Raw genomic sequence first — 57,671 nt, 5'->3', positions numbered from 1 at the left:
TGCTCTATTAATATCTCTAATAGTGGGACGGGTTTTTCTGTCGGATAACCACGATAAACACGTTTACATTCCAATACATCTGGAATCGATAAGTTATTCAGTTTTCGCTTACCTTTTTCGAAAAACAAAATAAATTCATAACGCGCTCGATAATGGTATCCCATCCCTATCGCAACTTTATCCCACACAATGGGTTTCCAAAACTTAAAACCCACCTGCTCTGCAATGGGTTTAATGTGAAACATTGTTTCTTGATCACAGAACAAATAGAAGTGACTGTTTTGTTTTAAAACGCGATAGGCTTGCGTCAATAAACTTTCAAATCGTTCATTTGGGAAGATATCAAACCATTGGTTACTCGATCCTTTACTTTGTTTTAGTCGCGTTGTTGTTCCCACTGAGCGGTGTTTTTCAAGCGATTCATAAGGTGGATCGGTGATCATCAAGTCGATACTTTGATCGGGCAAAGCTGTTAACCACTCAATCGCATCTTTTTGGAAAATTTGCATCAAAAAACCTAATCTAATATGTGGGAGAAGAAACACGCAAAATAATGCCCGTCATCATACGTCAAATAACAAAAATCTCATAAAAACGTGATCTAGATTTAAATTAGTGGATATTCTTAAAGGTACTATCGCCTGATTCCAATATGGAATAATTGAATCCCTGTGGATAAGGAACAGTAATGAGTAAACGCGCTTTGGTTGTTGAAGGTGGGGCAATGCGTGGTATTTTTGCCACAGGTGTATTAGATGCATTTATTGAACGTAGTTATAACCCATTTGATTTTACTATCGGCGTATCAGCAGGCTCTGTGGTACTCATGGGGTATCTTTGTGAAAGTTATCAACGTAACTATAAAGTTATTACCGAATACGCACGCAGTAAAGAGTTCATTAATTACAGGCGTTTTGTGAAAGGTGGCAACTTAATTGATATTGATTGGCTATGGAACACCAGTATCAGTAACCTTCCTTTAGAGCTAAACAAATACGAAAGTCGTAATGTGCCGCTATATGCCACGACAACTGTTGTTGATACGGGCGAACCTAACTACGTTGAAGTGACACGTAACAACCTAAATGAAGTGATGACTGCAACATGCGCCCTACCGATCATTTATCGTCAATTTCCACAAATTGATGGTATTGAAATGAGCGATGGCGGTATTGCCGATCCTATCCCTGTGATCGAGGCTTACAATAAAGGCGCACGTGATATCACTGTTATTTTATCTCATGCTCAAGGCTTGTTTGCTAAAAATCGACAAGTGCCATGGTTAACACGTCGCTTATTCCGTACAAATCCCGTGTTTGGGCAAGAATTTTTAACCAAAGAGTCTCGCTATAACAAGGCACTATATTTTATTCATAATCCACCAAAGGATTGTAAAATCACCGCTATCGCACCTGATAAAACGTTTATGATCAAAAGATTAACCAAAGATATCATTAAATTAGATCAAGGTTATCAACAAGGTAGAGAAGCAGGATTAAGACTCGTCAATAGTGATCTTCAATTTAAGCCATGATCTTTAGTGCACGATCTTTAATGACTTTTTTACTACAAAAATTATAACTATTACGTATACTGCCCGATTCAATTTACACCACGGTTAGTTTTAGATGATTATTTTTACCACCAATGTTGGCGATATTACGATTGAGCTGAACAAGCAAAAAGCGCCTGTCACGGTTAAGAACTTCTTAAAATATTGCCAAGACGGTTTTTACAACGGCACAATTTTTCACCGTGTGATCAAAGGCTTTATGATCCAAGGTGGTGGTTACACTGTGAAAATGAAAGAAAAACCAACACGCGCACCCATTGTTAATGAAGCCAACCGTGGTCTGAAAAATGTGATTGGTACTATTGCTATGGCAAGAACCGATGCACCACATTCAGCAACAGCTGAGTTTTTTATTAATGTTGCTGACAATGATTTTCTTGATCACACAGCAACAACGAATGTGGGCTGGGGATATACTGTTTTTGGTCAAGTAACGGCAGGAATGGATGTCGTAAACAAAATTTCAAAAGTCAAAACATTATCTATTCGCGATCATGAAGATGTACCTCGTGATCCGATTGTGATTGAAAAAGTCACTATTGTTGAATAACAAAAAGCCCGTATACGTTTTAATTGATATGCTCTACTAAGAGTGATCACTTAATACGGGCTTTATCGTTAAATTTATACTCAATAAAATATTGCTATTAACCCAATGTGAGCTTTCTTGCTTCTCGTCTAGCTTGCGGCGTTAATATTCCAATATTCGATATAAGAAAATGATCAACGAAAGGAAAATCGGTTTCACTGTAATTTCGCAATACTAACCCTATCGCTTGCTGTACCTCATAATCACTATCATCGGCTAATAGCAGTACTGTCTCGCACAGTAAGTCGACATTAGTTTGCTTTTTGTGATTACAATGCGCCAATAATGACGCTCGTCTTAACCATTTATTATCAGACTCTCGCCATTCAATCAGTTTTGATTCAAATTCGCGATGCGCTAACACGACAGGACTGATTAAATGCTCGACTAAGCGATCAGCAATATCAATCCCATCAACGGTTTCCAACATTTCTTCATAAGTATGAAAAGCATGCTCATTTATAAATGCATGATAATACTCACCAGCATCAAGTGCTAAATAACGCTCTTCACGATAAACACCTGACCATAGCCAAAGCAATAAGCGACGATAATTTTCTGCGTTATCAATCTTTGTATGTGCTCTCGCATCTTTAAAAATATTACTTCGTTGCTCAGCATTTACCCCATAGCAAGGCTGCTTTACCTTGAGTGTTTGTTGCATATTGGCAGCAAGCGCTTTATCTGCAACTTTGGCTAAGTGCTGCTGAATATAAATAACCATAGGTATAACAAGTGACATTGGGGGACTCTTTCCTTTTGCAATGTGTAATGAGGCTTATCAGCACTACACATTATGGTCAATTAGCTGACTTTTATTATATAAACGAACCAAATGGAACGCTGTTCGTTTTACTGTTCCATATTCAAACTAAAATCACAATAAATTTATAAAACAACTTTGATCCGCAGGTAAAAAGAAATTGTTTTATTATTTTTAGACTATCAATAGAAAGCTAATTTTCAGCATAATCTTTCACTTTTTTATAAATAGATTAATTGAACGGCGCACAAAAACAAAAAGTGTAAACCTCAAATAACACTTCTAAATTTTTTCCAGAAATTAACTAATTCATTACAATTAATGATTTTCAACCCCACCAATGCGTGATAAAAATGTTAATTATGTAAACACAATCAGCTTAAATATCTTTTTATTTTACGATTTATGGTCAAAGATTTGCATATTTCTGATGGTAAAAAGGATATTTAAGACTAAATATTTATAACAATTATGACTCACAACAATCATTAACAGGATGTTTTATGGACACATCAACTTCTCCAACCGCTGATCGTGGAAACTGGAGTTCACGAATTGGCTTTGTTATGGCCGCAGCAGGATCTGCTGTTGGTTTAGGAAACATTTGGAAGTTTCCTTATACTGCTGGCGAAAATGGCGGCGGCGCGTTTGTTGCTATTTACCTATTTTTCGTTATTTTTATTGGCTTTAGCGTCATGCTAACCGAATTTGCGGTGGGACGTAAAACAGGTTTGTCTGCCGTTGGCGCTTTTAAAACTACCGATCGTCGCTGGACGTTTGTAGGCATCATGGGGGTATTAAGTGGCTTACTGATTATGGGCTTCTACCCTGTTGTTGGTGGTTGGGCCATTGCTTACATCTATAAAATTTCAACAGGATTATTAAGTACGCCAACGGCTATTAACGATAGTTTTGGTAGCTTTATTTCTGATCCTATACAACCGCTTTTCTGGATGGGACTTTACCTTTTATTTAATATTTTTGTCGTTATCCGAGGCGTTTCTGGTGGTATAGAAAAAGCAGGTAAAGTGTTAATGCCACTGCTTTTTATCATCTTAATCATTGTTTCAATCAAGGGCCTTACCTTACCTGGCGCAATGGCGGGTTTAGAGTTTTTGTTCAAACCTGATTTTTCAAAAATTGATAGCTCAGTTGTACTTGCAGCATTGGGACAGGCATTCTTCTCTCTAAGTTTAGGTATGGGCTGTATGCTGACATACGGTAGTTACTTACGCAGAAAAGAGAATATTGTACAAACCACCGCTATGGTTACGGCAATGGATACTGGGGTAGCATTACTAGCCGGTATCGCTATGTTCCCTGCAATGTTTGCGTTCAGCATGGAACCTTCAGCAGGTCCAGGTTTGGTATTTGTTGTTGTACCGCAATTGTTTGCTGAAATGGGCGGCATTGGTTTTATATTAGCACTTCTATTCTTCGTTGGTTTAAGTGTGGCTGCATTAACCTCATCTGTTTCATTACTAGAAGTGGTTGTTGCTTACTTAATTGACGAGAAAGGTTTAAGCCGTGTAACTGCTGTGATCAGCGCAAGTATTGTGATGGCTCTACTTTGTATCTTAGCTTCACTATCTATTGGTGGCTTTGGTCCTAAACTATTCGACACTGGGGCATTTGATGTCTTCGACTTACTTACTGACAAAATCTTCCTTGCTGTTGGTGGTATGTTGGTGTGTCTATTTGCTGGCTGGCGTTTAGATCGAAGTGAGCTGAAAAAAGAAATTACCAATGATGGCAAAGTGTCTTTCCCACTTTTCAACCTTTGGTATGTATTGATTAAATATATCATTCCAGTTGCTATCGCTATTGTTGCTATTTCAGGTGTGAAAGCTGGATTTGATAGTGATAAAGGCGACATCATGTTATTAGGTTTAGCGATTATTGCACTGTGTGGAATTTTCTCTAAAAAGCTATAATTTCGACTAATCACAACATAAATGCAAAGGCTTGCCATGAGGCAAGCCTTTTTTATATAACTTACAAACAAAAATATAGACAGTTTATCCATTAGAAGCATAAAACTGATAAAATCAAAATAATCGGATACTCAACACCAAGGATATGAAATGAAAACAACAACTCAGCTCGGTTTATTCGTTGTTGCTTTAACAACAGTGCAACCAGTTTGGGCAGCAGATCAAACGGTCACGTTAGAAGATGGTCGCCAAGTTATACTGCATGATGATTTCACTTGGCAATATCACCAGCCATCTACCAAGACACTAACATCTGAACATTCTCATTCTAAAACTTCGGTTACCTCTCAAGCAGTGCCTTTAAAAGCAAATTCTGAGACACAAAATGCAATCCCGCTAGTAACCGCATCTAAAACAGTAGACGTATCACTTAACAAACCCAAAAATATCCAGCAATTAAGTAACAGCGGCGTTGATATCCTTTTACAAGCACCTCAATACAAAGATGGGCAGCTGATTATTCCGACCATGTTGACAAATCAAGGCTCTAAATCTGTGATGTCTATTGCTTTGCGCGTAACACTAAACAATGCTGATAATCAAAAAATTGAATCACAAGATGTGACCCTTTGGCGCTCAATTAAGCGAATGCCTGATACTTACTTCCGAGCGAAAACCCAGCAAAAAGGTAAAGATATTATTTTTACCGTACCAAAAATGAATGATTACAAAATCCAAACGGAAATCATTGAAGTAGAGCTGTGGTAATCAAGTATAAACAGCGCTTAGATGCTAATTTTCTAAGCGCCATCTTTTCACTCTAATTACCGACCTGTTTCTATTTTATAAACTGCAATTATCACATTGATTGAATTGAATAAAAAACGTACACTCCAATTGTTATCATAATTGTTAACAATCAGATAAAGCTTAATATTAACTCTGCACTACTCATCCTGCTTTCTCTTCTATTGAGTTAATACATAGCGCTAAATCACACATACTCGATTACTACCAATTCTTAGGTGAACTATGTTCAAACGCTTCGAAGGTTTCACTAACGCTTTTCCAAAGCAAGAGCCCACACAACCACCCCAAGGTATTTTTGCATTTTGTCGTTATTACACTCGTGGGTTTGAGAAACCGCTACTTTGCATGGCATTACTCAGTGCCATTATTGCAATCGTTGAAGTTGTGCTATTTGGTTTTATGGGTAAGTTAGTCGATTGGCTAGCAGCAAGTGATCCTAAAACATTCTTAGCTGAAAACGGGACAACCTTGATTTGGTTATCTTTAGTAGTGCTTATTGTCATGCCATTATTAGTCTTGATCTCATCATTGCTATCACACCAAACGTTACTGGGTAACTACCCAATGTCCATTCGTTGGCAAGCCCACCGTTATCTGCTTAAACAAAGCCTTTCGTTTTACCAAGATGACTTTGCTGGACGCATTGCAACGAAAGTAATGCAAACTTCTCTTGCAGTAAGAGAAACAGTAATGAAAACGGCTGATGTTTTCGTTTACGTCTCTGTTTATTTTACTTCGATGCTAGTGATCCTTGCTCAAGCTGATTGGCTATTGATGTTACCTATGTTGGCTTGGTTAATCGCCTATATTGGTATTCAAATTCACTTTGTTCCTAAGTTAAAGAAGGTCGCAGCAGAGCAAGCTGATGCCCGCTCTACCATGACAGGACGAATTGTTGACAGTTATACCAATATTGCAACAGTCAAATTATTCTCCCACAGTAAACGTGAAACTGATTATGCAGAAAAAGGGATGAAAGGATTCCTTGCAACGGTTCATCATCAAATGCGCTTGGTTACTGGGTTTGATATTTGCGTTCAATTAGCTAACTACTTGTTACTTTTTTCTATTTCAGCCCTCTCTATTTACCTATGGATGCACAGTGCAATCCAAGTGGGGTCGATTGCAATTGCGATTAGTTTGGCGCTGCGTATTAATGGCATGTCGATGTGGATCATGTGGGAAGTTGGTGCGCTATTTGAAAATATGGGTACCGTTGTCGACGGTATGAAAACGCTGTCTAAACCGGTTGAAATTGAAGATGAGCCTAACGCTAAACCATTAGCGGTGCAAAATGGCGGCATTGAGTTTGATAACGTGAGTTTTAACTATGGCGAAAATAAAGATGTTATCAATCATCTTTCGTTGAATATTAAACCCGGTGAAAAAGTCGGTTTGGTTGGTCGCTCTGGCGCAGGTAAATCAACGTTGGTTAACTTGCTATTACGTTTTCATAATTTAGAAGGAGGAAGTATTCGCATAGATGGTCAAGATATTGCGAAAGTTACGCAAGATTCATTACGCAGTAAAATTGGCATGGTAACGCAAGATACATCTTTGCTTCACCGCTCTATTAAAGACAACATTCTTTATGGTGATCCTGAAGCCAGTGACGAGCAACTACTTTCCGCAACCAAACAAGCACATGCCCATGAGTTCATCGAAACGTTGACAGACCCGTTTGGTAATATTGGTTACGATGCTCAAGTTGGTGAACGTGGCGTTAAACTATCAGGAGGACAGCGTCAGCGTATTGCTATCTCCCGTGTATTACTGAAGAACGCACCAATTTTAATTTTAGATGAAGCAACCTCAGCGTTAGATTCTGAAGTTGAAGCGGCGATTCAAGAAAGTTTGGTTGAATTAATGGAAGGCAAAACAGTTATCGCGATTGCCCACCGTTTATCCACTATTGCAGCGATGGATCGTCTTATCGTATTAGATAAAGGCCAAATTATTGAGCAAGGTACACACCAAGAACTCATTAATCAGAGAGGCATTTATGCTCAGTTATGGGCTCATCAAACCGGTGGCTTCATTGGCGAAGAAAATAATCACCTTGCCACTGAAAGTTAACTATTAACTTAAACCGTGCGTTATTGATATTAAAAGAGGTCGCTAACTTAGCGATCTCTTTTTTATAATTAATATTATCAGCATTCATAAACACTACCGCCTTCATACAACTCTTCCTCAGGTAACGTTTAAACGCCTACCAACAACTATTCTCTATAAAAATAACCAATTAAAAACAGCATCTTATATAGGTTACATCTTGTTACACAAGAATATTTGTTGGTTATTTAATTAGCTACTATCATCCCTCTCCCTTTGCAAAATTTTAATGCATTTTCCCTTTTCTGAGCTTATATGGTTAATAGTCAATCAATTCTAATTGTCGATGACAGTGTAATTATTCAGCAAACAACTAAATTAACTCTGTTGAAAGCGAAATTTGAAGCACAACGAATTTATTTTGCATCAAATGCGCAAGATGCAATAAAACTGTGCCAGCGTAATGTATTCGATATCATTTTTATTGATTTTAATTTAGGTCTTGGTAGCACAGGTCTTCAATTACTTGAACGCCTACATCACAATCAATTGATCACTCATCATCCTTTAATTTTTATTGTTACAGCAGATGATTCAGAATCAATTTTAATGGGTTTTTCTGAATACCAACCTACAGACTATTTAATTAAGCCATTTCGTTTAGAAACACTGACATCACGAATAAATGTCCATTTTAATAAGCACAAGTTTGAAGATACTGTATTTAATACATACCAATCAAAAGGTTGGTTAGGCGTACAAGAGTTTATTGAAAACTACTCTTATTGTGATAAATATTGGTCGAGTGTAACAACCTTGGCAAAACGATTATTGCTTAATAAAGTGACGGCAAGTTATGACGATATTGACGTCATGCTAAATAGTTTACTTCAACAAAATGACTATGTGCCTGCTAAATTATTATTAGCGCAATTGTGGTTAGAGCAAAATAAATTTGACCAGCTTACTCCATTGCTAACGTCAATTAATTCTTCTAGCCCACAACAACACTTAACACTTTTAGATCTTAAAGCTCGCTCTGCATTAAAACAGAACCGTATAAGCATCGGCTATGAATTTTGGTTAGCGGCGCATAAAGTAAGCCGTAATAATCTCTACCGCTTGTTTGGTTTAATATGGATTGAGTTTTGTCTTCAACACGATACTGAAATTGAACGTCATATCAGAGAAGCCTGTTTTTCACTGCGTTTTTCCATTTGGGATAAACCTCAAAACTACGCATTTTTAGTGTGGGTACAACTACAACTGCACAACAAAAAGCACCAGTCGATTGAGAAGCTATGGAGCGCTATTAATCAGCAACAGAAGATCACTAAGCACGAGCGCGCTTATGTCTATCTATTACAGGCTTATCAGGCCGCTGAAAATAATTCAAATTTGATTGCGTATCGTGAATTTATGAATGCTTTAAATTATGTAGAGCACCATGAATATAATGAATTACCAAGCGAATTTCTTATTATTGCGCTAAGTACTGCCATTAAGCTTTCAATGCATACTTATATCATTAAGTTTGTAAAACAGTTAACCGAAATTTTTAATTTACAACCTAATGAACCACATAATGTCATTAAGCAGATGTGGCTAAAAGCACAGACTGCAAAAATTAATGAGAACAAATGTGCTGAGTATAGTTACGCCTTACAGTTAGTGAAGCAAAAACAATTTGTGACGGCCGGTCAGTCACTTTTTACATTATGGCCACTGTACCGTTTTGATATCACTTTAGCACGCTGCATAGTCGAACTATTTGCCCGCGGATACCTCGATTTATATGTTAGTGAAAAAAATACTGTCAACGAAGCAAGATGGGTATTTGAGTCACAAGATATTAAACCTGAATGGTATAAAACATTAAAAAGTAAGCATAGCGTACTCAACAAGCCACTTTACTAAACGTTAATGAGAATTTAATAATGCGTCACTTTACTTTACTAATAATTTTATTTATTAGCTCATTAACTTGGGCTAATGACAATGTTCAAAAATCAACATTAAAAGTTGGATACCTTTCATTAGATTGGTCGCCGTTATCCTCACTCAATGAAGAAAAACAAGTCGTAGGACTATTACCTGACTATATGTCGATTATCAGTCATAACGCTGGATATAATGTTGAGAATATTGTTTACGATACGCCTACTGAAATTCTAACAGCATTAGCCCGCAATGAACTTGATATTGCCATAGGGGTAAGCAACAGCGTTGAAAGAGAAAAGATCTTCGCATTTAGTAAGCCTTTATTGGCTTTTCCTTACGCAATGATCAGCTATTCGTCTTCCAATATTCTCTTAAATTTTAATGACAAGATAATTGCTATTGAAAAAAACAGTGTACTTGATGGTTTATTACCCCAAATAAACAAAAGTATTTCTTCTATTTCTGTACCTAATTCAGAAACAGCACTCAACTCTGTCAAAACAGGTGTGACTGACGCTTATATCGGCAACTCAATTCTTTTAAACAGGCTACTAGAAAATAACGATCCATCAATCCCACTTCAAGTAACAATACTTGAACAATTACCTTTAGAGCAGTTACACCTTGCTAGTTCAAAACAAAATAGAGCAATAATAAAACAACTCAATAACGCTATCATTGCCCTATCCAAAACAGAAATAAATTGGCTTCATAATAAATGGCTAAAAAGCAATCAAATCGATCTACTTGATTATCCCAGCAAGATTAAACTTACCGGTAATGAAAGGCACTTTCTTCAATCTATGCCTACGCTAAAGATTGGTTACCAATTTGATGATAATCGTCATAAAGATGAAGATCTTCTGTACCTGCAAGTTAAAGATATTGCGCAAAAAATGACGATTGAACTTGGTATTAATTATGAAATTATTGATATTCGTGATTACCCCCAAGCAAAAGCGATGCTTAAATCAGGGGAAATAGATATTCTCAGTGCGGTTGCATCCTCTTCATTACGAAAAAAAGAACTGCTTTTTAGCATGCCTTACGGGCAGGAAGGCTGGGTTATTGTTAATAAAATTTCAAATAAAAATAGTTACGGCATTACAGCTAAAAATAGTATTGGTGTAATTCAATCAAGCTTTGTTAAAAATCTTGCTTTAAACTTGTACCCGAATAACAGAATAATAAGTTTTGATTCAAAGAATGAAATGCTAACAGCATTGCTCAATGATCAACTCGATTATGCTGTTATTTCACTCAGCCAAGCGCATGTATTATTACAAAATGAATTTCTTGGCCAGTTAAAAATTGTACCTAGCAAGTTAGATAAACACCAACGTTCAATTAAATTTGCGGTAGATAATAACAATCTTCAGTTAAGAAATATCATCAATAAAGTGATTACAGCATTGCCGCCAGAAAATCTAACGAATAGCTTTAGAAAGTGGCATTCTATAACCATAAAATCTGACGTTAATTACAGCCAAATCATTGGCTGGGCGATCATTGTTACAACAGTAATTTTTAGTATTATTACTGTGATTATCTATTGGAATCGCCGATTAAGTAGAGAGATCACCCAAAGAAAAAATGCAGAGCAAAAACTGACATATCTCACCAACAATTTTGATGGGGTATTAATTCAGCACTTACAAAAAAGCCACGACCCATACGATATCGAATTTTTGTTTATCAGTGAAAAGATTAATCATTTCATCGATTATGAAGCATCAATGATTTATAAAAGTCCATCGCTACTATTCAACATTTTAAAGCAACGTGACGACTTTACATCGCTATATTTAGCAATGCAGCAAGCGGTTTCTGTAGGTTACTGGAGTACTAATTTACAAATTCATTCCAATGCACTTAAACCACGCTGGATAGAACTCCGTTGTCAAATATCGGAAGTTGAAAATGGTTGGCAGTGGAATACTATCATTCTAGATATTACGCAAACGAAAGAGCAGCAAGTCGCATTAATGGAAGCTAACGAGAAATCACTAGCCGCCACTGAATCTAAATCACGCTTCTTGGCAATGATGAGCCACGAGATCCGCACACCAATCAGCGGTATTCTGAGTTTATTAGAGCTAATGGAACCACATGTAAAAACAACCGAATTACGTCAAATTCATCATAACTTGTCGCAATCAGGACGTAACTTGCTAAACATTGTTAATGATGTACTAGATTTTTCGAAAATTGAAGCCGGTAAGCTCAGTATTAGCCCAAGTGAAAATAATATTTCTGATCTTATTCATGAATTAGTTCAGCCCCACTCTATTCATGCTCAGCAAAAAGAGATTACATTCACCTTGTGGCTAGATCCCGCTATCGCACACTGTTTACTGTTTGATGATGTACGTTTAACACAAATTCTTAATAATCTTATCAACAATGCGATTAAGTTTACCGTGCAAGGAAACATTCATCTTGCTGTTGATATGATCCAAGAATCAGCATCACAACAACGACTGACATTCTCAATCACTGATACAGGTATAGGTATTAAACCAGAAGATTTACAGCGTTTATTTCAACCATTTGTTCAAGTTGAGCAAAACAGTAACCGCCGATTTAGTGGTACAGGGCTAGGTTTATCCATTTGCCATCAATTAGCACAACTAATGGGCGGGGAAATTGTGGCAAAAAGTGACATCGATATTGGCACTACATTTAGTGTGACAATACCCTTCCCTGTTGTAGAAAAGAAATCGGTCAAGCCTTTACATAAACATTGTGGCCTGCTGGGCGATATTGACGATCAATATTTAGAGTTATATTTACAATCATGGCAATGCTCATACACAAAAATTGCAATTTCAAACAATGCCAAATTACCAGCATTCATACTAACAAATAAAATCAATACGATTATCGTAAAAGATACGTGGCTTGCTGATCACAATATTGATTCAGCATGGTTTAAGGCTAATTTACCCTCAATAAACGTTATTACAATTAGCTCTCCTAGCCATTTTTTCACTCAAAACACCTCGGATGGTTATAACGTTTCTTGTAATCCATTATTGCCGGATGTGTTTTACCAAGCGTTAGCAAAACAGACGTGTAAAAATACCCTATTCCCTGAAATAACCAGCATGGAAAAGCGTGCATATACCTATGAGCAGGCTGTTGCAAAAGGGCGTTACATTCTGGTTGCAGAAGATCACCCCATTAACCAGCAGATCCTTAAACAACAACTAGAGCAACTTAACTATGCGGTTGATATTGTAGATAACGGTCAAAAAGCACTAGATGCATTAAGCAAGAATTCATATGACCTCTTAATTACAGATTGCCATATGCCTGAGCTTGATGGTTTTGAACTGGTTAAAGCTATTCGTAAAAAAGAACAGAAACTAGATGCTAAGCCTCTTCCTGTATTGGCGTTAACAGCAGATGCGCTATCTAACGAACAATTTTTTAAAGAGATTGGGTTTGATGCGTATTTAATTAAGCCAATTACATTAGATGAATTAAATACCGTATTAAACCCATGGCTACCGAGTATCGATTGTGACAATGTCACGTCAACATATGATCACATCGTGCCTGATAACCTAATAAATAGTGACAACACAATTGATTTGGTTAATATCAACGAGCTTATTGATATCTTCGGTGATAGTGAAACAACCTATACATTGCTCGATCAATATCTTGCATCATGTTTTGAAGACCAGCATGACTTAAATATCGCTATTAACGAAAATAATATTGAATTAGTGAGCTTAATTATCCATAGAATTAAAGGTGCAGCTCGTGTCATGACGTTCCACCAGCTTGATGCACTTTGCATCGATGTGGAAAAGGATATTCAACAGCATAGAATCGATACTTTGCAGCACCACTATGAATCATTAATAGCTTTAGTTAGTCAGCTCACTCAACAAATCGATAATTTAAAGGGTAACTAGAATGCGCATACTATTGATAGAAGATCATGATTTTCAGCGCCAAGTACTAACAACACAGTTAGCTCGTATTATCGATCCTGTTAATGATGAAATTCATTGCGCGGTTAACGGTGCCGAAGCATTAAAAATTATGCAGCAATATCAACCACAGCTATTGTTATGTGATTTAAATATGCCAGAGATGGATGGCATCAGTTTTCTTGGTCATATTGCAAAACAACAGTTTAAAGGTGCAATTATTATCACTAGTGCCTTGAAGCAAGATATCTTAGCCAGTGTTGAGAAGATGTGTCTTAACTATAAACTTAACTTATTAGGCACATTGGCTAAACCCACCTGCTTAAAGCAAATTAGTGTTTTAATTGAAACAGCAAAGCAAACTAATGCACTACCTGAACGTCTACAGACTTGCGATATAAAATTGGATGAAGCATTTATCGATCTTGCTTTTGAACAATACTGGTTTGTTCCTCACTTTCAGCCTATAGTATCGCTTGAAACTGGGGAATGGGTTGCTTGTGAAGCGTTAATACGTTTAGTTCATCCTGAATATGGTACGGTTCCAGCTTACCAGTTTATTGATCAAATAATGGCACATAATAAAGAAAAACAATTAGCTCTTTACATTATTAATTACGTAATTTGTTATCGTTCATATTTCCATAACCGAAAAATTGCGATAAATATTTCATCTAAAACATTGGCTGATCCACATTTCATCAACTGTGTACTTAAATTAAAAGAACAATATTACGATTTAAATCAATGGTTATATTTTGAACTAACAGAATCAGATATATTTGAATCGGTTGGTGAAGCTATTGAGTCAGCATCACGCTTAAGTATGCACGAATTTGTTTTATCCATTGATGATTTTGGTACTGGCTATTCGTCACTTAAACAGTTAGAAACATTGACGTTTAATTCCCTTAAACTTGATCTTGGGTTTATTCAGGCATTACCAACAAGTATTACCGCAGAAGCCATTGTAGAATCATGTTTATTGCTCACTAAACGCTTAAATTTAATTGCAATTGCTGAAGGTGTTGAAAACCTAGGTCTATGGAAGCAATTACAGGAAATGCATTGTCAACAAGCACAAGGGTACTTTATATCTCCCCCTATGCCATATGACAGCATTGACCAATGGTATCAGCAGTGGCAAGTAAAACAGCAAGATCTGGCAATAAAATAACAAAGTAAAGAGTTAGCCATTTAAGCCAGGGCTAACTCTTTATATGTCTCTTAAAATTATAATGCTGCAATCTCAGCTTTTCTCGTTTTAGAGGTCACACAAAAATTACCACGGCGGGTTCGACATTTTGAGCATCTTTCACACTCAACATCAATACGATCACCCTCTTTCCAACGTTTGATCAGTTGTGGCTCCGTCAGTAACGGACGTGAAAACGCAAATAATTCAATATTTGTATTATCAGCAAGAGCTTCAATTGCACAGTAATTACTTAGGCCACCAACTGTCATTACTGGTACATTAACTTCTTCACTTATCACACGGCCATATTCGCTAAAGTAACCTTCAGCTTGAATCTCATAACCATCATGCACTTCACCAACCATAGTATCGGCTTTACCATGAATATTGCCTGAGATAATAATGGCATCAACACCAATCGCTTCCAGTTTTTTACAAATAACACGCGTTTCTTCAAAAGTTAATCCACCTTCAAAAAACTCTGTTGCGGTTAATTTCACTAAAATCGGAAAATCGTTACCTACTAACTTTCTGATCGCATCGTAAATTTCAATTAAGAAACGCATACGGTTTTCAAGGCTGCCGCCGTACTGATCTTCACGTTGATTGTAGTAAGGGCTTAAAAACTGATTAATTAAATAAGTGTGCGCTGCATGAATTTCAACACCGTCAAAACCTGATTGTTGAGCACGTAAGCTTGCTTGTGCAAATGCATTAACGATGTAATCAATTTCTTCTTGTGTCATTGCTTTACCCAATGTTTGGGTACTTTTTTCACACACTGCACTTGGCGCAAAAATAACACGTTCGCCAAGGTTATACGTTGTTTTCGTACCACCATAGGCTAACTGCATGACAATTTTTGAATCATACTGATGTACAAGCTCTGTTAGCTTCTTGTATTCTTCAATAAAAGAATCGTTATACATCCCCATCATGCCCGCATTCGGCTTTTCTTCTTCTACAATATTGGCATAACCCGTGACAATTAAGCCAACCTCACCTTTGGCAAGCTCTTCATAGATAGCATAAAGCTTATCTGTCATATGCCCTTCTTCTGTCGCCATATTTTCCCACGTTGCACTGCGTACAAAGCGGTTTTTTAACGTCATCGAACCAATGTGAGTTGCAGAAAACAAATTACTCAAGGTGAAGCCTCTTACATCTTTTTATGATTTATCATCAGATTGAAGAACAAAAAGAACGGTGACACGATTAGGGTATCGGTTCTTTTTTCTAATACCTGTCAATTTTGAACAGATGGAGGGAATATTACTGATAAAGAAAGGTGAAAACTTTAATCTGGATTAAGTTAAAGGCAGTTCTGTAGCACGTAAAAGAAATAATTTGACTTAAAAACGCAATATACCCAAATACTCTCAGTGCATAGAGTACAGCCTTGCTAGCGATGTAGGCACATCGTAATGCTTTTACTTAACCGTTAGTTGCAATGGTCTGGGTTAAATGATGTCCCTTCAATGCTAGCAACCCATTGCTGTAACTGCAGCTCTGTAAATAACGGCGTCTTAAATGTGTGAATATAATGCATCATTGCACTTACTGATTTAACTACATTATCAGGCATCTCGGTTTTAAAAGTACAATCACCGACAAAGACCACTGCTGAATGAAATGCCGTTTCATCAACCCCCAATAAATATTGAAGCGTCTTAATATGTTTTTCATTTTGATGTAAAGGGTTTTTAAATACTGATGAGCGATTAAACAATGCTTGCTGCCATATTGGCTGATAGGTTCCACCAAAAATCCACCCTTTAATATTTATCGTTTCCACAACGAAAATACCGTATTGAGAAACAACAAGATGGTCAATTTGAGTTGTGCCATTTTCATTGGGTAAGGTTACATTAGTTAATACTTTGTAATGTTTTGCTGGCAAAAGTTTTAGACGGTAATGAACAATTAATTCACCTGCACGACCTTTAAACCACGGTGATCTAACTAAAAACAGAATAAAAACAACCGGAATAATCCAACATAAAGGCTGTAGAGCATTAAATATTATTGATGTCATATCCATGAATTAGGTTATCCATTCCAGTAAGAACGATTGCGCCTCTGTCTAACATTATTTAATTGAAAAAATTAACGTTTTTAGAGATAAAATACTAAGTCAAAAATATGGCAGTATATTTACTGTTTTAAAAGATCAAAAATGTAACGTTTTAATACACATGAAATTATATTGAAAAATACATATGGCGTTACATATATAGCTATTATACAAATCATGAAATACAACTATTTGAGTATCGTTTAATTTTTACTTCTATTACTGCAAATGGAATTTAATTATACCGCTGTTCCGTAGTAAAACATTTGCATTATGAATGCTTAACAGGCATGTTATTAGGCTTTGATTGAAATCGAGTTTCGTGGAGTTATATCAGTGTTTAAGCGTTCTACCTCACTAGTTGCACTTACTTTTTCTATTTTTAGTATTTCTAATGCTTTTGCTGACACCACTCAACATAATACTTATCAAGCTGTCCCATCAAAAAATGAATTGATCACTCAAACTGATTTTGGCAATCAAACCTACGTTTTTCATTTTAGCAGTGACTCACATCAACTCACGCGTATCGACTTTATCGACCATATGCCTACTAGCCAAAGTGTGTGTAACAGCTGGAAATATGTTTCGGCACTAGATAATTACAATGTTGCTAAACAAACCTTATTACATGTATCTACTAGCTTCGACCCCACTAATAACACATGTACAGCCTATGCTTATGCCAGCAATAATGGTGCGGAAATGTCACAAGTTTTCGACCTATTTCAAACTAAAAACTACGTTGATATCGCAGGTTTTAACTTATCAGCTGATGGTTTTAGTGCTGCAGTAGACGCTTTGTAATCATAGTCTTAATATTAATATGAGATCCAAGTACTTATAGTGCTACTCAAATAATCGCTTTCTTGGATCCATACTCTCCTCTACGTTTCACAGCCATTCTCCCTCTAAATAATCTAACTCTGCTACAGCAAAATATAGTAATGAGTCTCATTACCTTTCACAAATGGATCCTTATCTCTCAATAAAAAACATTTATAACGATAATTATTATCATTATTATTTCGAAAAATTTTTTAAGGATAGCCATTTTGAAAACGCCTATTAAAACGTTACTTTCTCTTACTGTTGGTTTAACAGTCTCTAATATCGCTTTAGCAAACACCTATCCCATTACAGTAACTGATGTTGCCGGTAGACATGTTACCTTTGATCATCAACCTCAGAACATTGCACTTTCAACCAGTCGTATTTTTCCATTGCTAGAAATTATTTATCAAAAAGAGGCAGCAAAACACCTTGTTGCAGCAAGAGATGATATGCGAGTTTCGGCACCGAGCATGTATGCTAGTTATATTAAGCAATACCCCTCACTAAAAAATGTTCCGACTATCGGTCTTATTAAATCTGGTGAATTTGATGTTGAACGTTTTATTAACCTAAAACCAAAGCCCGATCTTTTTATCGTTGACCTCTCAAATATTAAATTGGCAGAAGATAAAGGCTTATTGAAAAAGCTCAATGATGCTGGAATTAAAGTATTAACTGTCGATTTCCGTGAAAAGCCACTCAAAAACACAGTGAAATCAGTACAGGTTATCGCTGATGCTGTTAACCGCTCAAAGCAAGGCGATGCATTCGCCAATTACTATACAAGTCACTTGAATGCGATAAAAGATACACTTGCACAGCACCCAAACGCACCGACTCCGCGTGTGTTTATTGAACGAGCTGCGGGTTACAGTGATTCATGCTGCCGTACTTTCGCTAATGGTAATATGGGCGCTTACATCCCAATGCTTAAGGCTGAAAATATTGCGATAGCGCCGCTTGACGGTTCTGAAACTGGGCAGATGTCACCAGAGACAGTCATCACCTCACAGCCTAATGTTTATATTATGCAAACGACCGGTTGGATCACCAATGATGGTCAGGCAACAAATGGTATTCCACTGGGTTACTCTCCTAACCACGCCGCAATTAAAAAAGCGACAACCAGTTTGATGAATCGACCATGGCTACAAGCACTAACAGCTTACCAACAGAAGAATGTTTATTCGATTTATATGCCATTTTACAACTCGCCTTACAACTTAGTGGCGATTGAGTATTTTGCAAAATGGTTACACCCTTCACTTTTTTCAAAGCTACAACCAGAAAAGACATTTGAAGAGATGAACCTTAAGTTTGGTAATCGTCATCTAAGTGGTCAGTTTGGTCAAAATAACTTTAAGGCAATGAGTCAGTGAACAGCATTACATTCGAATTGAGAGCTCACCATATTCGTTCTCGTAATAAAAGAATTGCACTGATCAGCCTTGCCATTTTAAGTGTGTTATTTGTTATTATTGATGTTCTTATTGGCTCACAAGGTCTCTCTTTTTCACAAGTGATCCAAGCGATTTTTACACCAAGCCAAAGTGCTATCGCCAGTCGAGTCATTGTGTGGGATATACGCATGCCAATGTCACTCATGGCCCCTTTTATTGGGGGAGCATTAGCCTTGGCTGGCGCACAAATGCAAACAACATTGCATAACCCGCTAGCGGATCCTTATACCTTTGGTGTTTCAGCGGCAGCCGGATTCGGGGCGTCTTTAGTTATCACTAATGTCGTTGCTCTGCCCTTTATCCCTGCACAATATCAAATAGCCGTGATGGCGTTCATTATGTGTTTATTAACGACGTTATTGATCGCAGGGATTTCATCGATAAAGCGTATCTCAATTGAAGGTGTGATGTTATTTGGTGTTGCCGTTATGTTTGCATACGATAGTTTGCTGATCATGATGCAATACATTGCCAGCGAAACCCAATTGCAAACTTTAGTCTTCTGGCAAATGGGGTCACTGGATCGCGGTAGTTGGGAAAAAATTGTTTTCTTACTGATTTTGTTACCCATTGTATTAATCATTATGATGAAAGATGCTTGGCGATTATCTTCATTAAAAATGGGACAAGAACGTGCCGAATCGATGGGAATTAACGTCAAGCGTCTACGCATGAAAACCTTGGTGTTAGTTTCAATTATTACTTCAATCTCGGTTTCATTTGTTGGCGCAGTCGGGTTTGTTGGTCTAGTTGCTCCGCATATTGCACGGATGGTTTTAGGTGAAGATCAACGCTTCTTCTTGCCCGCATCATTCTTAGTTGGAGCGGTATTATTAGAGTTAGCCTCTATTGCGAGTAAAGCAATTATGCCTGGGATCATTTTGCCCCTCACCGTTGTAATGTCTATTGTTGGGATCCCTTTCTTTATCTTTCTTGTGATTAAAAAAGGGGGGCGCTAGCATGAGCCTTGATATCAACAATATCACAGTGACATTTGGCAAGCAGTCGGTCTTAAATAACTTAACACTGCCCACTATCCACGACGGCGAAATGGTAGCCTTAATAGGAAAAAACGGTGCCGGTAAATCGACACTCTTACGCCAAATGACAGCGCTGCTTAAACAATACCCTGACCAAATTCAATACGTTAAAAAACCGCTGTCGTTAAAAGATATTGGCTATTTACCGCAGGAGCATCGCATTCACGCTAACGTTACGGTACTCGAGTTATTGATCACGACAATGAACATTCACTCAACGTCTTTGATCGCGAAAAAAGAAAGTGCAGAGCAAGGGTTATTCTTATTAAAAGATATGGGGATTTTACACCTCGCTAATAAACAATGTTTTGCACTCTCTGGTGGTGAAAGCCAAATGGTAGGGCTTGCGCAAGCGTTAATAAACGCCCCTAAAGTATTGCTGTTAGATGAGCCAACTTCAGCACTTGATATGCAAAACCAATTACGATTGCTCAATTATGTTCGATCCTATACTAAGCGCACTGGGGCATGCGTGATTATGGTGATCCACGATCTTAACTTGGCACTTCAATATGCCGACCATATTGCGGTACTACATAACGGCAAATTATTCGACTATGGGTCGCCTAAAACTACAGTAACAAGTGAACTTATCTCTGCTGTATTTAATGTTGATTCGCATATCATTATGGTTGATCACAACCCTATTGTAGTAATGAAAACAACGCATTAACTAATAATAGTAACAACTAAAAAGCCCGTAACAGAACAATGTACGTCTGTTACGGGCTATTATTTGATTACTAATGATATGGGCTAAATATTAGTTTGTTGATACCACGATTTTCTTGCCTAATGACATCGCAAGATTATTATCATAATAAGCGGCTTCATTAATAAAGTGAGGATACGCTTCATAATCCCCTTCCCAGAAAATCTCTGTACCATCAAACAAGGTGAAAATAGGGTCGCCTGAGCGCAGTGGTTCAAAATCATTATCTTGAACAGATTGATGAACCATGCCAATTCGCTCCCCCTGTTCATCTACTGGAAGCTTGAGGGTTTCTTCATAACGGTAAGCGTCATAACTTGCAGGTAAGTCAGGCACTTCATTAGTGTTATTTAAATGAACAAAATCCAAAATATGTTTTGTCATCGCTTCCATCCAATCTAATACATCTTGACGTATAACCGATTGTGGTTGCGGCCCTATTTCAACAATCACACCTTGCTTCGCAATTGAGCAAAGAAATAAATGCTCATCAACAGAGGTATGATCTTCAAATACCACCACAGCTTTTGGCATTTTAGACTTAACATACGCCCCTAACTGACGATTAAACAGATCTGACTGAAGTAAGATTAATGAAGGCCCCATGTTACTGGTCGTATTATGCAAATCGATAATAAAATCACTATTTGCTTTTCCTTTTGGTCCAATTTGCTGATTAATTGCTTTAGCGCGAGTTTGTTCATAACTCGTCAACTCATTATTCGCAAGATCATCAATACCAAATTGGCGATTCAAATCATGATCAACATACCGCTTATTTTCACCGTATGCTTTTGGGTTAGCAAATACAGTATCGACAGAAAAACTCTCACGCGCTAATTGCAGGGGATCACTTTGCCACTTTTTGAGTAAGTAAATACCACTAAATTCATTACCGTGAGTACCACCAACAACTGCAACTTTATTTATCTTACTCATCCTTGACCTTCCTAATATCCAAACCTTTTATCAGTGTACTGATAATATACATCGATACCAGTCTATTTTATCAACCAAAAAGCTATAGATTAGAATTTAATAGGTCGTGTTTGCGCTAATTTAAGATACGAATGCAGCTCGCCATTTTTGTACTCGATAGCAGAATGGATATTAGCGTGACGGTTAGCAAAGACAGCAAAACGATAGGTATTCTCTGCTTTTTTAATTTCTATTTCGATCGCTCCATCTACTAGCTCCCAATAGCCTGTGGTGTGTAGACGATTGAATAACGTGTATTCATCAAGCGTACCGTCATCATGTAGCCTTAATTCTGTTATGTATCCTGCACTACAAGTTTTTAACCATACCTGTTCCACAATCTCATTGCGTTCAAAATTGCGTTTTGTTTCTAACCACAGATTCATTTGTTGTTGCTGTTCAACAGCTAATGGAGGGAGATCGTCTAAAGTGAATAAACGTACACGCTCTGTTTCACGATAAAACAATTGTAAAAGTTGAAGTGTTTTTTTCTCGAACATCCCTGCCACCCAATAATGAATAAATGCAAATAAAGAATTTACACAGCTATTGATAGCAAAGATATTCGGTTAGGTATCACAATGTCACTTCTTTACAGCAACTTATGCCATAAAGGTCACATTAATTTTGATTAAAAATTCACTTTACCTCTGAGGTTTTTGGTTTTCCCTCGCTGGGTTTTCTTATCGACACGACGTACCTGTGAGTTTTTAGTCGGACGTGTCGCTTTACGTGCTTTCTGCGTTGTCATAACACTTTGAATAAGCGTTTTTAGTCGTGTTAATGCTTCCTCGCGGTTCATCTCTTGAGTACGATGTTGCTGGCTTTTGATAACAATGACACCATCTTTTGTGATACGGCTATCAGATAGTTTTAAAAGGCGTTCTTTGTAAAAGCCCGGTAATGATGAACGGTTGATATCAAACCGTAAATGGATTGCGCTCGACACTTTGTTGACGTTCTGACCACCAGCACCTTGAGCTCGGATAGCGGTAAGCTCTATTTCCCAATCGGCAAGTTGGACTGAATTTGAAATAACTAACATGTGTTTACTCTCTGCATTTCTTACGTCAATTTTACCATAGAGAGCGTTAAATCGTTATATAGCAATATGGAAAGAAATAGTTATGCCTTCTTCGTACTCAGATCCACGACAAGATTCTAAATACTGTAATCGAAGCCAGTTAAGTATATCTCTGTATGCCGTGATCTTCTTGGCAAGTTTGTACTACTGCACTAGTTTTTTATCAACAACACAACTACTCTCAAACGTCATTATTTAGCAGAAATAGTATACTTACATGGATCTCATTATTCGTCTTTTATCTGATTTAGGACACGATATACGTCCTTGGTTAGATGATATTTCAACCGCGATTGTCGCTTGTTCATTGGTTGTTTTCGGTGGGGATTTTAATCGCTTTTTACGTAGGCATTTGTCCCATTACAATTTTATTATTAGGACTATTGTATTTATTTTTGTTAATGCCTTTGGTTATGGCTTTTTAATTATCAATTTATCACCTTTGGTATATCGTGAGCTGTTAAATCTTCCTAATTATTTGTCAGTTTGTATTATAAGCATCTTTTTTATCTTTATTGGCTGTTGGGCACAACGAAATAAACATATATAAAAAAGCGACCATAACGGTCGCTTTTTTTATTCATTAACGACTAGTACTGTGAATTAGTAACGACTTCTTCACCGTATACGCCATTTTTAGCAATTGGTCGGTTACTTGAGTTGGCAGCTCGCATAATACGAATACCTTCTGCTCCAGCTTTGCGAGCAGAAATAATATCACCGTCAGAATCACCATAGTATAACTTAATATTATTTTCTTTTATGTAAGGCGTTTTAGTAAATTCTGTTTTACTTGAACCTGCAAATATAACCTTATGCATATTTTTAATACCAAACACATCTTTTAAATATTGTGTGGTAATTTCACATTTTGATGCTGTACGACCTGTAATAAAATAAATTTGATCGCCACGTTTTTGGTGCATAGCAATCAGCTCTTTACCTATTTGCTTCGGTAGACTGAATTTTTCCCACTCACAGTTCATTTTATCCCAGAACTTCTGCTCATGTAGGTATGAAAAACCATTAGGAGAAAACTCCTGCTTACCACGATAGAAACCCGGCGTACTAAATAACACCGTGTCATCAATATCAAAGCCGACAGCCATTGGTGGCTTACCTTTTAATTTTTCAGCAATTTGCTTAACTGAGATCCAATGAACATCTTTTGGTTGTCCCATTTCCATTATTTGGATCGAACTATAACCAGGATCTGTCGCCGGTACTTTGGGATCCGCAAAAGCCGCTGTAGAAATTGTCGATAAAGCAAATAATGAGCTAACGGCTAATAATGTAAATTTTTTATTCATAATAAGATCTCTGTTCATTCGTTATGAATAATTTACAACAAAAGCATTCATAATTATGCGCAACTCATCACAATGAAATTTTCGAATAATGGAAAATAAGATCTACGTTTTATATAACACTTTAATTAGCTATCCCTTTTTTCTATTGAATCTTTTATTTGAAAATAAATATTTAATAAATTGATTCAGGTTACATTCATACTCTATATCATTTAATTGTTGATAATTAATACGCTATCTAACGTATAGAGATAAAATGAAAAAACTAATTCTACCGCTTATGGTGACAGCACTATTAGCTGGCTGTAATGAAACAACTGCAGTTAATAATAAAGACTTTAGCCCTGAGCAAAAAGCGCAAATTGAAAAAATTGCAAGCCAATATATTATTGAGCACCCTGAAGTTTTGGTAAAAGCATCAGAAACACTGCAAAAGCAACAGATGGAAAAGCAGATACAGTCAGCGAAGCAAACTGTCGTGACTTATGCTGACCAACTTATTAAAGATGCTAAAACGCCATATATTGGCCCTAAAGATGCCAAAGTAAACGTTATTGAGTTTTTTGATTACCAATGCATGTTCTGCTCAAAGATTTCACCTACTGTGAAACAACTTGAAGCTGAAAACCCTGATGTTAAATTCATTTTCAAAGAAACGCCAATCTTTGCGTCACGTTGGGAAGCATCAAAATATGCGGCAGATATGGGTAACTGGATTTTTGCCCATAAAGGCAGTGACCTTTACAGTAAATACCATAATGCCGTATTTGCCTCTGGTAAAGATGAAGGCAAATTAACAAAACAAGATATTAATGATATCGCAACTAAGTTGGGCATTGATATCAGTAAGTTTGATGCGAATAATAGTTTTGAAGGCAACTTCCAACTATTTAGTCAATTAGGTTTTCAAGGAACACCGGCATTAATTGTTATGCCAACAGATAATGTAACTACAGACAATGTTCACATTATCAATGGCTACGATCCTCAGGGGCTTAAAGATGCCATTGCGGAAGTAAAGAGCAACGCTAAATAATTCAGTACGTTATTAAGCGAGTATCAAGCCAGTCAGGAAGACTGGCTTTTTACTATACAAAACTACGTTTATGAGAAACTCGATCCTAGAAAAAACAGCCTAGTAATACTGAAACATCTTTTGTACATCACGATAATTATTTGTTTGTGTTAATGACAACATTAATAGAATACGGGCTTTTTGGGGATTTAGAGTTCCGGATGCAACAAAACCATATTTACTATCATCGATTTCTGCCGCAAGTGTTGTCGCGCCAGTAGGCACACGAGAGCTTCGAACTACCATGATCCCGTCTTTACTTGCTTTAGCGAGTTGTTCGAAAATACCTTTATAGATATTACCATTGCCGACACCAGCACTCACAATACCATCAAATTTTGCATCAATTAGCGCTTTAACAGGTAAATCAGAGGCGTTGGAATAGTTATAAACGATCCCAACTTTAGGTAAGGCTTTCACTTTCGATATATCAAACTTAGAATCTTTCGTATTATGACGCTCTGGGCTACGTTGATACACAGCATCGCCATTATGGATGTAACCTAACTCACCAAAATTAGGTGATTTAAATGTATCGACAGCTGTCGTACTGGTCTTAGTGACATCACGCGCATCCAAGATCACATCATTCATCGCCATTAAAACACCACGACCTTTTGAATCAGTGTCAGCAGCGGTGATCACTGCGTTGTATAAGTTAACAGGTCCATCTGCACTCATAGCCGTTGATGGACGCATTGCACCCACTAATACGACAGGTTTGTCACTCTTCACGGTTAAGTTTAAGAAGTATGCTGTCTCTTCCATGGTGTCAGTACCATGTGTAATGACAATACCGTCAACATCATCTTTCGCTAAGAGTTCATTGACACGTTTAGCTAACGTCAGCCATACCTGATCGTTCATGTCTTGCGAACCAATATTCGCAACTTGCTCGCCACTGATATCTGCAATTTTTGCCATTTCAGGTACAGCATTAATAAGGGCATCAATACCAACTTGTCCTGAAGTATACGCACTGCCGGTTGCTGATTGACCTGCACCGGCTATTGTGCCTCCCGTTGCTAAGATCTTAATATTAGGCAGTTCTGTGCCTTGAGCAAAAGAGGATGATTGAAAACTTAAACCAGCAACTAAGATACCTAAGCAAATTAAATTCTTTTTCATTAATACTTCTCTCGATATTTATTACAAAATATTTATAGGCTGAGAGTAGTTATTAATAGAAATCATTTTTGCGCAGAGAATCACTCTTCATATAAATGATAATTCGATATTCATCACACAAAGGAATAACGCAATACAAGCATTAACAATAATAAGACGTTATATTTTAATCCATCACATCAGAACAACATATTAATTATATTAATAACAAATTTTTAGGCGCCAATAGCCGAGAATGGATCAACTTCAAAATAGTGACTTTGACAACAATCTGCTAATTGAGCTTCTACATAATCCTCGACCATTTCAAGGGATTCTGCTTCCCAAACACATTGAAACGTTTGATTATCAACATAAATTAAAGAAAGGTGTAATTGTAAATTAGATGGCAGATTACGCCCCATATGCTGCGACTTAATGAAAAATTGCTCTTCATTTGTCATTTTATGTTCACTGGTAAAGAACATCACTGACCCTCCTTAACCGTTAAATTAACAATAAGTATAGGTCAGCTTTTTACATAATTAATTATGGGAGATATCTTTAACTGCACGTAAATAGGCTTTTTCAGATTCTATATACTCTAAAGACTTTTTGGCTCTTAACCATTCAGGATACAATAAATCTCTTTTTATCAATAAGTTATTTAAAAATGTTTGTTGTTGTTCTGAAGCTGGGTATTTGGTCTTAATTCGTTGAATTTCAAACATCACATGTACTTTATTACTAACAATTTCCTTACAACTTTGAAAACCAAACTTTTTCAATTGAGGCCAAGTATCATAAAAAGCACTTAGACACTTTTGCTCTATGAGCGATAATTCATCGTCCATAATTTTGTACCACGCGTAGGACTGTCCTAAGCGCTCATACATTACGCGTTCTCTTTCAGTGTAATAAATCGGTGTTGTGTTATCCCTAACCTGTTGATCGATACTTCCCATCACATTCGATTGAGGTTGATATTTCACAAAACTACCTGTGGTTATTTTATTGCTTGTATTATTCAAATAATGCTAGATATTTTTGTCAGTATAATGACAATTTATCTCATTCCGTATTAATTAGTTTACATAAAAGGTTGATAAAGACTCACAGATTTAGCAATAAATGACCACCAAACATCATGTTAGATATTCCCTCCTCGACACATCAATCTTATTTAACCTTCGATTATGTTTAGTTTGTAATCACCCGGTGGTGGCATTTTAAACAGCAATGAAAGCGGTGTGTAAATTTTCATCGAAAAAACACAACACGCTAGGTTTTATAAGGGATGGCAACAATTTTAAGGTATCCTATAGACCCTTTTTTTGCTTGGCGTTAATAACGACAAGCGAGCAAACGCTCATTACTCAGACTTAATTTATGCTTTACGATCAGAAAAGTCACATCCGCTACCCGAAAGGATTTTTTGCGATGTGGACAGTTTATAGTTTCACAGGTGCAGCGATTCTCGCCTCTATCATCTTCTCGCTGCTATTATTCCTTTCTATTGATGATGATCCATTAATGAAGTTTCTCTTTGGTGGATTGGCGGTTATTTTCGAACTAGGAAAATTCTTCGCATGGTACGAAGTTGGGGAACGCAAAGCACGTCGTAACTATACAGGTACTCTGTCTGCTTTTACCTTTTACGCCGTTCTTGCTGCAATTTCGATTGGTGGCTCTATTGGCGGTATTAACAGCGCAACGAATAAAGCGCAAAGTGAAGTTAACGTTCAAAAAAGTAAAATCAATGCTTTCAACATGCAGATTGAAGCAATTGAAAAACAAATTGACCTCAATAACGTCGCGGCTGAAAAATACATTCAGATGGAACGCATTGCTTCTGGTGTTGCACGTATTCAAAAACAAAATGATGAATTACGTAAGCAACAACAAAAACTTGCAATGGAGCGTGATAGCATTCCTGTCGTTAGCCAAGGCTCAGTTTTAGGATTGATCGATAGTCTTGCGGAATCGTTACATGTAACTCCTCAAGCTGCGCAGCTAGGTTTAGTGGTATTCCTATCAGTATTATTAGATTTCTTTGCTGCATTCTTTGTGGGGTTAATCGGTGAAGAAAATCGTTTCCGTCATCAGTTCCGCCATAACAAAGTGTTAGAAATGGCAGGATACAATGAATATGAACAACCTAAACTGCTAGAGCATTTTGACCCTTCAACGGTTGGAACGTCAGAAGTCAATGTTCACGAGCAAGAGCAAGAGCAAGAAGAAATAATTGTCGAACCTGAGCTGCCTAAAACACCTTATGAGTTAACCATTGATGCGCTTAGCCATAATAAAGTAAATTGCAGTAAACGCGCAGTAAGTAAGTTTTTAAATATATCAACCGATGAGGTGGATAGTATTTTCAAACAATTATTGGATGAAGGTATTGTGAGTAAAAAGCCTAACAATCATTACCAATGGCATGGACTTACAACCACGACGAGTTAATACATCACGTGGTAAATTAACCAAAATACTAGCCCGAAATAATCAATTATTTCGGGCTTTTTTTGCCCCAAGATAATAATAAATTCTTACTTTGTTACACTTCTTATAAGTTAGTTTTCTAAAAGCAGAAAATGATCACATAATGTATTTTTAATTACAGCTTACCCAATTATTCCTCTGTAGAATCCAGTCACATTTATTTTCAATGCCCTAGCCATGATTCGTATTAAAGATTATAAGAAACGGTTATCACGTACTATTATCGCAACAAGTATTCTCACGCTTGTTGGTTGTGCTCAACCGTTATCAACAGAAAAGCAAGCAAGCTATTCAAATGTTGATAATTTCAACACTAGCTTGTACCAAAGCTCTCTGCCTTATACCAGCGCTCACCCTCATAAAACAGGTTTCTACCCTCTTGGTGACGGTCAAGCCGCATTGCTTGCACGTTTAGCTATTATTGAACATGCACAAAAAACACTGGATGTTCAGTATTATATTTACCGTGATGATGCGACAAGTGGATTGCTAACATGGTATTTATACCAAGCTGCTGAACGTGGTGTACGTGTTCGTTTATTACTTGATGATATGCAAAATCGTGACGATCAAGCATTAGCAAGCCTCTCTGCTCATCCTAATGTTGAAGTACGCTTATTTAACCCATTTTCAAACCGTACTATTAAGCCATTAAGTTTCTTAACTGACTTTGATCGCTTAAATCGCCGTATGCACAATAAATCTATTATTGCAGATGGTGTTTTTGCCATAACCGGTGGACGTAATATCGGCGACGAGTATTTCTCAGCCAATAGTGATGTAGAATTCGGTGACTTCGACCTCATTATGCTAGGTAAAGTGATACCGCAATTCGCACGTCAATTTGATGAATACTGGAACAGTAAACCAGCGACCCCGATTGAAGCTTTAGTTTCATCAGCACATGAGCCTACAAAAGAACAACTGGCACAGTGGAAAGATGCTCAGCTTAAGTATATGACGTCAGACTATGCAAGTTCGCTGAAAAACCACCCGATGATACAGCAGTTAATGGAAGAGACATTACCGCTATACTGGACAGATGCAGAGCTGCTGTACGATACACCGTATAAAATTGCTAATAGTAAAGATGATTTATTGTTACATAAGCTATCAGAGATGATTGCGAAAGCAGAACATGATTTCTTCTTAGTTTCACCGTATTTTGTCCCTACAGAAGAAGGTGCAAAAGAGCTGGCTAAAGCGGCAAAGAACGGCAAAAACATTACTATTGTTACCAACTCATTAGCTTCTAATGATGTTTTCGCTGTGCATGGCTGGTATGCCAAATACCGCAAAATCATGCTAGAAGGTGGTGTTAGGCTATATGAAGTAAAAGTAGAGCCCGGCCATAAAACAAAACACAAATGGCTAAGTCGCTCTCGTACAAGTTTGCACGCGAAAACCTTTATTCTTGATAAATCTAAAATTTTCGTCGGTTCATTTAACTTTGATCCACGCTCTGCATACTTAAATACAGAGTTAGGGGTGATTGTTGATTCACCTAAATTCTCAGGTGAAGTTTACAACACGATCAGTAACTCCCTAGCTAAAGATGCTTACCGTCTATCATTGGACGAAAACGGCGACATCGTATGGAATGATGATACAACGGGCAAGCAGTATACATCAGAGCCAGACAGCAGCATCTGGCTTAAAATTGGCGCTTGGGCGGCCGGTGTATTACCAATAGAGAAGCAGCTATAACTCAGTAAGATAACCATAGAATAGTGACAAAAAAGGCGCTCAATGAGCGCCTTTTTCATGCTTAATTTTTCAATTAGCCTTTGTTGCGAAGTGAAGACTTTTTCACTGCATTTTTTTCGATGTAATCGATGATCATGCCTGCAATATCTTTACCTGTTGCTTTCTCAATACCTTCAAGGCCAGGTGAAGAGTTAACTTCCATAACAAGTGGACCACGCTCTGAACGTAACAGGTCAACACCAGCAACACCTAATCCCATAATTTTTGCAGCTGCAACTGCTGTTTTACGTTCTTCAGGTGTGATCTTAACCAGTGCTGCGCTACCACCGCGGTGTAGGTTTGAACGGAACTCACCTTCTGCACCTTGGCGTTTCATTGCTGCAATCACTTTATCGCCAATAACGAAACAACGGATATCTGCGCCGCCTGCTTCCTTAATGTATTCTTGAACCATGATATTCGCTTTAAGACCCATGAAAGCTTCAATAACACTTTCAGCGGCTTTACGTGTTTCAGCAAGAACCACACCAATGCCTTGTGTGCCTTCTAATAGCTTAATAACGACTGGCGCACCACCAACCATATCAAGTAAATCTTTAACGTCATCAGGCTTACTTGCAAAACCAGTCACAGGCATACCGATACACTTACGCGATAGTAACTGCATTGAACGTAATTTATCACGTGAGCGGCTGATCGCTACAGATTCATTAACGGTATATACACCCATCATTTCAAACTGACGCAAAACAGCAGTACCGTAAAATGTTACTGATGCACCGATACGTGGAATAATCGCATCAAAATCCACTAAATCTTCACCTTTAAAGTGAATCTGAGGTTTTTGCGAGTTAATGTTCATATAACAACGCAGTGCATCGATCACTTTAATTTCATGACCACGTTGTTCAGCGGCTTCAATCAAACGAGCTGTCGAATACAGTGAACGGTTGCGAGATAAAATTCCAATTTTCATGACAACTAGCCTTGATTTTCAATAAGATAAGATGCTTCTGGATCAACAATAATACGCTCATGCATTGCCGTACGCCCTAGTAGCATACGGAAAGCCATATTGTCACGACTGGTTAGCGAAATTTCAATCGGCCACTGTTGACCATTAAAATCAATTGTAGAAACGATAAAGTAGCGCAGTTGCTCATCACCGCCTGAGTTTCTTACAACACGTTTATCAGCCACTTTTGCTTCACAGATTTGTTCAATGTCGGTGTTGTTATGGATTGGGTGAATCCAAAACTTAACCCACTCTTCACCGTCACGGATAAATTCTTCAATTTTGAAAGTATGCAGGCACGAACTTCGTGCACCAGTATCAATTTTCACATGAATATTATTGATACCCAGATCAGGTAATGCAGCGACTTCACGCCACCCAACAAGAAACTTATTATTTTTATTCACTATTGTATCTTTACTAATCATATCAGACGTCCAATATACTATAGAGGCATTAAATCAAATACCTTGAAATGATACTACTACAGTATAGAGAACATTAACCAGACCCTCTGGTATAAATTTTACATTGAGGAAATGTACAATTTATAGCTAACAGAAGGGAAACAAATTGCTTATTTTCATTAAGCTAAGATTTTGCGCTCAGGACACCTCGACGTATTTGATCAAGTTCAATTGATTCGAATAAAGCTTGAAAATTACCCTCACCGAATCCTTGATTTCCTTTACGTTGAATAATCTCAAAAAATACGGGACCAATCACGGTTCCCGTGAAAATTTGCAACAAAATACCATGTTCATCGCTATCGATCAGTATTTTGTCATGCTGCAATGATGAGATGTTTTCATCGTGACAATCAATTCTTTTGCTGACCAGTTCGTAATAAGTATCCGGTGTATCCATGAAGGTAACACCTAATTGACGTAGCTTTTTCACTGATGAAAGAATGTCATTAGTACTTAAAGCGATATGCTGAATACCTTCGCCATTATATTGTTTTAAATATTCTGCGATTTGAGAATGTTCGTCACTTGATTCATTGATGGGAATGCGGATTTTGCCACAAGGTGATGTCATTGCGCGAGATTTTAAACCCGTTAATTTCCCTTTGATATCAAAGTATTTAATCTGTTGAAAATTTGCAATTTTTTCATAAAAATCAGACCATTTATCCATATGTCCGATAGCAACATTATGAGTTAAGTGATCAATCGTTAATAACCCAGTATCTATAGCTGCTAAACGCTGCTGTGCATCTGGGTAATACTCAAAATCAACTTCGTAAATATCATGTTCACCATAACGATCGACAAAATATAATAATGCGCCACCAATACCTTCAATAGCGGGAATATTTAGTTCCATAAGCCCAACATTATTTTCACACCTCTTTGCGCCATGGTTAATAGCATAGTCTAACGCCTTGTTTACATCTTTAACCCGAAATGCCATCGCATTAACACTTGCGCCATGCTGCAATGCAAACGAACTTGCTTGCGAAGCTGACTCACCATTAACAATGAAGTTAATGTCCCCCTGACGATAAAGCCACACCATTTTATGTTTATGTTTCGCTATTTCCGCAAAACCCATTTGTCTAAATAAATTTTTAAGTTTAGTGATCCCAACTTTTGTTGGAGCAGTGTATTCAACAAATTCAAAACCATCAGTACCTAATGGATTACATACCTTTGACATACAATGACTCCTATTAAACTTATAGATAACTCTCTTTAAGCTTTAGCAGTAGTTTGAAATAACGGGCAGTTTTCTCTTTCTTCGTTGTTGATTTAATTTTTTCTCCCTTGTAACGCACTGTTTCCATGTGATTTACATATACAAATAAACCTTATGTTTCAGCCATAAGCATCCAATTGTTCTATATTTAGAATTTAAAATGAATTTTATTAGTAAGGCTCAGTTATGCATAAACGAGACACTTTTCAGCTTCCCCGAAAAACGTCAGGTGTTTATCCTATTAATTCTACTTTGCCACTAGCTAAAATTATTCGCTCTCACGTATTACAGAACTTTTCTTTTTGTGAAAACTATCAACAAGGCATTATAAAAGATGATGATCCTGAATTTCTTCATCAATATCGCGTTACGATGCGTCGTATACGCGCCATACTTAGCCTTCATCAATCGCTATTCATCCCAGATCAGCTAAAAGAAACTAACTTAGCTATCAAAAATTTAATGCAACCTACTAATTTACAACGCGATCTCGATGTTTACCTCATGCAAATAGAACATTACTTTAATTCGGTCGAACATAAACATCATCAAGGACTAGCACGTTTTTTTGACGATCTTCAGCACCAGCGCCAAAAAGCATATAAGAAAAATAAACAATGGTTAAAAAGCGAGGAATATAAACTGCAATATAAGCACATTAAAACACAGTTGAAGCAACTGTCGCCTCGCGAAGAAGAGTTATCGACACCATCAAAAGAAATGATAAATACGCTATTAATGAACTTAAATAATCGTATTACCACCTCAATGAACGCTATTGACTCACAAACGCCTGACGCGAAGCTTCATCGCTTGAGAATAAAATGCAAAAAATTACGTTATAGTTTGGAGTATTACCGTCCATTAATTGAACAGTTATCACTTAGTTTGAAGATAAAAACATTGAAGCTTCTACAAGCTAAGTTAGGTGACTTCAATGATAGCTCGGTGCAAATTGACTTTCTTAATCACTATTTACAGCAATACAAAAAAACGGGGAGACGTGCGAAAGCGATTGGCTTATTACTTCAAAAAATACAGCAAGATCATTTAGAGAATAAGCAGCAATTGATTATTGAAGTTGTCCAATGTAGTCAAAATACTGCTAATTAATCATTATGATAGCAGTTTAATAATGTCATCTTCTATAGCAAATGGCTTTGTAGTGGGCGCATAACGTTTCATTGGTTCACCCTCTCTTGAAATCAAAAACTTGGTGAAATTCCATTTAATATCCTTGCCAAGCAGACCTGGTAATTGTTTTACGAGATAAGAAAATACCGGTTCAGCGTCACGCCCTTTCACATCTACTTTGCTAAACATCGGAAATGTTACGCCATAGTTTATCAAACATTCCTGCTTAATTTGGCTCTCTCCATCTGGCTCTTGTCCACCAAACTGATTGCATGGAAACCCAAGTATCACTAACCCTTGATCACGATACTTTTCATATAATGCCTGTAATGCTTCATATTGAGGCGTAAAACCGCACTTGCTGGCTGTATTTACAACGAGTATAACTTTCCCTTCATAATCACTTAATGAAAGCTCTTCACCTGAAAGTGCTTTAACGTCGAAGTCATATATTTTTGTCATTATCATTCCTATTTATTATTACTCGCTAATTGTCCATGTTATTCTGTAAACGTCCTTTTGTACGAAGTTAATAGCATGACAGATCTCAAACACTTATTTTTTTCTCTTGGCCTTGAACAACTTGATTTATCTGAAAAAGAAAAAAATATTATCAATGCCTTTATTGAGCAATCAACACCTCGATTTAATGATATTTGCCACCAGCGACAAGATAAAGAACCTTTAGCGTTACTATTAGGCTATATGACGCAACAACACCACATTGCCTCGTCTCGCTGGATTGAACAACAGACTGCCTATCATCAAATGCAATCGGTATTTCAATCAACCGTAGGGACTGAACACGCTAGCAAGTTTATTAATCAAGATGTCGATGAATATATTCTGATCACTCTATTATGGTTGCTTGTTCAGGGCGCAAATAAAATTGATTATAGTTATGCCAATGAACAAGCTGAAACGCTGTTAGCTCATATTCATGAAGAGACAAAAGAGTCTAATGACAGTAAAGAAGATGAACAACTTCGACAACGGCTAATGCAAGCATTCTATCAAGGAAAAAAAACGACGCAGCAAAGCCTTTTCACAAAACTAAAGCGTATGTTCAGGTTATCGCAACAACAATAGGAAAAGACAGCGTAACTTATCGCTATAATACGCGAACCAAAACGTAAAAATACTGTCACCTAATAATCTGAATATTTTGCTAACTCGATGAAATAGAATCATTATTTTACCGTTCTATATTATCACCAAGACCATAGTATAAAATTTATACGCTCATGATCGTTGCAATGACATGTGCATTGTTAAAACGGAGTTCTAGATTGAAAAAATTATACCTCAATACTTATTTCATCTGTGCCATGCTCGGTGCATTACTCAGTATCACTTTTTCCAGTCAAACCTTTGCAGCTACTGAGATTACAACTGGATGGGTAACAAACCCACAACATCCTCCTGTACAAGTTAGGTTAGTACTAACGGGTGAAAAAGACACGGCTAATCATACTGTTCAAGGACTTCTAGAAGTTAAACTTGATAAAGATTGGAAAACCTATTGGCGATCGCCTGGTGAAGGTGGCGTTGCACCATCTATAAACTGGGATATGTCTAGTAATGTTGAAAGTGTTGACTGGCAGTGGCCGATGCCAAAACGTTATGAGTTCTTAGGTGTTGAAACGCTTGGCTATAAACATGATGTTATTTTCCCGCTTTCAATTCATGTAAAAGACATGAATAAGCCTGTATTTCTTGCAGGTAAATTAACCATGTCTTCCTGTACCAGTATTTGTGTACTGACTGACTATGAATTAGCACTTGATTTTAATCCTGAAAAACTCAGCTTATCGACCGATGCGATGTTTTTATACAACAAAGGTTATAGCCAAGTACCTAAATCGTCTCAAGCAGTAACATTGGATACTGTCTCTTATGACAAAGACAAAAAAGCAATTACAGTTGTTGCAACAAATAAAGCAGGTTGGGTGAAACCAGATGTGTTGATTGACGGACATAATAAAGCCGTTAAAGACACCTCATTCTTAGCGCCGAATGTTACGATTAAAGATCAAACACTGTATGCGGTATTACCCGTGACCAGTTGGTTTGGTACACCAAAGCTTGTTGGTGAACCACTTCAAATCACAATCGGTGATAATAATCTCGCCGTTGAGATCCCTGCAACAGCAACAGACACTCCTGTTATTGTGCCGAGCTCTAATAGTAACTTATTAGAAATAATTTGCATTGCGCTATTAGGCGGTTTAATTCTTAATATCATGCCATGCGTATTGCCGGTATTAGGCATGAAGTTGAGTAGCGTTGTTTCAGCGAAGGGCTTAGAGAAACGCCAAATCCGTACCCAGTTTATCGCTTCTGCTGCAGGTATTATCACCTCATTTTGGCTATTGGCTGGCTTTTTAGCATTAATGAAATTATCAGGCCAAGCGCTTGGCTGGGGAATCCAATTCCAGAGCCCTTGGTTTATTGGTGCAATGATTGCGATCACCGCTCTGTTTGGCGCGAATATGTTAGGCTTATTTGAAATTCGCTTATCAAGTAACACCAATACTTGGATGGCAACCAAAGGGGATAACTCACACCTTGGTCACTTTATTCAAGGTATGTTTGCAACCTTACTTGCAACGCCATGTAGTGCCCCATTCTTAGGCACAGCTGTCGCATTCGCATTAGGTGCTAGTTATGTGACACTCTTTGCCATTTTCACCGCGTTAGCGATTGGTATGGCTGCACCATGGTTGCTGATTGCTCTCTTCCCACAATTGGCAAACGCATTACCTAAACCTGGTTTATGGATGGATCGGGTTAAAACGCTGTTTGGTTTGATGATGCTTGCAACCAGTGTTTGGTTATTAAGCTTAATGACCAGCTTCTATAGTGCCACTGTTGTTTGGGTTATTGGTCTATTCATTATGCTCGTTATCTTATGGCAATTAGGTCGTAAGAAAGGACGCAAAGCCGTTATCATCACCACTGCGGTTCTTTTACTGGGTGTTGCTGGTAGCCTTATCGTGGGTAGCTTAACCTCAAACCATTGGGCGAAGCCGCTCGCTGATGACCACCACTGGGAAACGCTAAACGTTGATAACATTGCAAAACAAGTCGCTGAAGGAAAAACAGTCTTTGTTGATGTTACAGCTGAATGGTGTATCACTTGTAAAGCCAATAAAGTCGGTGTGTTACTGCAAGAGCCCGTATATTCGGCCTTATCTGCAGATAACATCGAGTTAATGCGCGGTGATTGGACGAAACCTTCTGACTACGTCACAGGCTTCCTACAATCACATGGACGTTTTGGTGTTCCATTTAATATTGTATATGGTCCTAATGCGCCTCAAGGTATCCCATTGCCCGTGATTTTAACAAGTGACGAAGTACTTAACGCAATTAAAAAAGCAAGTAAGTAACAAAGGAATAACATAAATGACAAGGACGTCTGCCAAAGGGTGGCTTAAAAATATACTTATCACTGCTATATTAATAACGGCAGTAAGTATTGTTGTTGATATCTGGCGAAATAAAGATCTAACGGTTTCTGTTGATAACCATTCGATAGAAAAAACAATTAACCAGCATGATGTTGATTGGCTAACTCTCAGTTATCAACAACCTGTTGTACTTTATTTATGGGCAACATGGTGTCCAAGTTGCCGTTTTGTAAGTCCATCAATCAATTGGCTACAACAATATCAAAACGATCTGAATATAAAAGTATTTAGTGTTGCTATTCGCTCTGGAGATGATCGTTTATTGCAAGCATACATGAACAGCAAAGAATATCGCTTTCCTGTTACTAATGACCAAAATGGTCATATTAGCCAACAATTAGGGATAAGTGCTACACCCACTATTATTATTGTTAAAAATGGCAAAGTCTTTAATTCCACGACAGGTGTGACTACTCCTGTTGGTTTATTCGCTAGAGTAATGGCGGCAACCTACTTATAAATAAAAAGCCCAGCTAATTTTAGCTGGGCTTTTTAATATTTAATTGTTATTGCGATTTAGGCATACGTCTAATTTGCCAAAAATGTCGCTTCCAATAAGGGTTATCTAAGCGTGAAATCATCACACCTTTTGATTGTGATGCGTGCATAAACTCTGAATTGCCTAAGTATATTCCGACATGGCGTGTATTACGTCCCGTACGGAAAAAGACTAAATCCCCTTCTTTTGCACTATTTCGTGAAACTTTACGCCCCTTTTTCACCAATTGTAATGTCGTTCTTGGCAGCATCATTTGGTAAACACTGGAATAACCTACTTGCACAAATGCTGAGCAATCAATGCCTTTCTTTGTTGTTCCACCAAGACGATAAGGTGTTCCTTTCCATGAATGGTAAACGCCATCAAACATACCGGTATCTACAGAAGCGTTCTTTTTTAAACCTTCTTTCAGCATATCATTGCTAAATGCAATTTCTTTGCCTACTAATGTTGTTTCAGCAGCTTTATTGTTTGATGTTTTATCATTTACAGAGTCAGTCGAAGAACACCCAATCATTGACACAAGCGCCAATGCAAATAATGCGTGTTTATTATATTTAAATCCGTTCTTCAAAATTTACCCTGTACTGCTCGTTTGATAATAACTTTATTGATTATGGCCTAAAATAGTACCAATAATAAGGACGAAGTGCACACTATCAGAATAAATTTTACATATTCTAAACAATAATAATTCTCATATCTTAAAGTTAGATACAAAACACTAAACGTATACGCTCAACAATATGACATCAATACAATTTCGTAATTATAATCCACGCTATGAACAAGAGTTGTCTCAGCTTTACTATGACGCAATTACAAAGCTTGCTCCTGCTTATTATCATCCACAGCAAGTCAAAATATGGGCTGATTATCCACGAAAACATCCAAACGAATTTGCTAAATTATTAACACAAGGTACTGTGATAATGGCTATTAATAGTAAAGGGAAAGTGATGGGATTCGGTCAACTTCATCCGAAAAATTATATTGCTTTACTCTATACCCTGCCTAAATTTAATCGCTTGGGTGTCGCGAGTGCTATTTATAGTAAACTCGAACAGTTAGCATATATAAGCCATCAAACAACACTGAGTGCTACAGCCAGTAAACTCTCTCTGCCATTGTTTAGAAAGCTAGGTTTTAAATTAATAGATACAGAAGTTGCTGTCCGTGACAACATTACGTTCGAACGCTATAACATGGTAAAATTATTGTAAGGAAGGAAAAAAAAAGCTTACAGTTAAGTAAGCTAAAAAATCTATACAACAGAAGAGATAATCATTACGTCTATAACGTATTGGCTATCTGTTTGTAATTCTTACTTTTATCCTATTTAAGATCCAGTCATTTACTTATCTATAAATACATATGCGATTATCTTCACGTCAGGATTGAAAATGTAATTGTTAATTTTATTAACAAGCAATATATCATCCGACCAGATACAGTATATTTTTATAAATCGTGATAGTGCGCTATAAAATGTTAATTATTTGTAAAGCCAGACTACCACAATAATGACTATTTAGGTAATGTATAAAGATGTAGTCATGCGACATAACTTAAACAGCATAAGGAGTATATGTGCTGGCTTTTATTCGAATTATCATCGCAACCCTTTTTATTATAATTACAACCTTTTGTGCACTACTTTACTGCCTAATAAACCGACCGCGAGCACCTAAACATGTCTATACCTTTTGTCGTTGGTTTAACCAATTACAAAAAATCACAGGTGTTCGTGTTGAACAACGTGGGCTCGTTAACAGCACTAATATTGCTAATGCCGTCTATATTTCCAACCACCAAAGTGTTTATGACTTTGTTACTACCCCTGGTATGTTGCAACCAAATACCGTGTCACTAGGGAAAAAAAGCTTATTATGGATCCCTTTCTTTGGACAGCTTTACTGGATCACGGGAAATATACTGATTGATCGTGAGAATAAAGCCAAAGCGCGTAATACCATTCAGCAAGTTGCTGATGCTATCCACCAGCGAAATTTATCTGTCTGGGTTTACCCTGAAGGCACTCGAAGTAAAGGACGTGGATTACTGCCTTTTAAGACAGGAGCTTTTAGAATGGCGATAGAAGCAGGTGTACCTATTATTCCTGTCGTGATCAGCACAACACACAATAAGATTGATTTAAATAAACTTGATAACGGTACAGTAATAGCTGAAATGCTAGCCCCAATCAACACTCAAACATTTAAGTCTACTGACGCTAGACAGTTGGCAGAGCAATGCCATCAACTTATGGCAGAAAAGATCGCCCAACTTGATAATGAATTAAAACAAGATTCTTATTTGGTGAGTGAAGAGACATCAAAAGAAAATAAAGCCTAAAATAATTACACCCAATGACTTTCATTGGGTGTAATTTGTATCAACGATCTAAAGCTTAGATGTAAAGCTTAGCAACATCGCTAGGCTCAACTTCCACACCTTCAAGATTTTCGTTCCAGTTCAAACCAACAAGAACACCGTCTTCAGCTAATGTGATCATCCAATCTTCTAAGAAAATATCTAGTGGCAATTCACTTGGTTGGAACTCAGCCCACTCATCAGCACATTGCGCTTTCGCATCTTCTTCATTTGACCAGAATGGCATTACTTCCGAATCTTCAAACTCAGATGAAGCAACAGATAGCCAATCACCTTCTTCATTACGAAGGCTCCAAACAATACGTGTATTTTGTGTATCTTCAACAAACATTAATTTGTTAGCTTGGATATCTGACGTTAATTTAGTCATCTATTTTCTCTCAGTTGTAAACCTAAATGGCAAGCAACCATAGCTTATATCACCACAGCACTCTAACCCATGAAGTTTAACAAAAAACAGAATAAACAGTGATTAAATATTGTTTATATTTTTATGCTATATAGAGATAAAATAATATTGACATATACCCAAACAATGACAAAATGTCGCGATTATCGTCTAGGTTCATTCTGTTCCGCCCGATATAGCAAAATCTTGCCAACACAATACATCAAACATTTACACTTTACTGTTAGGTCAATCAATGCAATCTCGTCGTGCTGGAAATATGCTGGCGGCATTTTCTTTTGTACTTTGGGGAATCCTCCCTCTGTATTATCAGTTCTTGCCACAAGCCAATATTAATGAATTACTCGCACTAAGACTTATTTTTTCAGTCCCTGTAATGTTATTAGTCATGCTACTGCTTAAACGCCCTTTACCTAACGTTACTGAGCTATTAGCAGATAAAAAGTCATTCTTCATGTGCGGTATCGCTGGCTGTATTATGAGTGTGTCTTGGTATGCTTTTACCTGGGCGATTACCCACGGTGAAGTGCTTGCCGCTAGTCTTGGTTATTTTATTAATCCATTATTTGCTATTGCCTTAGGTATGTTTTTCTTAAGAGAAAAACTCACTAAAGCTCAAGTAATCGCAGTGGTTCTGGCTATCTTAGGCATTGCTTATCAAGTCTGGCAGTACGGAGAATTACCTTGGTTATCTCTTCTTATGGGAAGTTTTTTTGCTATCTATGGATTAACCAAAAAGTATATAAAATATGATGCATTAACCTCTGTGACTATTGAAGCAGCAATCCTTACTCCCTTTGCTGTAATTTATATGCTGTGGCTTTACTTCTCTGGTGATAGTGTCTCGTTAACAGCAGGTACGACTACATTCCTATTATATGTAGGCTCTGCGCCAGTCACGGTAGCACCGTTAATCTTCTTCGCTTTAGCACTGAATCGTACTAGCTTAACAATGGTTGGGTTAATGCAATATATTGAGCCAACATTACAGTTCTTATTGGCGGTGTTCTTGTTTGGTGAGGTCTTTGATCATACTAAGGCGATCAGTTTTAGCCTTATTTGGGCAGGTTTGATCTTTTGCACTCTTGAAGCATTGCCTAACTTATTCCATAAAAAACGTAAAGTTGCCCTGCCTAACTAGCAATTATCTTAAATGTAAACACCGTGCGTTGTGCGGTGTTTTTGTTTATCCTTCAATTATTGCCTAAATAAGAACGTGTTATCATGTCATCAAACCCATCATCTGAGCTACACCAACTACAAGAGCAACTCCGTCAATTTGCAATACAGCGCAATTGGGATCAGTTCCATACCCCTAAAAACTTAGTGATGGCCTTAAGTGGTGAAGTGGGTGAATTAACAGAAATTTTTCAATGGTTAACACCTGAGCAAAGCCAACACCTTTCAGTAGAAAAAAAGCGCCAATTAGAAGAAGAAATTGCTGATGTGATGATGTATCTAGTTCGACTAGCGGATAAGTGCGACGTGGATATTTTAGAAGCTTGTCAGAAAAAGATAATCAAAAATGCTGATAAATATCCAATTGAGAAATGTTATGGATCAGCGAAAAAATATAATGAGCTATAACAACAATCAGTAAAAACAAAAAAGCTGGCGATTATAGCCAGCTTTTTTCGTTTACTTGTTTCGTTTACTTGCCAACTATTTTTGGCCAACACCACGATTTTCTTTTTTCGCTAAAGCGATTTTACCAAAGCCTAGCTTACGAAAATAACTATCACGATAGTCACGGGCAGCTTTACTTGAATTTGAAACTGCTTCAACTTGCAATTCCATTTTTAGAAATGACGTTAAGTCGATACCTTCTGCAGCAGCTACCGCTTCATGAATATTACGGTATTGATCAAATGAAAAAATAAGCTCTTTTTCTTCATTTTTGTAGGTATAGATAATAGTGCGTGACATAACGTCCCCAGTAGAGCATAAAAATGGATACGAAATTTACCGTATATCCTTTTAAGATGGAAGCTTAAACAACACGGTATTATTTAAAAATCCGTCACCACTAAACTATGCCTCGGTAGTTGTTACCTTCTTGATTGTCAGATCAGTATTTATATCGTTATTGGAAACAAAGTCTTGTAATAAGTCATTAGCAAAAATATCTTGTTGCGACATTGGTCGGTAGTAATAAAAACCTTGAATATAACGCACACCCACAGACTGAATAAATTCAACTTCTTTTAGATGCTCTACCCCTTCAACAACAATCTCAGCATTGGTGATCTTACCAAGTTGTACAGCTAAGCTAAACAGATCTTTGCCTCGCTGTGTTTCCAGATTCAGTACCAGTGTTCGATCTATTTTTACTTTATCAAAATCAAAACGCGATAAATAAGCCAGTGATGAATAGCCTGTACCAAAATCATCTAATGCTACAGCAATGCCTAATTCATGTAATTGATCGATGACTTTAGCAACATCGGCTTCATTTTGAACCAATAACTCTTCAGTGATCTCAATTTCAATTTGAGAGAATGACAGTGAGCTCTCTTCAATATGTGTTTTAATCGTTTGGACAAAATTTTTCGATAACACAGTATCTGGTGAGATATTTATCGATAATCTAATGTTCTCATTCACTTTCGCAAATCGTTCGCCAGCACGTAATGCTTTGTCAAAAACCCAATAATCTAAATCAGGCATTAACCCTAATTGATTAAAGGCGGCTAAAAACGTCGGCGGTAAAATTTTCCCATCATTATTTTGATACCGAATAAGTGTTTCAAAACTAATGATCTTATTCGTATTCACATCAACCTGAGGTTGAAAATAGAGTAAAAACTCCCCTTCTGCTTGCAGCCGTTCGATCTCTTTTTGTGCTTTTAAATTTTGATGTAAAGACGGTATAAAACTTGTTAAACGTGTTTTAACTTCAATCTCATCACTGGTAAATAAGCGGTTCGAGAAGACATCAGAGACACCAATACCAAGATTACGCTTATCCATTAGTTTAAAGAATGGGTAATAGATCGCGACACCAATTAAGATGATAACAGCCTGTAATATTGCGCCAGAAATAGCACCTCCTGTTGCAACATAGCCGCTTAATAAAGGAGGCATTAACCAGCTTTGAATTTCACTTAATGGTGGCACAATTCCCCAATACATCGCTCCATAAGCCACCACAAAACCAATTGCTGGCGCAATCAGAAAAGGAATAATCATGATTGGGTTAAAAATAACAGGCACACCGAAAAGCACTGGCTCATTGACGTTAAAAATACACAAGACGAGGGACGCTTTTGCTAATACTTTATAACCTTCACTTTTTGCAAATAACAGCATACAGATTACTAAGCTCAATAAGTTGCCGCTACCACCGATCCCTGTAAAGAAATCATAAAAATTGGTGCTGATAATATTAAGATCCACACCAAAATTATGCCATGCTGAAATATTCACCATAGTGATATCGTAAAGTTCAGCTTTGTACATATGAAGTACATTATGGCCATTGATCCCTACGGACCAAAAAGCCCCGCGTAATAACTCATAAATAAGGCCATCAACAAAAGAGGTCGGATCAAGCGAGGGTAATAATGAAGATGGAATACTTACCGAATTAACAACAAAGTAAATAAGCTGACTAAATGTTATCAATGCACCAATAGAAACTATCGCGCCTAATAGCATGTTTGCTGAACTATCGATGACTGAATCGCGATCACTGCCCCTAAAAATACGAAATTTCTTTAATCGAGAAATGAGTTCACAAGTGATATATGCCGTTAATAAAGACAATGGAAAACTATTAGGTAATGGCATAATTTGCGATAAAAAGCCCCATTGGTAGGACACAACAAAATATACAGTTAATGCACTGGCTATTGAGACCCCTTTAGGAATACGTTTTACAGAAGAGAGGTATGTAACAAGATAAAAGTTGATCAATATAGGAAACATCAACCCCGTTGATTCACCTACATATCTTATCGTGCCAGTTAATGAGTCATAGCCGTAATTTTCGCAGAATATAGCTATAAGTTCACAAAACGTCGAAATTAATGCCAGCGGTAAGGCCATGATAAAGACATTCGAAACCGCAACAAGATATTTATTCGCCGAGAGCTCTGACATTACTCTGTAAACAGTCATAACTATTTTCTTATTTAATTATGATAAATACTATCAGCTCGATGCTGCCTGTATTTCACTATTCAATACCAACATTCGTATTGATAACATCATATGAATCATCACGAACAACGCTAACTTATTATTATATTTCAGTAAATTATACTATCAATCATATCAGCTTATCATAAATGAAAATTTATAAAATACTGTGCTACCTATCACTTCACACTAAACATGTAAGAGATTGTTGAGAAATTATGATTTTTGCACTCTTTAGAGTGGTATTTCAAAGAAATAAGAGGCAAACAATACTATGCAATAAAGAGAATAACAATTTAGATGTGAAATACGCAGGCATGTTTTAAACGAATTCTCGCTAATAAGGCATGGGGAAAATCATGCACTGCCTTTTCCCATACTTATACACAGAAACAGTGGATAACTTTACTAACACTGTGAAAAAACACACTTTTCGTGTGCTTTTCATACAGTGAAATTTGTAAAAATCCGTGAATTACGACATTACTTCAAATTATTATGAAATTCTCGTTATACTTCTTTTTTAGTTAAATAGTGGATAACTTGATTCTCACTACCTCGCCATACCAAAGAAGGATCTCGTTTGGTTTCTTCGTATTTCCCATCAACAAGAACGTCGATAAGATCAACAATTTCCTGCTGCTGCTCAGTTAACTCAGCGAACGTGTATCCCGTCCATAACCAAATATCTTTACCAATGCATTCACTACGGACACGTTTTACCAACTTTAAAATATCAGGCACGTTATTTGGGTGTAATGGATCGCCTCCAGATAAAGACAAACCTCGGCGTTTAATTCTAGTATCGTTCAAATCATTAATAATCTGATCTTCCATCTCTTGGCTAAAGAAATGGCCTGCATCTAGTCGCCAGGTACTCTGGTTATAACAACCTCTGCATTGATGAATACAGCCAGAAACAAACAAACTTGCGCGAGTGCCCGGTCCATTAACAATATCGACAGGATAATAGTTGTGATAATTCATATTGGTCACCTACACTCTCTAGTTATTTATTAAATAATAATCTTAAAAAGAAAAAGTGCCCTCTCAGGCACTTTTATCTCGTTACACTATGCACTCAAATAGAGATTACATGTGTTTAACACGACGCTTCACTTCTTCTTGTTTACCGAAGTTAAACGGACGTGCGTCAGGGCTACCTAAGTAACCACATACACGGCGTGTTACTGATACCTTTGATTGCTCGTGGTTACCACACTTAGGACATGTAAAACCTTTACTTGTACAGTCAAACTCACCAGTAAAGCCACACTCATAACACTCATCAATTGGTGTATTAGTACCGTAATAAGGAACACGCGAATAACTGTAATCCCACACATCTTCTAGTGCTTCAAGGTTATGCTGAATATTTGGGTATTCACCGTAACAGATGAAGCCACCATTCGCGATGTCAGGGTATGCCATCTCAAAGTCAATTTTGTCGTATGGGTTTACTTTCTTTTCAACATCTAGGTGGAAGCTATTTGTGTAGTAGCCTTTGTCTGTCACACCTGCAACCACACCAAATTCTTTAGTATCAATTGCACAAAAACGACTACATAGGTTTTCACTTGGCGTACTGTATAAACTAAAGCCATACCCAGTTTCTTTCTTCCATGCATCTGTTGCATCGCGTAAACGCTGAACAATGGCAATCGCTTTTTGGCGAAGCTCATCACTGTCGTATACATGTGTGTCGTTGCCATAAAGTGCATTAACTGTTTCATGAATACCAATGTAGCCAAGCGAGATTGAAGCACGACCATTTTTGAAGATTTCTGATACGTCATCATCTTCTTTTAGACGTACACCACATGCTCCTTCCATATATAAAATAGGAGCAACGCGTGCTTTCACACCGTCAAGGCGAGAAATACGAGCATCAAGTGCGCGACGTGATAAAGCCAAACGCTCATCTAATAATACAAAGAAACGCGCTTCATCACCTTTTGCTTCTAATGCAATACGAGGAAGGTTGATACTTACAACACCAAGGTTATTACGACCTTCGTGGATCAACTCACCATTTTCTTCATACGGACCAAGGAAGCTACGACAACCCATCGGCGTTTTGAATGAACCCGTTACTTCAACTAACTTGTCATAGTTCAAAATGTCTGGGTACATGCGCTTAGAAGCACACTCTAACGCCAATTGCTTAATATCGTAGTTTGCGTCATCTTGTTTATGGTTTAAGCCATCTTTAATGGCAAACACAAGCTTAGGAAATACTGCCGTCTTATGGTTTTTACCCAAACCTGCAATACGGTTTTTCAAGATAGACTCTTGGATCATACGTGATTCCCAAGATGTACCTAAACCAAAACCGAACGTAACAAATGGTGTTTGACCATTTGCGGTATGTAATGTGTTTACTTCATACTCTAGTGATTGGAATGCGTCATAACATTCTTTTTCAGTACGTGCATTAGCAAAAGCAACTGGGTCTTCAATGCCCCACTCTTTTGCTACTTCTAAATGCTTTTCATAACTAACAGTAACGTAAGGTGCTAATACCTCATCAATACGGTTGATGGTTGTTCCACCGTAGATGTGGCTTGCTACTTGCGCAATGATCTGAGCTGTAACTGCTGTTGCGGTAGAAATAGATTTAGGAGTATCAATCTCTGCGTTACCCATTTTAAAACCATGGGTCAACATGCCGTTTAAATCAATCAGCATACAGTTAAACATAGGGAAGAAAGGAGAATAGTCCAGATCATGGAAGTGAATATCACCACACTCATGTGCTTTAACAATGTCACGCGGCAACAAATGTTGAGTCGCGTAGTGTTTAGCAACAATACCAGCCAGTAAATCACGCTGAGTTGGGATCACTTTACTGTCTTTATTCGCATTCTCATTAAGTAAAGATGCATTGCTTTGCTCAATCAAACCACGAATTTCATTATTTAGGCGGCTTTTCTTTTCACGTGCAATATCGCGATCATGGCGATATTCAATATAGGCACGGGCAACTGTTTTGTGAGGACCAACCATCAATTGATTCTCTACAGCGTCCTGGATAGCGTGAATATCTACTTCTTCAGCATGCTGGAATTGAGCTAATGTCGCTTCAGCAACAAACATTGCATCCACTTCACTCATATCCATGTCATTGATTGACTGAGCTGCACCCATTACCGCTTCTTTAATGCGTTGCATTTCGAAAGGTACACGGCAGCCATCACGCTTAATCACAACAAGTTTCACACCAGGCTCCTAAATATACAATATTCATTACAGTGTCACGTAAACACAAAATATAGGCATTCGGTATACACGTAACAACAAGATGTGGGTATTAGGCGAGATTTTCGAAAAACAAACATTGATCCAAATCAATTTATTTTTAAGAGAGATTACGATCCGAGCTATGCGTTTAATGCGTCACAAAATTCTTTATAAAAGCAAATTTACATATACAATTGTCAATAAAATTATTTTGTATTTAACTAAAAAAATTGAGAAAAAATTCTTGCTTTTCTGCTGAATGAAGTAGACTGCTTAAACACTTTTTACAAGGCTGATTTGAATATTTAATGGATGGCTTAACACTTACGCAGCGTATCAATAAAGTAACCTATAAAAACCTCCGTATTGGTTTTTTATGGTCATCTAAGATATCTCTGATGATCTTATCTTTAATGTTAGTCACATTATGGCTCAATCATTTTACTAATGACTCTGATATATCATTCTTATTAACAGCACAGTTTACTTGGCAAATGGTACTTTCTGTTTTTGGGATCATTTATTTTAATCGCAGTGCTGAACCATCAAATTATCGCTTTGTGAGTGCCTTTTATAGCTTCACCTATGGATTGAGCTGGGGAGCAACTATCTTAATCTTAGGGCTTTATGCACAATTCACTTTACTCTCTGAAGTATTAGCCAACCTGACAACTATGGTGGCATTACTTGGATTTTACACCTACCGAAATGCCTTATATTTAGCGATTACACCAATACTTGTTTTGAGTACTTGGATAACAATCAAAGATGAACACTTAACATTACTGTTCTCGTTTGAAAAGTTTATGATCACTCTCATCATCATTGAATCTGGACGTCGCGTGCTATATCGCTGGTTCAGTAATCGTATTCAACAAGAACATGAGAATAAACGTTTATTAAAAGAGTTAAATCAACTCGCTTCTCGTGATCAATTGACCCAAATTAAAAATCGTCGTTTTTTCCAAATAGAACTTGAGAAACAAATTAAAAATACCCAACGCTTAAATATCCCTTTGTCTCTGATTTTAATTGACATTGATCACTTTAAAGCATTTAACGACAGCCAAGGGCATATTGCGGGGGATGAGTGTTTAAAATTAGTCGCAAAAGTGATTGATGCAAGCTTGCTTCGAGGCACCGATAGTGTTTCTCGTTTCGGTGGAGAAGAATTTGTTGTTTTGTTACCAAATACCAATCTTGATGGTGCTATTTTAGTTGCACAACGTATTCAAGAGAACTTAGCAAAAGTTGCTATTGCTCATCCCGCCTCTCAAACCAGTCATGTCGTGACAATTAGCCAAGGTATAACGACTTATGAGGAAAGCCAACGTTCAACTCAATTTATAGAAAAAGCAGATCACAATTTATACGATGCAAAAAAATCAGGACGCAATTGTTATATTGCTGCTTAGTAAAAAGTAATAACCTATACATTTTGTTTGATATAACACACTGCATACGATAATAAGAAGAACTTTCAAATGGTGTGATAAATTACGTTTACCAGTAATTGTAAAACTGAATTTTCAGCATAAATATTATAATAAGGATGTAAAATTTAACGTAAAAATAAGGAGTATATATCCCGTATTTACTCTTTTTTGCGATTCAATTAATACTCACAAGTGTTTGTCAGGCAAATGCATTCACGTTAATGACATGGAATTTGCAATGGCTTTCAGAGCAGCAGCAAGAGGTAAAACGCACCGAGCAAGATTACACTATCTTAAAATAGATTTTTTTAACCTATGAACCTGATATTCTTGCCTTTCAAGAAGTCGATAGTGCCACAAGCCTTCATCGCATTGTTCCTAATGACCGATATCAAATATTCATGTCATCAAGAATCAAAAATAAAGAAGATATCTTTAATGGGGTAAACCAATTCACCGGTTTTGCCATTAAAAATCACCTTACCATTAAAAACCACCCAGATATAACAACCTTGAGTTTTCCTGCTCTAGCATTAGGAGAAAAGCAGTATTACCAACAAAAGTTACGATATGGTTCAGCGATTACAGTCAGCCTTAATCAACATGATATTATCGTTGTGAATGTACACTTAAAATCAGGTTACTTTACTCCTAAACAGCTAAAGAACAACCGTAAAAAGTCCTGTCGCACATTAAATTTTCAACGAACATTACTGCAACAGTGGATAAAATAGCAACAAATAAATAAGCGATCTTTTATCTTAGTTGGTGATTTTAATCATCGTATAGCTTTTAAGACAACAAATAACGCAACTAATTTTTTCTCCAGTAATAATAAGCAAGGCTCTTTAAAATAGTTAACTAATAATGTCAAAGGTAACTGTTTAACAAAAAAAACAAGAAAGCCTATTATCGTCATTATAAAGAATTAATTGATTATGGTTTTAGTAGTGAGCATTTTAATATAACATCTGTCCAACAGCTACCTTATTCCACAGAACAAGTATCAACTTACCAATTAAGTGATCACTGCCCAATTATCTTTGATTTCAGTTTTACACCATTTGTTTCTTCATAAATTATCGAGTTATAAATTACAGGCAAAGAAAAGCCCACTTACCGACACCCTGCGAGAAAGTATAAAATAAGTGGGCTATTGTTCATCGATTTTTATTCTGCCGCGTAATTGGAACCATTGTAATAACGCACATCAGGCACAATATTATGTTTATTCAATAAGCGATACATTGTTGCTCTTGAAACACCAAGATCTTTTGCTGCTGACGCCACCTGACCACGGTGAGTTTCTAATACTGCAACCAGTACGTCTTTTTCTGCCTCATCTTTAATATTACGTAAACTTTGCTTCATGTTTATTTTCTTAGGTAAATCGAAGTGTTCAACACCCACTTCATTACCGTCTGTTAATAATGAAACTCGTTTAATTTGATTTATTAACTCTCGTACATTGCCAGGCCAGTTATAACGTAGAAGTAACTGTTTTGCTTCTTCATTATACTGAGTTGCAATAGTATTATATTCTCTTGAATATTTTTGTAAGAAATACTCAGCCAAAGCAATGATATCAGCACCTCTTTCACGTAATGTTGGTACTGAAATATGGAAAACATTAAGACGATAGAATAACTCTTTACTGAATGTTTCATTCGCAATTGCTTGCTCTAAGTTGGCACTTGAACAGGCAATAACACGAACATCACACTCTCTGGTATCTTCTAAAGAATCATTAGTTGGTTTTTGTAAATAGGCGAGAAGTTTTTGTTGTAAATTTTTAGACAGCTCTTCAACACCATTAAGTAGCACAGTCCCCGCTCTTATCGTGTTATCAGATATATGTTCACCGTCTGTATTTAAAAAGGCTATTTGCTCATCATCGTCCATGAGTGATGCACAATTTATCATAGTAAAGCCATCATTTCTTCGTTTACTTAGATTATGAATTGAATTCGCAATAAGATCTTTCCCGGTTCCTTGCTCACCGCTTATAAAGATATTAACGTCTGTCATTGCTACACGCCGAACCATATCTCTCAAATGCTTGATTGATTTAGATTCGCCAAATAAACCGACATCTTGCTGCGCATCTAATTCAGTCCAAGAGTTAGATTCAATTTCTAACATGCCTAGTTGATGACCCACAGTTTCTAATAGATGCGTCGATGGAATAGGAATTGAAAAATAATCAATGCAGTAATTATTTATAAATTGACAAATGGAGTCCATTCCAAGTTGTTCTTTTTTAATAACAGCTATCCATTTTACTTGCTTTGTTTTATTTGCCCTTAAAGAAATGCTATTCAAACTAAAATCATTATTACTAAGATCGACAATACAAATACAAGGACTATATTCTTCCAAGATGGCATCAGCAGTACGAAGGTCATAACAACAATGTGTTTTCCATCCAGTCTGTTCTAATAACGCAATCCAAGGTTCATAAGTACAGCCAATAGCAACGAGTCTAGCTTTAAACGTTTTCTTATCACACTGTGCTACCATTGAGGTCACCTTTTATAATATCGTTAACTTCCCTCTTTTTTATAATATAGGCAAGAAATGAATAATATGCCTCGTATTAATAGCGATAAAAAAACAAATATATACTATTTATTTTGCATACCAAAATGCAAAAAATACATTATTTTATCTAATTCATTGTCTTATTTATTAATCATAATCATTTTTTGATTATATATTTTTATATAATTCTTTTTTTGACAATAAAATACAAGATATAAATATTATTTAACTATCTAATTACTTATGTTTTATTGTATAGCTATATCTACATTCTTATTATAATAAGAAATTAAACAGCCATGACGGTAACCACATAAATTTCATTTTTGTTGTATCAGGCTCACCAGCTCCATAGACATTAACTGAGTTATTTTGGCTATCTATTGCCTGTTCATCCCCTACAATTTGGTATCCATTCTTTGCTCGTGAACGGATACTCTCCTCAATTTCAGCGACAAGTTGATCGTTGCCACGGCAAAAAAGTCCCATTTCAGTATTATAATGATTAGAACGGTTATCAATATTGTACGTTCCCACCATCACTTCATTTTGAGCATCACCATTCCGTTTATAAACTTGTGTTTTTGAATGCATCCCCCACCGCGCACTTTCCACCGCTTTACTGACTGTTGCAGTTTCATTTAGCCATTCACCAGCATGAAGATAGATATGCATTCCTGCAGCTTGCCAATCATAAACATGACTATACAGTTGCGCGGCTACATAAGTTGCATCAGTTGAGGATAAAGAATTGGTATATAGCGTCATATCGATATCTCTATCGAGTAAAATTTGCATTAAATGCTCTGATTTTCGATTATTCAGTAAATAAGGAGATGCCAATATTAAACTGTCATCGACTGTCATCACTTTATCGAAAATTGTTTTACGTAAGAAACGATAATTATCACTATACGGATCTTTAAAACGCGTCCAGAAAGATCCTCCTGGTGCATCTGAAGTAAATGTCGTTTCAGGACATAAGTAGGCCTTTTTCGCCTTTAAAATCGGTCTTGCAATGGCTTCTATTCTCGCTCTTGTCGCCACTTCTATTTCTGTGTGAGCCAAAAAGGCTTGAACGGCTTCCTGCTTACGCTCGTATTTTTGTAATTCAATACGATTATTAGGTACTTCAGGAGACTGATAACGTTCACTGATATCATGTTCGAAAAACGCATTAAAAGAATCCTGCATCGGTTTAACAATAGATCCGGATACATGCAGGTCACGATCAAGAAAGTTATATTGTTCTGAAAGATCAAAATAATCATTTTCGATATTTCGCCCCCCAGTAATCGCTTCTTTACCGTCAACCACCAGCAATTTACGATGATTACGAAAGTTTATCGTAGAAATATAGTACAGCGGTGCAGCATTATAGTAGCGAACATCAATACCGTGAGCTTTCAAACCATCGGCATAGTATTCATCAAACTCAAATACAGTGGCAGATTTATCAATCAATACCCGTACTTTCACTCCTCGCTTTGCTGCTGCCACTAATTCTTGCACGATTATTTTCCCACTCATATCTGGAGAAAAAATAAAGTATTCCACTTCAATCGTTTTATGGGCACGTTGGATCATATCAATACGGGTTTGTAATGCTGCAATGCCGCTATTAAGTACCGTAATGTCATTACGTCCTACGCCACTATCCGGCTGATAAATATCAACCTGATGAAACGGATAAGGATTCGATGACGAAAGATCATGATAACTCTCAAAATCTTCATCCCAGTAAACCCAATTACACCCAGAGAGTAGTAATGATAATGACACTGTGGTTGCAATAGAACGGTAAGTAAACAACACAGGCTCCTTGTGCTATATAGATAAATCCCTTTATTATTTCATCTTGCATGACAACCCGATAAAACCCCATAAAATTGTAATATCAGTAGGATAAAACAAGATCTCTGTTCTATTTTGATTTATTCTTACAAACAATCGACATAACTACCAAGGTAATACACCCATGTCTACGCCATTAGATGCAACAGCAATTGAAACAATCCAAGGTTTTGATGCCGAAAAGCGTTACAAGCATTTAGTTAAAGAAGTTGTCGCTAACCGTGAAATTTGGATCCTTATCGATGAACACGGTTGTGTAATGCTTAATACCGATGATGAAGACTGCGTACCAGTATGGCCAAATAAAGAGTTTGCAGAAGCATGGGCGACTGGTGAGTGGGATAATTGTAAAGCAGAAGCTATTTCATTAAACAAGTGGCATAGCCGTTGGACGCATGGCCTTGAAGATGACGAACTGGCTATCGTTGTATTCCCAATTCAAGATCAAGAAGGTTTAGTGATCTATCCTGACGAGCTAGATTACGAGCTAAAGAACCAAGCAAAAAAACAGCGATAATCGCTGGACGATTTTACAATACTAAGGTCAGAATTATTCTGGCCTTTTTTATAGGAGAAAAACGTAAATGGACGCACTACTTCAAACCATTAAACAAAATCCAACCACCGTTGAATTTTCCCATGTTATGGCAGTGATCACTGAACATTATGATTATCAAACCACGACATTTTACAATGGTTTAAAAGACGATACGTTAAAGAATGATGCAGGAACAAATGAAGGTTCATGTAAGATTTTTGCTTTTGCGCAATTAAATCAACTCTCAGAACAAGAAACGCTAGCTTGTTTTGGTCAATATTACCGTCAAGATGTGTTAGAACATCCTGATAATAATGATCATCAAAATATTCGTCATTTCATTAAATACGGTTGGTCTGGCATTCAATTTGAAACATTCCCGTTAACGGCTAAAGCTTAATCACAAACAAGCCATCACTATAAATACTCTTTATCAACTTAGAGCAATACGATGATGGCTTGCTTAATATAAGCGCTAAAAAATTAGCTTAACGGCTTATTACAATGACTACATTTCTGTGGTGGCTTCATAAAAAATGGGGCGCGAGTTGCCTGCCCACAGCTATCACAAAACTTGGTAGAACGAATAGTCAGTAATGTTAATGGTACCAATAACACTAGAATCGCAACTAGCCATATTGTTGGTGGCTGCATATAAATAATGAACCCGCCAATCACAACGTTACTAAACACGGTATAAATTGGCCATAATTTGCGCTTTTTTGCTACATCCTTACCACGTTGGAATATCATCACACTACCAACAACCAGTGCTACCCAAATAACGATAAAGCCAATTAATAGATTTTCCTGCATTACTTACTATCCCTACGATTAAACACTATAAATGTTTACATTGAACAAACTTTAAACAACAAAAGTAACTTATCACTCTCATTGAAAGCATAATTAACCTCCCAACAAGTATGGTTTTATGACCTTTCTCACAATGTTGGATTATCGTTAACAAATATACACATTTTTATTACCACTTTTAAAAATAAAGTATTATCTTTAGCGCCAGAACAGGACGTTCAGGAATAAACCACAGACTTAGCTGCCATTTGCTAGTGCGCTGTGCTAAAGGAGTAAAAAATGGTTATTCAAACTGTAGCTCGTACTCATCGTCTACTACCTTTTGCGATTAGCAATGAAACAATTGCTGATGCTATGTTTCAAGATTCAACAAATAGTCATAATTTCAAGCGCATTGATCAAACGAGTGCATTATTTAATTCATCGCATTCTATCAAAGAGCTACAGCAAATTCCTAGCTGGCGTCAGCACAATATTACACAGCCTTATAATCAGTTAGAAAAGTTATACCAGCACGCATACCCAGCTCAACAAGAGCTAAATATACTGTTAGAAGCAGCAGCTCTTGTTAGTCATTCGCAGGCTTTTTTACCTGGAATAAAAAAACAAAAACGCGCTGAAACAAAAATTGCTACAGAATTACACGGTAACGTAAATAAACTTACCGATGTTGTACGTGGCAGTGTTGTCGCAACAAATATTAGCGATTTAGTGAAAGCATATAACTACTTAGCTCAATATTGCGATATCGTTAGAGTGAAAAATCGTTTTGATACCCCAGCTGTATCAGGTTATCGCGATATCAAAGTCTTAGTTCGATTAAGCAACAGTGGACTTATCGCTGAAATTCAACTGCACCTTGAAGCTATTGCTGAAATCAAAAATGGTGAAGAGCATGATATCTATGAAGCGATTCAAAAAATCGAACGTATTTCGATAATTAAACGTCGACCGTTAGACGATATTGAAAAGATGCAAATCAAACGCTTGCAGAATAAATCCCAAGCTCTATATGCAAAAGCGTGGCAAACCTATACTCAGCCTTTCAATCTAGCCAGCTAATAAAACAACATACAATAATGTGATCAAAGCCGCATTCTTATGCGGCTTTTTTGTCATTTTATGAATATTGACACAGAGTTTACCTCTCATTCAGGCTATATTGTTAACATCAGATCAGAAAGTAAAACCAAGCACCGACAAACTACACAGCACTTTTAGATATCCTTTTTGTGTGTTTGATATTGAAAGACAATATCATTGGGAGTTGCTTAATGGATGTAAAATCTGTTCTACGTACAAGCTTTATTCTGTTCTGTATGCTTAGCCGTTCGGTGGTTGCAGCACCAGCTGTTGCGCCTGCATACACAATCTCTGACCAACCATCACCAACACGATTATCTCAAGCAAGCCGTAAGTCATTTCAACGTGATTTAAGTGGTTTATATAGCATTAAATCTTGGAAAAATAACAACATTGCACAACCTTATGATGACTTTGTTACCTTGTATCAAGCATCAACTCAAGCACAAGCTGAATTAGCAAACCTTATGCGTAGCATTAGCCTAGTTTCATCAACTGAAGCATTAGTACCTGCCGTTAAGTCAATGGCACGTGCGCAACATAAAATTGAAACAGAGCTAAATGGTCAAACTAATAAAATTACTGATATCGCACGTGCTTCTCTCGTCGCTAACGATGTTTCATCTTTAGTGCAATCTTTTGAGTTATTAAGCAAAGAAGCGACCATTGTTGGTGTTAAAAACCGTTTTAAAAAACCAACGGCTTCTG

54 protein-coding genes (2 of these 54 cut by a window edge) are annotated in these 57,671 nt (G+C 37.0%); 30 read left to right on the top strand and 24 right to left on the bottom strand.

All coding sequences use genetic code 11. The features are described from left to right. A protein-coding gene (locus CTN01_RS12125) for a DNA-methyltransferase (RefSeq protein ID WP_005365740.1) crosses the window boundary here: on the bottom strand, positions 1-509 show its 5' portion. 151 nt of this gene lie to the left of the window's left edge; only the first 509 of its 660 coding nucleotides appear in the window; the start codon lies at positions 507-509; its stop codon lies beyond the left edge, outside the window. 179 nt (positions 510-688) lie between these two features. Between CTN01_RS12125 and CTN01_RS12120 the strand changes: the two genes are divergently transcribed. Together CTN01_RS12120 and CTN01_RS12115 are read left to right on the top strand one after the other, a co-directional pair. Next, entirely contained in the window at positions 689-1,534 is an 846-nt protein-coding gene (locus CTN01_RS12120; protein WP_045128719.1) for a patatin-like phospholipase family protein, read from the top strand. 94 nt (positions 1,535-1,628) lie between these two features. Next, the gene (locus CTN01_RS12115) at positions 1,629-2,123 is read left to right on the top strand and encodes a peptidylprolyl isomerase (protein WP_045084233.1); all 495 of its coding nucleotides are present in this window, start codon (positions 1,629-1,631) and stop codon (positions 2,121-2,123) included. Positions 2,124-2,220: 97 nt separating this feature from the next. Here CTN01_RS12115 and CTN01_RS12110 read toward each other — a convergent pair whose 3' ends face one another. Then, positions 2,221-2,904 carry a DNA alkylation repair protein gene (locus tag CTN01_RS12110; RefSeq protein WP_045149389.1) on the bottom strand — a complete coding sequence of 228 codons (684 nt, stop codon included), beginning with the start codon at positions 2,902-2,904 and terminating at the stop codon, positions 2,221-2,223. 524 nt (positions 2,905-3,428) lie between these two features. On the opposite strand from CTN01_RS12110, the gene CTN01_RS12105 reads away from it, so the two are divergent. From CTN01_RS12105 to CTN01_RS12080, 6 genes are all read left to right on the top strand, one after another. Then, positions 3,429-4,859 carry a sodium-dependent transporter gene (locus CTN01_RS12105; RefSeq protein WP_105062040.1) on the top strand — a complete coding sequence of 477 codons (1,431 nt, stop codon included), beginning with the start codon at positions 3,429-3,431 and terminating at the stop codon, positions 4,857-4,859. Positions 4,860-5,009: 150 nt separating this feature from the next. Further along, entirely contained in the window at positions 5,010-5,627 is a 618-nt protein-coding gene (locus CTN01_RS12100) for a DUF3157 family protein (protein WP_045149390.1), read from the top strand. Positions 5,628-5,891: 264 nt separating this feature from the next. After that, positions 5,892-7,745: an ABC transporter ATP-binding protein gene (locus CTN01_RS12095; protein WP_045149391.1), complete on the top strand. Its 1,854-nt coding sequence runs from the start codon at positions 5,892-5,894 to the stop codon at positions 7,743-7,745. Between the two features lie 294 nt (positions 7,746-8,039). Continuing rightward, positions 8,040-9,641 (top strand): response regulator, encoded by a 1,602-nt coding sequence (locus CTN01_RS12090; RefSeq protein ID WP_045149392.1) that lies wholly within the window; start codon positions 8,040-8,042, stop codon positions 9,639-9,641. Positions 9,642-9,661: 20 nt separating this feature from the next. Next, the gene (locus CTN01_RS12085) at positions 9,662-13,591 is read left to right on the top strand and encodes an ATP-binding protein (RefSeq protein WP_045149393.1); all 3,930 of its coding nucleotides are present in this window, start codon (positions 9,662-9,664) and stop codon (positions 13,589-13,591) included. A gap of 1 nt (position 13,592) precedes the next feature. Then, positions 13,593-14,786, top strand: a complete 1,194-nt coding sequence (locus CTN01_RS12080) for an EAL domain-containing response regulator (protein WP_045149394.1) — start codon at positions 13,593-13,595, stop codon at positions 14,784-14,786. A 56-nt stretch (positions 14,787-14,842) separates the two neighbouring features. Here the strand turns inward: CTN01_RS12080 and CTN01_RS12075 are convergent, their stop codons facing one another. Further along, positions 14,843-15,955, bottom strand: a complete 1,113-nt coding sequence (locus CTN01_RS12075) for an NADH:flavin oxidoreductase (protein WP_039871817.1) — start codon at positions 15,953-15,955, stop codon at positions 14,843-14,845. A 293-nt stretch (positions 15,956-16,248) separates the two neighbouring features. Continuing rightward, entirely contained in the window at positions 16,249-16,848 is a 600-nt protein-coding gene (locus CTN01_RS12070; RefSeq protein ID WP_045149395.1) for a nuclease-related domain-containing protein, read from the bottom strand. Positions 16,849-17,217: 369 nt separating this feature from the next. Here CTN01_RS12070 and CTN01_RS12065 point away from each other — a divergent pair, with 369 nt between their 5' ends. The 4 genes from CTN01_RS12065 to CTN01_RS12050 all read left to right on the top strand — a co-directional run bounded on the left by CTN01_RS12065 (position 17,218) and on the right by CTN01_RS12050 (position 20,888). After that, positions 17,218-17,688 (top strand): hypothetical protein, encoded by a 471-nt coding sequence (locus CTN01_RS12065; protein ID WP_045084225.1) that lies wholly within the window; start codon positions 17,218-17,220, stop codon positions 17,686-17,688. A 248-nt stretch (positions 17,689-17,936) separates the two neighbouring features. After that, the gene (locus CTN01_RS12060) at positions 17,937-19,094 is read left to right on the top strand and encodes an ABC transporter substrate-binding protein (protein ID WP_045149396.1); all 1,158 of its coding nucleotides are present in this window, start codon (positions 17,937-17,939) and stop codon (positions 19,092-19,094) included. Further along, positions 19,091-20,134 carry a FecCD family ABC transporter permease gene (locus CTN01_RS12055; protein WP_045149398.1) on the top strand — a complete coding sequence of 348 codons (1,044 nt, stop codon included), beginning with the start codon at positions 19,091-19,093 and terminating at the stop codon, positions 20,132-20,134. The genes CTN01_RS12060 and CTN01_RS12055 overlap by 4 nt, the downstream gene beginning before the upstream one ends. Position 20,135: 1 nt before the next feature. Next, positions 20,136-20,888 (top strand): ABC transporter ATP-binding protein, encoded by a 753-nt coding sequence (locus CTN01_RS12050; RefSeq protein WP_045128730.1) that lies wholly within the window; start codon positions 20,136-20,138, stop codon positions 20,886-20,888. Positions 20,889-20,978: 90 nt separating this feature from the next. Here the strand turns inward: CTN01_RS12050 and CTN01_RS12045 are convergent, their stop codons facing one another. The 3 genes from CTN01_RS12045 to arfB all read right to left on the bottom strand — a co-directional run bounded on the left by CTN01_RS12045 (position 20,979) and on the right by arfB (position 22,950). Beyond that, positions 20,979-21,866 carry an aspartoacylase gene (locus CTN01_RS12045; RefSeq protein ID WP_045149399.1) on the bottom strand — a complete coding sequence of 296 codons (888 nt, stop codon included), beginning with the start codon at positions 21,864-21,866 and terminating at the stop codon, positions 20,979-20,981. An 89-nt stretch (positions 21,867-21,955) separates the two neighbouring features. After that, positions 21,956-22,405 (bottom strand): hypothetical protein, encoded by a 450-nt coding sequence (locus tag CTN01_RS12040; RefSeq protein WP_045084220.1) that lies wholly within the window; start codon positions 22,403-22,405, stop codon positions 21,956-21,958. 131 nt (positions 22,406-22,536) lie between these two features. Next, positions 22,537-22,950, bottom strand: a complete 414-nt coding sequence (gene arfB / locus CTN01_RS12035) for an alternative ribosome rescue aminoacyl-tRNA hydrolase ArfB (protein WP_045084219.1) — start codon at positions 22,948-22,950, stop codon at positions 22,537-22,539. Positions 22,951-23,206: 256 nt separating this feature from the next. Between arfB and CTN01_RS12030 the strand changes: the two genes are divergently transcribed. Then, positions 23,207-23,539 carry a DUF3392 domain-containing protein gene (locus tag CTN01_RS12030; protein WP_045149400.1) on the top strand — a complete coding sequence of 111 codons (333 nt, stop codon included), beginning with the start codon at positions 23,207-23,209 and terminating at the stop codon, positions 23,537-23,539. Between the two features lie 40 nt (positions 23,540-23,579). Here CTN01_RS12030 and aphA read toward each other — a convergent pair whose 3' ends face one another. Continuing rightward, positions 23,580-24,299 carry an acid phosphatase AphA gene (aphA, locus tag CTN01_RS12025; protein WP_045149401.1) on the bottom strand — a complete coding sequence of 240 codons (720 nt, stop codon included), beginning with the start codon at positions 24,297-24,299 and terminating at the stop codon, positions 23,580-23,582. A 256-nt stretch (positions 24,300-24,555) separates the two neighbouring features. On the opposite strand from aphA, the gene CTN01_RS12020 reads away from it, so the two are divergent. Beyond that, complete coding sequence (locus CTN01_RS12020; RefSeq protein ID WP_045149402.1) at positions 24,556-25,335, top strand: DsbA family protein; 780 nt, start codon at positions 24,556-24,558, stop codon at positions 25,333-25,335. Between the two features lie 99 nt (positions 25,336-25,434). Here CTN01_RS12020 and ansB read toward each other — a convergent pair whose 3' ends face one another. From ansB to CTN01_RS12005, 3 genes are all read right to left on the bottom strand, one after another. Continuing rightward, positions 25,435-26,502: an L-asparaginase 2 gene (gene ansB, locus CTN01_RS12015; protein ID WP_045084215.1), complete on the bottom strand. Its 1,068-nt coding sequence runs from the start codon at positions 26,500-26,502 to the stop codon at positions 25,435-25,437. Positions 26,503-26,717: 215 nt separating this feature from the next. Then, positions 26,718-26,969, bottom strand: a complete 252-nt coding sequence (locus CTN01_RS12010) for a hypothetical protein (protein ID WP_045149403.1) — start codon at positions 26,967-26,969, stop codon at positions 26,718-26,720. A 57-nt stretch (positions 26,970-27,026) separates the two neighbouring features. Beyond that, positions 27,027-27,473, bottom strand: a complete 447-nt coding sequence (locus CTN01_RS12005) for a hypothetical protein (protein ID WP_244156064.1) — start codon at positions 27,471-27,473, stop codon at positions 27,027-27,029. 448 nt (positions 27,474-27,921) lie between these two features. On the opposite strand from CTN01_RS12005, the gene CTN01_RS12000 reads away from it, so the two are divergent. After that, complete coding sequence (locus CTN01_RS12000) at positions 27,922-28,944, top strand: preprotein translocase subunit SecY (protein ID WP_045149404.1); 1,023 nt, start codon at positions 27,922-27,924, stop codon at positions 28,942-28,944. Between the two features lie 216 nt (positions 28,945-29,160). Further along, positions 29,161-30,690, top strand: a complete 1,530-nt coding sequence (locus tag CTN01_RS11995) for a phospholipase D family protein (protein WP_045149405.1) — start codon at positions 29,161-29,163, stop codon at positions 30,688-30,690. Positions 30,691-30,763: 73 nt separating this feature from the next. Here the strand turns inward: CTN01_RS11995 and rimK are convergent, their stop codons facing one another. From rimK to hppD, 3 genes are all read right to left on the bottom strand, one after another. Continuing rightward, the gene (gene rimK / locus CTN01_RS11990; protein ID WP_005365799.1) at positions 30,764-31,666 is read right to left on the bottom strand and encodes a 30S ribosomal protein S6--L-glutamate ligase; all 903 of its coding nucleotides are present in this window, start codon (positions 31,664-31,666) and stop codon (positions 30,764-30,766) included. Positions 31,667-31,671: 5 nt separating this feature from the next. Next, on the bottom strand, positions 31,672-32,133 hold the full coding sequence (locus tag CTN01_RS11985; protein ID WP_045149406.1) for an ATP-dependent zinc protease family protein: 462 nt from the start codon (positions 32,131-32,133) through the stop codon (positions 31,672-31,674). Positions 32,134-32,296: 163 nt separating this feature from the next. Then, entirely contained in the window at positions 32,297-33,367 is a 1,071-nt protein-coding gene (hppD, locus tag CTN01_RS11980) for a 4-hydroxyphenylpyruvate dioxygenase (RefSeq protein ID WP_045149407.1), read from the bottom strand. A gap of 225 nt (positions 33,368-33,592) precedes the next feature. Here hppD and CTN01_RS11975 point away from each other — a divergent pair, with 225 nt between their 5' ends. Next, on the top strand, positions 33,593-34,519 hold the full coding sequence (locus tag CTN01_RS11975; protein WP_045149408.1) for a CHAD domain-containing protein: 927 nt from the start codon (positions 33,593-33,595) through the stop codon (positions 34,517-34,519). Between the two features lie 3 nt (positions 34,520-34,522). Here CTN01_RS11975 and CTN01_RS11970 read toward each other — a convergent pair whose 3' ends face one another. Further along, positions 34,523-35,002, bottom strand: a complete 480-nt coding sequence (locus tag CTN01_RS11970) for a glutathione peroxidase (RefSeq protein WP_045149409.1) — start codon at positions 35,000-35,002, stop codon at positions 34,523-34,525. A gap of 75 nt (positions 35,003-35,077) precedes the next feature. Between CTN01_RS11970 and CTN01_RS11965 the strand changes: the two genes are divergently transcribed. From CTN01_RS11965 to CTN01_RS11955, 3 genes are all read left to right on the top strand, one after another. Further along, on the top strand, positions 35,078-35,629 hold the full coding sequence (locus CTN01_RS11965; protein WP_045150903.1) for a hypothetical protein: 552 nt from the start codon (positions 35,078-35,080) through the stop codon (positions 35,627-35,629). Between the two features lie 200 nt (positions 35,630-35,829). Continuing rightward, entirely contained in the window at positions 35,830-37,932 is a 2,103-nt protein-coding gene (locus tag CTN01_RS11960) for a protein-disulfide reductase DsbD family protein (RefSeq protein ID WP_107188327.1), read from the top strand. 16 nt (positions 37,933-37,948) lie between these two features. Then, positions 37,949-38,473 (top strand): protein disulfide oxidoreductase, encoded by a 525-nt coding sequence (locus CTN01_RS11955; protein WP_045149410.1) that lies wholly within the window; start codon positions 37,949-37,951, stop codon positions 38,471-38,473. Positions 38,474-38,519: 46 nt separating this feature from the next. Here CTN01_RS11955 and CTN01_RS11950 read toward each other — a convergent pair whose 3' ends face one another. Then, the gene (locus tag CTN01_RS11950; protein ID WP_045149411.1) at positions 38,520-39,029 is read right to left on the bottom strand and encodes an NlpC/P60 family protein; all 510 of its coding nucleotides are present in this window, start codon (positions 39,027-39,029) and stop codon (positions 38,520-38,522) included. Between the two features lie 229 nt (positions 39,030-39,258). On the opposite strand from CTN01_RS11950, the gene CTN01_RS11945 reads away from it, so the two are divergent. Both CTN01_RS11945 and CTN01_RS11940 read left to right on the top strand, forming a co-directional pair. Continuing rightward, complete coding sequence (locus CTN01_RS11945; protein WP_045149412.1) at positions 39,259-39,735, top strand: GNAT family N-acetyltransferase; 477 nt, start codon at positions 39,259-39,261, stop codon at positions 39,733-39,735. Positions 39,736-40,102: 367 nt separating this feature from the next. After that, positions 40,103-40,867 (top strand): 1-acylglycerol-3-phosphate O-acyltransferase, encoded by a 765-nt coding sequence (locus CTN01_RS11940; RefSeq protein WP_045149413.1) that lies wholly within the window; start codon positions 40,103-40,105, stop codon positions 40,865-40,867. A gap of 55 nt (positions 40,868-40,922) precedes the next feature. Here the strand turns inward: CTN01_RS11940 and CTN01_RS11935 are convergent, their stop codons facing one another. After that, positions 40,923-41,276 (bottom strand): DUF2750 domain-containing protein, encoded by a 354-nt coding sequence (locus CTN01_RS11935; RefSeq protein ID WP_045149415.1) that lies wholly within the window; start codon positions 41,274-41,276, stop codon positions 40,923-40,925. A 274-nt stretch (positions 41,277-41,550) separates the two neighbouring features. Between CTN01_RS11935 and rarD the strand changes: the two genes are divergently transcribed. Further along, positions 41,551-42,456 carry an EamA family transporter RarD gene (gene rarD, locus CTN01_RS11930; RefSeq protein WP_045149416.1) on the top strand — a complete coding sequence of 302 codons (906 nt, stop codon included), beginning with the start codon at positions 41,551-41,553 and terminating at the stop codon, positions 42,454-42,456. 83 nt (positions 42,457-42,539) lie between these two features. After that, positions 42,540-42,902 (top strand): nucleotide pyrophosphohydrolase, encoded by a 363-nt coding sequence (locus CTN01_RS11925; RefSeq protein WP_045149417.1) that lies wholly within the window; start codon positions 42,540-42,542, stop codon positions 42,900-42,902. 75 nt (positions 42,903-42,977) lie between these two features. Here the strand turns inward: CTN01_RS11925 and CTN01_RS11920 are convergent, their stop codons facing one another. The 4 genes from CTN01_RS11920 to nrdD form a co-directional block, all read right to left on the bottom strand. After that, positions 42,978-43,241 carry a DUF2960 family protein gene (locus CTN01_RS11920; RefSeq protein WP_045084205.1) on the bottom strand — a complete coding sequence of 88 codons (264 nt, stop codon included), beginning with the start codon at positions 43,239-43,241 and terminating at the stop codon, positions 42,978-42,980. A gap of 105 nt (positions 43,242-43,346) precedes the next feature. After that, positions 43,347-45,434 (bottom strand): EAL domain-containing protein, encoded by a 2,088-nt coding sequence (locus CTN01_RS11915; protein ID WP_045149418.1) that lies wholly within the window; start codon positions 45,432-45,434, stop codon positions 43,347-43,349. Positions 45,435-45,965: 531 nt separating this feature from the next. After that, complete coding sequence (nrdG, locus tag CTN01_RS11910; RefSeq protein ID WP_045149419.1) at positions 45,966-46,442, bottom strand: anaerobic ribonucleoside-triphosphate reductase-activating protein; 477 nt, start codon at positions 46,440-46,442, stop codon at positions 45,966-45,968. A gap of 105 nt (positions 46,443-46,547) precedes the next feature. Next, positions 46,548-48,674 carry an anaerobic ribonucleoside-triphosphate reductase gene (gene nrdD, locus CTN01_RS11905; protein WP_045149420.1) on the bottom strand — a complete coding sequence of 709 codons (2,127 nt, stop codon included), beginning with the start codon at positions 48,672-48,674 and terminating at the stop codon, positions 46,548-46,550. 329 nt (positions 48,675-49,003) lie between these two features. Between nrdD and CTN01_RS11900 the strand changes: the two genes are divergently transcribed. After that, a complete protein-coding gene (locus tag CTN01_RS11900) occupies positions 49,004-50,110 on the top strand; it encodes a GGDEF domain-containing protein (RefSeq protein ID WP_045149422.1) in 1,107 nt (368 codons plus the stop codon). Positions 50,111-50,532: 422 nt separating this feature from the next. After that, the gene (locus tag CTN01_RS23045; protein WP_244156067.1) at positions 50,533-50,865 is read left to right on the top strand and encodes a hypothetical protein; all 333 of its coding nucleotides are present in this window, start codon (positions 50,533-50,535) and stop codon (positions 50,863-50,865) included. A gap of 436 nt (positions 50,866-51,301) precedes the next feature. On the opposite strand, the gene CTN01_RS11890 is transcribed toward CTN01_RS23045, so the two are convergent. Continuing rightward, positions 51,302-52,651, bottom strand: a complete 1,350-nt coding sequence (locus CTN01_RS11890; protein ID WP_045149424.1) for a sigma-54-dependent transcriptional regulator — start codon at positions 52,649-52,651, stop codon at positions 51,302-51,304. A gap of 297 nt (positions 52,652-52,948) precedes the next feature. Next, complete coding sequence (locus CTN01_RS11885) at positions 52,949-54,487, bottom strand: phospholipase D family protein (protein WP_249033683.1); 1,539 nt, start codon at positions 54,485-54,487, stop codon at positions 52,949-52,951. Positions 54,488-54,650: 163 nt separating this feature from the next. On the opposite strand from CTN01_RS11885, the gene CTN01_RS11880 reads away from it, so the two are divergent. Both CTN01_RS11880 and CTN01_RS11875 read left to right on the top strand, forming a co-directional pair. Beyond that, complete coding sequence (locus CTN01_RS11880; protein ID WP_005365846.1) at positions 54,651-55,043, top strand: DUF2750 domain-containing protein; 393 nt, start codon at positions 54,651-54,653, stop codon at positions 55,041-55,043. A 67-nt stretch (positions 55,044-55,110) separates the two neighbouring features. Continuing rightward, positions 55,111-55,464 (top strand): HopJ type III effector protein, encoded by a 354-nt coding sequence (locus CTN01_RS11875; RefSeq protein ID WP_045128748.1) that lies wholly within the window; start codon positions 55,111-55,113, stop codon positions 55,462-55,464. A gap of 83 nt (positions 55,465-55,547) precedes the next feature. Here the strand turns inward: CTN01_RS11875 and CTN01_RS11870 are convergent, their stop codons facing one another. After that, a complete protein-coding gene (locus CTN01_RS11870) occupies positions 55,548-55,880 on the bottom strand; it encodes a hypothetical protein (RefSeq protein WP_045084197.1) in 333 nt (110 codons plus the stop codon). A 279-nt stretch (positions 55,881-56,159) separates the two neighbouring features. On the opposite strand from CTN01_RS11870, the gene CTN01_RS11865 reads away from it, so the two are divergent. Together CTN01_RS11865 and CTN01_RS11860 are read left to right on the top strand one after the other, a co-directional pair. Beyond that, positions 56,160-56,942, top strand: a complete 783-nt coding sequence (locus CTN01_RS11865; RefSeq protein WP_045149427.1) for a nucleotidyltransferase family protein — start codon at positions 56,160-56,162, stop codon at positions 56,940-56,942. Positions 56,943-57,154: 212 nt separating this feature from the next. Beyond that, positions 57,155-57,671, top strand: the 5' portion of a protein-coding gene (locus CTN01_RS11860) for a nucleotidyltransferase family protein (RefSeq protein WP_005365854.1). 272 nt of this gene lie beyond the right edge of the window; only the first 517 of its 789 coding nucleotides appear in the window; the start codon lies at positions 57,155-57,157; its stop codon lies beyond the right edge, outside the window.

It is taken from the genome of Photobacterium angustum, from assembly GCF_003026365.1.
GTDB lineage: Bacteria > Pseudomonadota > Gammaproteobacteria > Enterobacterales > Vibrionaceae > Photobacterium > Photobacterium angustum.
Note: the sequence above shows the minus strand (reverse complement) of the source record. Positions and strands in the feature narration are given on the sequence as shown.

Bases quoted from the DNA above. Each gene is read 5' to 3' on its own strand.
- CTN01_RS12070 (WP_045149395.1), bottom strand. From the start codon at position 16,848: ATGGATATGACATCAATAATATTTAATGCTCTACAGCCTTTATGTTGG.
- ansB (WP_045084215.1), bottom strand. From the start codon at position 26,502: ATGAAAAAGAATTTAATTTGCTTAGGTATCTTAGTTGCTGGTTTAAGT.
- arfB (WP_045084219.1), bottom strand. From the start codon at position 22,950: ATGTTAGTTATTTCAAATTCAGTCCAACTTGCCGATTGGGAAATAGAG.
- CTN01_RS12010 (WP_045149403.1), bottom strand. From the start codon at position 26,969: ATGTTCTTTACCAGTGAACATAAAATGACAAATGAAGAGCAATTTTTC.
- CTN01_RS11935 (WP_045149415.1), bottom strand. From the start codon at position 41,276: ATGACTAAATTAACGTCAGATATCCAAGCTAACAAATTAATGTTTGTT.
- CTN01_RS11965 (WP_045150903.1), top strand. From the start codon at position 35,078: ATGACAGATCTCAAACACTTATTTTTTTCTCTTGGCCTTGAACAACTT.
- CTN01_RS12120 (WP_045128719.1), top strand. From the start codon at position 689: ATGAGTAAACGCGCTTTGGTTGTTGAAGGTGGGGCAATGCGTGGTATT.
- CTN01_RS11995 (WP_045149405.1), top strand. From the start codon at position 29,161: ATGATTCGTATTAAAGATTATAAGAAACGGTTATCACGTACTATTATC.
- CTN01_RS11900 (WP_045149422.1), top strand. From the start codon at position 49,004: ATGGATGGCTTAACACTTACGCAGCGTATCAATAAAGTAACCTATAAA.
- rarD (WP_045149416.1), top strand. From the start codon at position 41,551: ATGCAATCTCGTCGTGCTGGAAATATGCTGGCGGCATTTTCTTTTGTA.
- CTN01_RS11915 (WP_045149418.1), bottom strand. From the start codon at position 45,434: ATGACTGTTTACAGAGTAATGTCAGAGCTCTCGGCGAATAAATATCTT.
- aphA (WP_045149401.1), bottom strand. From the start codon at position 24,299: ATGAATAAAAAATTTACATTATTAGCCGTTAGCTCATTATTTGCTTTA.
- CTN01_RS12045 (WP_045149399.1), bottom strand. From the start codon at position 21,866: ATGAGTAAGATAAATAAAGTTGCAGTTGTTGGTGGTACTCACGGTAAT.
- CTN01_RS11950 (WP_045149411.1), bottom strand. From the start codon at position 39,029: ATGATTGGGTGTTCTTCGACTGACTCTGTAAATGATAAAACATCAAAC.
- CTN01_RS11875 (WP_045128748.1), top strand. From the start codon at position 55,111: ATGGACGCACTACTTCAAACCATTAAACAAAATCCAACCACCGTTGAA.
- CTN01_RS12000 (WP_045149404.1), top strand. From the start codon at position 27,922: ATGTGGACAGTTTATAGTTTCACAGGTGCAGCGATTCTCGCCTCTATC.
- CTN01_RS11955 (WP_045149410.1), top strand. From the start codon at position 37,949: ATGACAAGGACGTCTGCCAAAGGGTGGCTTAAAAATATACTTATCACT.
- CTN01_RS12100 (WP_045149390.1), top strand. From the start codon at position 5,010: ATGAAAACAACAACTCAGCTCGGTTTATTCGTTGTTGCTTTAACAACA.
- CTN01_RS12090 (WP_045149392.1), top strand. From the start codon at position 8,040: ATGGTTAATAGTCAATCAATTCTAATTGTCGATGACAGTGTAATTATT.
- CTN01_RS11925 (WP_045149417.1), top strand. From the start codon at position 42,540: ATGTCATCAAACCCATCATCTGAGCTACACCAACTACAAGAGCAACTC.
- CTN01_RS12080 (WP_045149394.1), top strand. From the start codon at position 13,593: ATGCGCATACTATTGATAGAAGATCATGATTTTCAGCGCCAAGTACTA.
- CTN01_RS11985 (WP_045149406.1), bottom strand. From the start codon at position 32,133: ATGATTAGTAAAGATACAATAGTGAATAAAAATAATAAGTTTCTTGTT.
- CTN01_RS11920 (WP_045084205.1), bottom strand. From the start codon at position 43,241: ATGTCACGCACTATTATCTATACCTACAAAAATGAAGAAAAAGAGCTT.
- CTN01_RS12115 (WP_045084233.1), top strand. From the start codon at position 1,629: ATGATTATTTTTACCACCAATGTTGGCGATATTACGATTGAGCTGAAC.
- CTN01_RS12030 (WP_045149400.1), top strand. From the start codon at position 23,207: ATGGATCTCATTATTCGTCTTTTATCTGATTTAGGACACGATATACGT.
- CTN01_RS11975 (WP_045149408.1), top strand. From the start codon at position 33,593: ATGCATAAACGAGACACTTTTCAGCTTCCCCGAAAAACGTCAGGTGTT.
- CTN01_RS12095 (WP_045149391.1), top strand. From the start codon at position 5,892: ATGTTCAAACGCTTCGAAGGTTTCACTAACGCTTTTCCAAAGCAAGAG.
- hppD (WP_045149407.1), bottom strand. From the start codon at position 33,367: ATGTCAAAGGTATGTAATCCATTAGGTACTGATGGTTTTGAATTTGTT.
- rimK (WP_005365799.1), bottom strand. From the start codon at position 31,666: ATGAAAATTGGAATTTTATCTCGCAACCGTTCACTGTATTCGACAGCT.
- nrdG (WP_045149419.1), bottom strand. From the start codon at position 46,442: ATGAATTATCACAACTATTATCCTGTCGATATTGTTAATGGACCGGGC.
- CTN01_RS11865 (WP_045149427.1), top strand. From the start codon at position 56,160: ATGGTTATTCAAACTGTAGCTCGTACTCATCGTCTACTACCTTTTGCG.
- CTN01_RS12105 (WP_105062040.1), top strand. From the start codon at position 3,429: ATGGACACATCAACTTCTCCAACCGCTGATCGTGGAAACTGGAGTTCA.
- CTN01_RS12020 (WP_045149402.1), top strand. From the start codon at position 24,556: ATGAAAAAACTAATTCTACCGCTTATGGTGACAGCACTATTAGCTGGC.
- CTN01_RS11880 (WP_005365846.1), top strand. From the start codon at position 54,651: ATGTCTACGCCATTAGATGCAACAGCAATTGAAACAATCCAAGGTTTT.
- CTN01_RS11945 (WP_045149412.1), top strand. From the start codon at position 39,259: ATGACATCAATACAATTTCGTAATTATAATCCACGCTATGAACAAGAG.
- CTN01_RS12040 (WP_045084220.1), bottom strand. From the start codon at position 22,405: ATGTTCGAGAAAAAAACACTTCAACTTTTACAATTGTTTTATCGTGAA.
- CTN01_RS11870 (WP_045084197.1), bottom strand. From the start codon at position 55,880: ATGCAGGAAAATCTATTAATTGGCTTTATCGTTATTTGGGTAGCACTG.
- CTN01_RS11970 (WP_045149409.1), bottom strand. From the start codon at position 35,002: ATGACAAAAATATATGACTTCGACGTTAAAGCACTTTCAGGTGAAGAG.
- CTN01_RS11890 (WP_045149424.1), bottom strand. From the start codon at position 52,651: ATGGTAGCACAGTGTGATAAGAAAACGTTTAAAGCTAGACTCGTTGCT.
- CTN01_RS23045 (WP_244156067.1), top strand. From the start codon at position 50,533: ATGTCATCAAGAATCAAAAATAAAGAAGATATCTTTAATGGGGTAAAC.
- CTN01_RS12085 (WP_045149393.1), top strand. From the start codon at position 9,662: ATGCGTCACTTTACTTTACTAATAATTTTATTTATTAGCTCATTAACT.
- CTN01_RS12050 (WP_045128730.1), top strand. From the start codon at position 20,136: ATGAGCCTTGATATCAACAATATCACAGTGACATTTGGCAAGCAGTCG.
- CTN01_RS12110 (WP_045149389.1), bottom strand. From the start codon at position 2,904: ATGTCACTTGTTATACCTATGGTTATTTATATTCAGCAGCACTTAGCC.